This is a genomic window from Candidatus Palauibacter soopunensis, assembly GCF_947581735.1.
GTDB lineage: Bacteria > Gemmatimonadota > Gemmatimonadetes > Palauibacterales > Palauibacteraceae > Palauibacter > Palauibacter soopunensis.
The window spans coordinates 57672-115342 of record NZ_CANPVT010000002.1; the positions used below are offsets into that span (position 1 = coordinate 57672).

Sequence of the window (57671 nt, forward strand, 5' to 3'; positions counted from 1 at the left end):
CCTCATGGCCGCCGGAAACACGCGCAGGAACCCTTCTCTCCGAACCCTGAGGCTCCTGGCGGGCGTCACGGGAGGTATCGCCCTCTTCCATGGTTGCGGCGGAACGCCGGGAGAGGAGGAAACCGAAGCGATGGCGGAGCCCGAGGAGGCGGCCGACACCCGGATCGTGGACGGACTCGCGGCCGGGGATGCGATCTTCGGACTCTTCTCCGGCGATCACACCCCTGAAGCCGGCGCGGCCATGGCCGCGAACCGTCCTCTCGATTTCGTGTTCTACTCGCTGGAGTCCGGCCCCTTCGACATTCCCGCCCTCGAGGCTTACGCCACCGGGATGTCGGAAGCCTCGGGACACATGATGCCGCACCCGATGCTGCTGCGGATCCCCCCCATCCGGGACGGGCACGACGAAGCGCGGGATCGCGCCGCCCAGGGATTGGCGGCCGGCGTCTCCGGGATCGTCTACCCCCACGTCGAGACCGCCGAGGAAGCGGCTCTCGCCGTCGACGCGCTCGGCGATGCCGCCTGGCCGGGCAATCCCGACGGCCACCTGATCAGCTTCCTGCTCATCGAGGACCAGGTCGGGATCGACAACGTGCGCGAGATCGTCTCCACTCCCGGCGTCAGCGCCGTGTCGCCGGGGCCGGGCGATCTGCGGCGCGTCTACGATGGAGACATGGAGAAGGTGGAGGAGGCGATCCAGATCGTGCTCGCCGCCTGTCTCGAGTTCGACGTGCCGTGCGGGGTTACGGCGGGCGTGGACGACATCGCGATGCGGATCGAGCAGGGGTTCCGCGTGATCATCGTCACCCAGCCCGAAGCCGTCGCCCTCGGAATGGCCGCCGCCGGCCGCTAGGAGGAAGAATGAAGTCGCTCAGCCTGATCACACCGGTCCTCGCGCTCGGGTTTCTGCCCGCGGGCGCGCTCGCGCAGGAAGGCTCCGGAGGCGGAAACGGAAACGAGCCGGAGCCTTCGCGCTGGGAGTCGAACCATTCCATCGTCGTTGACGGGGAGACCGTCGAATACCAGGCCGTCGTCGGCAGCGTCATCCTCCGGGACAACGAGGAGAACGCGACGGGAGAACTCTTCTACACGGGATACTTCCGGACGAACGGCGGAGACCCGTCCACGCGCCCCATCATCTTCGCCTACAACGGGGGACCGGGGTCCGCGTCCTTCTGGCTCCACATGGGGATCATGGGTCCGCGCCGCGTCGTGACGCCCAACGTGGGACAGCAGGCGCCGCCCCCGTACCCGCTCGTCGACAACGGCTACACTGTGCTCGACATTGCCGACGTCGTGATGGTGGACCCGATCGGGACCGGGTTCAGCCGTCCCGCCGGCGACGCCGTGGGGACCGATTTCTGGGGGATGGACGAGGACGCCGCCTCGCTCACCCAGTTCATCCGCCGCTTCCTGAGCGAGAACCGGCGCTGGAACTCGCCCCGCTACATCCTGGGCGAGAGCTACGGCACGACGCGTTCGGTGCTGCTCGCGCGCCACCTCCAGGGCGCGAACATCGACCTCAACGGCATCGTGCTGGTCTCCGCCGTCATCGATTTCAACACGCTCCAGTTCCCGGATGGATCCCATATCGGCTTCATCACGAACGTCCCGTCCTTCGCGGTCGCCGCCGAGTATCACGACATGCTGCCGGGCGGGCGCCCGGACGACCTCGAGACGTTCATGAAGGAGGTCGAGGCGTGGGCCCTGACCGACTACGCGCAGGTGCTGCTCGCCGGCACCGCCGTGGATCCCGAGCAGCGCGCGCGGGTGCTGCGGCAGATGCACGAGTACACGGGGCTGAGCATGGAGTACCTCGACAAGGCCGACCTGCGCGTCTCCGCCCCGGAGTTCGAGAAGGAACTGCTGCGGGACCGGCGGCTCACGCTGGCGCGGCTCGACACGCGGTTCACGGGGCCCACCGGAGACCTGCTCGACACGGAGCCCGAGCACGACGCCCAGTCTTCGGCGATCAGTTCGGCCTACACCTCTCTCTTCAATACCTACGTGCGGGATGAACTCGGCTACGACGGCGACCGCGAGTACTGGCCCAGCGGGATGACGCGCCCGTGGAACTGGGAGCGGGAGGGAGGCCGGCGCGGACCCTTCGGCGGCTCGGCGCTCAACGTGGGACCCGACCTCGCGCACGCGATCGAGCGCAACCCGCGCCTCGAGGTGCTGCTCATCAACGGGATCTACGACTTCGCGACGCCGTACTTCCCCATCGTGTGGTCGCTGGAGCAGCTCGGCCTGCCGCCGGACCTGCGCGACAACATCACGCGGGACGACTTCGCCGCCGGCCACATGATGTACGTGGAGGAGAGCCTGCTGCCGCAGTGGCGGGAGACGCTGGCGGGGTTCATCACCCGGACGGCCGGAGGGAACCTGGTCCCGTAGCCTGACCGCGCGGCGCCCGGTCGGGATCGCGCGCGAACCGGATTGGCGCCCGGCCCGCCGATCCTACCAGGTGGTCTCGTAGCGGGCGGGGGCGAGGTCCCAGGTTTCGCCGTAGACGTGCAGGCGGCTCGTCGGTCCATCCGGGCCTACGAGCGGCGCGCCGGCGTGGGTCCATGAGAGGAGGCTCCCGCGCAGGTTGAGGACGTGGCGGCCCTCCTCGTTCTGCCGCTTCGCGTACTCCGAACTTCGGTGCCCGATCGTGCAGTAGGCGACGACGGTGAGGTCCGCGTAGCGGTCCGGATCCCGTTCGAACTCCTCGGAGGTGATGGAGCCGGGAATCCAGGAGATCTCGCGCTCGCGGGGCGCCCGGGCGTCGACGAGCACGACGCTTCCGGTCTCGAGCAGCCGCCCCACTTCTTCCACGGAGACGGCTTCCACCTCAGGAAAACGCCGTTCGACTTCCGCCACCATCTCTTCCACGCGCGCGAGCTTCTCCTCGTCCGTCAGCGCGGCCTGGCCGGTACAGCCGGTGGCGGCCACGAGTACGAGGGCCGGCGCCAGAGCCAGAAGAGTCGGCGCCAGAATCGGAACTGCCTTGTGTCGTTCCATCGTCTTTCTCACGGACAGATCGTTTTTCTCCCGGCTGGGCCGTTCAGGCGGCTCGGGCGGTCGCGATGCCCTCGGTCAGCGCGTCGACGAGCCGGGGAATCGAGTGCGCCGGCGTCGCGCACAGCGCGATCCGCACCGCGCCCTCCATCGGGACCACGTACACCCCCGCCTCGCGCATGGTTGCGGCCGTCACTCCCGCGTCGGGCGTGAACACGGAGACGAAGAAGCCACCCTCGTAGCGGGGGTAGGAAAGTCCCGCCCTCCCCGCCAGTTCGTTGAAGACCTCGACGCGCTCGTTGAGGAGGCGGATCATCCCTGCGCGCTCCTCGTCCGTGCGCCGGCGCAGATCCGGATCCGTGAGGAGTTCGGTGGCGCCGAGCAGTCCGAGGTGGTTGCAGTTCGACCACGTGGCCCGGCACGAGAACCCGAGCGCGTTCGAGATCCGCTGCCGCTCCTCCGCCTCCCGGTGGAGCGCCACGAGCGCCCCGACGCGCGCGCCGTAGAGGGCGAACGACTTCGATACCGTCCAGCCCACGAGCACCGTCGCGGACTCCATCATCCGCGGGAGGTGGGCGACCCAGCCGTTGGACCCTTCGTCGCCGAACTTCGCGTACGCGTGGTCGAGGAGGAACGCGACGGGACCGCGCCGGCCGACCTCCCGCACGATCTCCGCCACGGCCTCCCACTCCGACTCGTCGAGCGAATAGCCCGTGGGGTTGTTGCAGGGGAAGTTGAAGAGGACGAGCGACCGCCCCTGCCGCGCGATCTGGCCCTCGAGCCCCGCCCGGAACGCCTCGACGTCGAGGCGGATCCCGGCGTCGAACATGTTGAAGGTCTCGACCGCGCGTCCCGAATGGGCCGAGATCGTGTGGTACGGCCCCCAGTAGTAGCTGGGCGTGAGCGCCGCCTGCCCGGGTTCGAGGAAGTTCAGGATCGCGTGGTGGATCGCCCCGGTGCTCCCGGGCGTGGCGACGGCGACCGCCTGCTCGGCGAGGCCGCCCTCCCCGCACAGGTCCGCGATCACCGCGGCCAGGTACGGAGGGTCTCCCGAGATCGGCGCATAGCCGGCGGCGCGCGCGTGCGGCACGCGCCCCAGCGCCTCGGCCGCCGCGGGCATCACCGCGAGCGTCCCGTCATCGTTCATCAGCGCCCCGAGCGTCGAGTTCAGGATCGACTCGCCCGCCGCCGCCCGCCGCACCGCCTCTCCGTGGAGGGCGAAGATCGGGTCGTTGCCTTCGCGCGTCGCCGCCTCGGGTATGAGGCTGCCGGAAGAACCGGAGTGGGTCGTCATCGCCGTCGTCATCCTCCGCTACCGGACCTTGTTCGAGAAGTTTCCGTGCACGCTGTACCGGGCGATGGCGCCGTCCTCCCGGTGGAAGATGTATGCCTCTCCCGGCTCGCCGTCGTCCCGCACACGCCGGAACGTATCGCCGCTCTCGTGCCGCAGCTTCGTCATTCCCTCGACCGGATCGTTCGAGGGGACGCCGAGGGCCGCGAGCCCATCGTCCCACCGGAGGATGACCGTCTCCCCCCACGTGGACTGGTACAGTCCCTCGTACTCCGCCAGGGATGCCGGGCGCGCGGTTCCGCCGCCGGGATCGCTCTGGATCTCCTCGAAGGCCGCGCCCAGCGTCGCCATCATCTTCGTCCACACGTCCGTGGGATTCGCCTGCGCGTTCATCATCACGACGCCCGCCAGCTTCTTCGCCGGGAGGAGCTGGAAGGTCGAGCGGAAGCCGGGGCAGCTCCCGCCGTGGCCCACCGCGCGCTCCCCGTCGCGGCGCGAGACGGCGAACCCGAGCCCCCACATCGTGTCGAAGTCGGGGTCGACCCAGTGCACGCGGTGCATCTCCCGCAGCGTGTTGACGTCGAGGATCTCCGTCCCTCCGTTCTCCAGCAGGCGGAGCTGCCACGAGGCGAGGCGCGCCAGATCCTCCACGGTGGAGGCGAACCCCGCCGCGGACGCCATCCCCAGCGCCTGGAAGAAGGGGGCCTCGGCCCGCTGGCCGTCACGCTCGAGCCGCGAGTAGCCGGTGGCGTAGCGGCCGCCCTGGTGCTCGACGGGAATGTCGGTGTACGTGTCCGACATCCCCAGCGGCTCCAGGATCCGGCTCCGGATGTAGTCGTCGTACCCCATCCCGGAAGCCTGCTCGATCAGCTGTCCCGCTAGCGCCATCCCGAGGTTCGAGTACTGGAAGTAGCGGCGGCCGGGATAGAGCGTCTCCTGTCCCGAGAGCCCCTCGATGATTTCGTCCCGCGTCGGGAAGGGATGGTCGGGGCCCGTCCAGTAGGGGTGCGCCGACTCGCGCGGGAGACCCGAGGAGTGGGTGAGGATCCCCTCCACGCTCACGCTCGGACCGCCGGGAAACATCTGCTCGAGGTCGTACCACGGGAGGTGCGTGGAGACGGGATCGTCGAGGTCCAGTTTGCCCTCGTCCCGCTGCTGCATCACGCCGATGGAGGTGAAGAGCTTCGAGATCGAGCACACCGAATACATCGTCGACGGGGTGGCGGGGACCTCCGTCTCGCGGTGCGCGTACCCGTAGCCCCGCGTCCAGACGAGGTCCTGGTCGTGCACGAGCGCCGCGGAAACGCCGGGGATCTTCTCGTACGCCATCTTCGCGTCGAGCCAGGCCTCGAACAGCGCCACCGCCTGCTCGAAGCGGGGATCGTTCACGGGATCGCCGTTCCCCTGCGCGCACCCGGACACGGGGGTCGCGAGAACGATGGCGACGACGAACGCGATGGCACGACGCCATGGACGGCCTCGGGACTGACGGATCATGAGGCGCCTCCTTGAGGGCAGGGTCGGAATCGGACTTGAGCCGTTGCTCAACTCTGGCGCGAACGCGGAGGGCGCGCCACCCTTCGGCATGGTTCTTCCACCTGTCTTTCACCCGCACGAAAGGACCGAGACATGCGGAGACTTGTCCTGGCCGCGGCCATCGCGACGGGCCTGGCCGGAACGCTCGCCATCGGAGGCGCGGCCCCGGTGAGCGCGCAGGACTCGCAACTGCTCGCCGTGGGCGAGATGGCGCCGGATTTCGCGCTGCCGGGCGCGACGCGGTACGGGGCGCTCGAGAACCCGATCCGCCTCAGCGACTACCGGGGCGAGACGGTCGTCCTCGCCTTCTTCTTCAGAGTCAGGACGCGTGGCTGAACGGTTCAGATGAGAGCGTACCGTGATCAGTACGCAAGTCTGTTCAACGAGGGCCGGAACGTGGTCCTCGTCGGCATCTCGAACGACCCGGTCGACGAACTCGCGTCATGGCTGAAGGACGAGGACTTCCCCTTCCTGTTCGCGAGCGACGCGGGCAACGACGGGGGGACCTACGTCGACTTCGGCGGAGGCCTGAGGGAAAGCAACGCGGTGGACAGCCGCGCCGTGATCGTGGTAGGGCCCGATGGGCGCGTGGCGGGCGTGATCCCGAGCTTCAACCAGGTCGACCCGGCCGCCTACGACGAGTTGGCCACCATCATCGACGAGGTGACGCCGGAGCCTGTGGACCCGTAGCAGAATCGGCAGCGAGTATTCCGGTGACGGCCCCGACGAGATCCTGGTCGGGGCCGACGCCGGTGTAGGCCACCTTCCCTTCCGCGTCGAGGATCACGACGATCGAGGTCGTGGTCGCCGAGTAGGCGCGCACCGCGGCGCCATCCGCATCCCACAGATAGGGGTATTCCGCCCCGTGCGCCTCCGCGTGGCGCCTGACGCGGCGCAGCGACTGGGCCACTGCCACGGCCACGGCGACGACGTTGACCCGGTCGCCGAAGTCTGCCTGCACGCGGTCGATCTCGGGTTGCAGCCCCTCGCATTGCTCGCACCACGCGGCCCAGAACTCGAACAGCGCGGGCTTGCCGTCCGCGTAGTCGAGAAGCTGGACCTCGTTGCCGTCCAGATCCTGCAGGGTGGCGTCCGGACCCTGCGTCCCCGTGGCGAGGCTCACCTGCCCCGCGCCCGCCTGCGCGTGGAGTGGCGCCGCCACGGCGAGCCCGGCGAACGCGGCGAGCCCGGCGAACCATGTGGCCGACGCGTAGCGGGCGATCCGTCCCGGTTTCGTGTTCACATGAAGTATCCCGCCCGGATGAGGTAGAACTGCGCCATCCCGATCATGATGACGGCCGCGGCCCGTTTCATCCAGATCATCCACGTCCCGGATTTCGGCAGCACGGCGAGCGTCCCCGAGAACAGACCGACGGCGATGAGCACGGCGGTCATGCCGATGGAGAAGGTGAACAGGTAGACGAAACCCATGAGGCCCGCCTGCTGGGCGACAACCCACGTGAGGACGACGGCGAAGGCGGGCGCCCCGCACGGCGCGGCCACGATCCCCGACGTCGCCCCCAGGAGGAACACGGCGCGGTAGGATCCGCCGCCCCGGCTGCCCGCCCACGCGAGGAGTCGCTTCGGCACCGGGACGGGAAAGACATCGAGCATGAACAGGGAGAAGAAGAGGAGGAGGTTCCCGGTCGCGAACAGCGCCCAGAAGCTCGCCCCGATCGACCCCAGCACGGTGCCGCTGAGCCCCGCGATGACGCCGAGCAGGGAATAGAGGAGCGCCAGTCCGAGGGCGTAGGTCAGCGTCAGGCCGATGGTGCGCTTTCGCGACTGCCCCTCGCCCGCCGTGCCCGATATGACCGAAAACGTGATCGGGATCATCGGCCAGATGCACGGGTTCGTGCTCGTGAGGACGCCCGCCGCGAAGAGGACGCCGAGCGAGAGGAACGGGTTGTCGGAGAGCGCCGGGAGGAGCCCGCCCGCCGGCTCGACCTGCAGGGCCGCGAGCGTCACGGCCTCGACGGCGCCCGTTGCGATGGGGTCGATCACGGGACCAGCGGCTCGGCCGGGGGGCCGCCGAAGACGATGACGCCGTCCTTCACAACGAGCTCGATGTTCCGCAGGTCGGCGATGTCGGCCAGCGGGTCGCCATCCACGAGGATCAGGTGGGCGCGCCGCCCCGGTTGCACGGTCCCGAAGTCGTCCTCCTTCCCGAGCCAACGCGCGCCGTTCGCGGTCGCGGCCCGCAGGATGGCGGCGTTCGGCACACCGGCCTTCGCGTACGCCTCGAGTTCGTTGAACAGCCCGACGTTGTCCGTGCCCGCGAGCAGCGGCACGCCGACCTCGACGGCGCGCCGGACGAACTCGCCCATGCGCTCGTACGCCTGCCGGGCCGTGTGGAACTCCTCGAGCGAGAAGCGCGAGCGGTCGCTGTCCTCGATCTCCTGGATGTAGAGAGTAGGGTCGAGCCCCGTCTCCGTCTCGGCCATGAGTTCGAGGAGGGACATGACCTCGGGGCTCTCCGGATCGATCTCCCGCCAGTCGGCCTGCATGCGCCCGACCGGGTTCCGTCCGCCGTCGAGGGACATGTCCCGGCCATCGACCTGGATCTCGGGCGGCAGGAAGTCCTGCCACACGCGGATGTGGTTGAACCCGCTGATGCCCGCTTCGATCGCCTGCCGCCAACTCGTGCGGACTCCGATGTGACCCGTGACCGGGAGTCCCTGCACGCGCGCCTCCGCCACGACGGCCGCGAGCACATCCGGGTCGAGGAGGAAATACGCCTTGAGCAGGTCGACGCCCTGCGCCTTCAGCGCGCGGACGAGCGCCGGGGCGGCGGCGGGGTCGTCGATGCTCACGTCAACCAGGGGGTGGTAGCCGGCGGGGCCGTCGATCAGGGGGCCGGCCGTGTACACGTCGGGGCCGGCCAGCACGCCGAGACGCACCGCGTCCTTGAAGTCCATCGCGTCCTGGATCGCCGAGCCGGGATCGCGGATCGCCGTGACACCGGCGGCCAGCAGGTCGGCGCCGGCGAGGGGCTGCCAGTAGTGGTAGTGGTTGTCCATCAGCCCCGGGAGCAGCATGCGGCCACCCCCGTCGATGACCGGCGTGCCCGAAGCGACCTCCGGCACCCCGGCGTTTTCTCCCGCTCTCACCTCGGCGATCCGCCCGTCCCGGACGAGGACCGCCGCCGCGGGGACCGCCTCGTCGCCGGTGCCGTCGAACAGGCGGACGTTCGTGATCAGCAGATCGTCGGCGGGATCGTCGGCAATCGCGAACCGGGCCTCGAAGGGAATCGGAGTGAACTCCCCGCTCGCCAGATCCAGCCGCTGCATCCGCCGCCCGCCGAGGACGAGCAGCCACTCGCCGGACGGATGGAACGCGAGCTGCTTCTGGTCGAATGCGCTTGGGAAATCCTGCCGTTCGCCCCGGATCGACACGACGATCCGGTCTTGGCCGTTGTGCGTCATCACGTGCGCGCGACGCGTGCCGTCGGCGCTCCACGCCACGGCCATCTCCCGCTCCGGCGTGTCCGTGACCCGTTCGAGCGACATCTCCTCCAGGTCGAGTTCATACAGGTCCGTGCCATCGAAGCGCCCCGTCTCGAGGAGGATCCGGTTCCCGTCCGGCGAGAGGGCGAACGACCACTCGTGCCAGCTCCGGGTGTGCGTCAGCTGTTCCGCCTCGCCGCCGGCGAGCGGGATCCGCCACACGTGCGCCTCGTACTGCGAGCGGTCGTCGACGAAGAAGAGCTGGCTTCCGTCCGGATGGAACTGCATGTGCCCGACCGACCCCGGAACACCATGCAGGAAGCGGACGCCCCCCGTGGCCATGTTGCGGACCAGAATGTCGGCCCCCTGGCGGGATCTCGCCGCGTAGGCGAGGAAACGGCCGTCCGGCGACCAGGCGGGGCGCGTGTCCCACGAAGCCCCGTCCGTGAGTTGGCGCGCGGTGCCGCCCTCGGCGGGAAGCGTCCAGATCTTCCCCAGGATGGAGACGGCGATCGTCGACCCGTCGGGCGAGAACGCGGGATCCCGGGCCCCGATGTCCACGGTGACATGCGACTGCGCCTCAACTGCCCCGGCCCCCAACACGAAGCCCGCCGCGAGCGTGATGAGCCTGACCTTCGCCTCCGTTCGTCCACGGGCGGCCTTCATCCCGGTGCTGTTCCGCGCGCTCATCCCGGCAGCTCTCCGTTCAGTTCCATGTACACGCGCCGGATGGCGCGCAGTTTCTGGCTGTCCCGCAGCGACCATTCCTCGATGTCGCCGAACGAGACCGCTTCCGCCGCCTCTTCGGCGCTCAGCCCGTCGCCGTGAAGCCGCGTCGCCTCCTCCACGACGGCCCGCACCGCGTCCCGGAACGACACAAGCTCCGCCTCGAGGACCGCGGGCGCTTCCATCACCCCGTGTCCCGGCACGTACACGTCCACGTCCATCTCGATCGCCCGGCCCAGCATCGCCACCCACTCCGAGGGATACGCCGAGCGCATGGCCGGGAAGATGTGCTTCAGGTACGTCTCGCTCATGAACAGCACCTTGCCGTCGGGCACGTACACGACGAGGTCGCCGCCGGTGTGCGCGCGGCCAAGGTGCAGGAGCTGGATCTCCCGTCCCCCGAGTTCGAGCACCGTGTCGTCGCCCACGATCTCCGTCGGGACGATGACGGGCGGCGCCTCCTCGGGCCGGTTCGGGTTCGCCGCGCTCGCCTCCAGGATCGCCGCCGACGTGGGGTGGGCAAAGAAGCGAGCTTCCGCGGGGAAGGCCGAGTTGCCGCCCGTGTGGTCCCCGTGGTCCGAGGCGACGACGACGTGCGTGATCGGCCGGTCCGTCATGCCCGCGACCGTGTCGACGAGCCGCTGCGTCTCCTCCGGATTCTCCTGGCCGTCCGCGACGAGCACCCCTTCCGGCGTGATGACGATGAGACTCACGGTCGTGATGATCTCGCCCCCGGTGGGATGGATCTGCTCGTACGCGTAGACATCCTCCGCGACTTCGATCACGCGCGGATAGTCCGCGTCCGTGAACCCGTGCTCGTAGGGGTCGGACGTCTCGGGCCCCGCCGCCGCATCCACCGCCGCATCCACCTCCGCGTCCAGGGAGGTGTCGCCGGGCGCCCCGCAGGCGGCGAGGAACGGAAGAGCCAGCCAGGAAATCCGATGAGAAGTGCGCCGAACCATCTCCATGCCTCCGTGAAGGAGAGAACCTGATCCGAATCTTCTCCTGCGGAGGGTGACGACCGCCAGACCCGGCCAGACTGGTCCGGGTGGGAAGGGACGTGCTAGCGTTGGGAGTTGCGGTCGGTCTCCCACGCGCGGAAACGAGGTGTCCCATGAGAAAAGTCCAATCGATCCTTCCCTTGCTCGCGCTGTTCGCGGTCTCCGCCTCGGCGCTGGGGGGGCAGCAGCGGAACATGACGCCGGAGGAGCGCGCGCGGCTGGCCGCGGAACGCGAGCGCCAGGTGCAGGAGGAACTCGTATCCGAGCGGCCGATCGAGGCGTTCGACACGGTGTGGATCGAGGAGATGACGTGGATGGAGGTCCGGGACGCGATGGCGGCCGGGAAGACCACGGCGATCATCACGACGGGCGGCATCGAGCAGAACGGGCCGTACCTCGCCACGGGCAAGCACAACTACGTGCTGCAGGGCGCCTGCGAGGGCGTGGCCCGCGAACTCGGGAACGCGCTCTGCGCGCCGATCGTCAAGCTCGTCCCCGAGGGCGACATCGACGAGCCGTCCGGGCACATGCGGTATCCGGGCACGATCAGCCTGCGGCAGGAGACGTTCGAGGCCGTGCTCGATGACGTGGCCTCCAGCCTCAGGGCGCACGGGTTCGAGCACATCATCCTCTTCGGAGACAGCGGCGGGAACCAGTCGGGCATGGAGGCGGTCGCCGCCCGCCTGAACGAGCGCTGGTACGACGCGCAGGCGCACTTCATCCCCGAGTTCTACCGCTACCGCGACGTCCACCAGTGGATGAACGACGAACTCGGCATCTTCGAGACGGATCCGGAGGGGATCCACGACGACTTCGTCATCACCGCGATCATGATGGTCGAGGACCCGACGATGGTGCGCTACGACGAGCGCGTGGCGGCGGGCCGTGCCAGCATCAACGGCGTCTCGATCGCCCCGAAGGAGGAGGCGATCGCCACCGGCCGGAAGCTGCTCCAATTCCGTGTGGATGAGACGGTGAAGGCGATCCGGGCCTCGATCGAGGCGGGCATGGCGGAAGCGGGGCGATGAGACCTGCCCGAGTCCTGGCGACTGCCGCGGTCGGGGCGGCGCTGTGCGCCGAGACGGTGCCGCTCGCGGGCCAGATCCCCCTCGGCAACCCCAGCGGACGGGGGCAGACCGTGACCCCCGCCTTCGAGGGCTGGTATCCGAACGGGGACGGCACGCTGTCGCTGTCGTTCGGCTACTTCAACCGGAACTTCGGGGAGACGATCGAAATCCCCCTGGGGCCGGACAACACGATCGAACCGTCGGAGTTTCACGGGGCCCAGCCCACCTCGTTCGCCCCGCGGCGCCACTATGGCGTGTTCGTCGTCCGGGTCCCGGCGGATTTCGGCGAGGGGAAGGTCTACTGGACGCTGAGGCTGCGCGGCCAGACGCTCCGCGTCCCGGGTCACCTGCACCGGGACTGGCAGATCGATGCGCTCAAGGGTGAAGCCGGCGACGGGAACACGCCCCCCGCCCTCCGCTTCGGAGCGGGTGAGGAAGGCGCGGGGCCGGCGGGCGCCTGGGGAGACCCCCTCACGGCCCGGGTCGGAGAACCGCTCGACGTGAGCGTCCACGTCCGGGACGACGGCGTGGGTCGGAGCCATTTCGTGGCGGGGAGCCGCGACGGCTCGCCGGTCAACCTCACGTGGTTCAAGCACCAGGGGCCGGGCGACGTGACGTTCGGCGAGCCCACCGCCCGCGTCCCGGCCAGCGGAGCCGAAGCCGCGACCCCCGTCACCTTCAGTGAGCCGGGCGACTACATCCTGCGGGTGCGCGCGAATGACGGTTCCGGCGTCTCCGCCGCCGGCCACGCGCAATGCTGCTGGACGAACGGGTTCGTGCGGGTCATCGTCAACCCGTGACCAGCGGATTCGACGAGGTTCGAGGAGAACGATGATGAGACGGTTCGATCCGACGTCCCCGAGGCGAGCGGCCATCGCGGTGTGCGCGGCACTCGGCGTTCTGAGCGCCGCGGGGCCGGCGCAGGCGCAGGAAAACGAGTCCGTGGAGGTGACCTTCAACCGGGACGTCGCGCCGATCCTTCAGGCGAACTGCCAGGAGTGCCACCAGGACGGCTCGATCGCCCCCATGTCGCTCCTCACGTACCGGGACGCCTACCGCTGGGCCGCGAGCATCCGCGAGAAGGTCTCGAACCGCGTCATGCCGCCCTGGCACCTCGATCCCACGGTCGGGATCCAGGAGTTCCGGAACGACCGCAGCCTGTCGCGCGAGGAGATCGAGACGATCGTCGCGTGGATCGACGGTGGCCGCGTGGAAGGCGATCCCGCGGATCTGCCGCCGCCGGCCGAGTTCCCGGATCCGAACGAGTGGCGCCTCCTCGCTGAGTTCGGGGAACCCGACCTCGTCATCGCATCCGAACCCTACACGCTCGAAGCCGAAACGATGGACAAGTGGTGGCGGCCCGTCACGCCGACCGGCATCACGGAGCCGCGCTGGGTGAAGGCGATCGAGATCAAGCCGGCCGGCAACGACGCGCGTACGATCACTCACCATGTCCTCGCCTTCCTCCAGCAGGACGAGGAGGAGAGCCCCATGAGCGCCGGCATCGTCGAGGCGAGCACGCGCGGGGGCGCGATGGGCGGTCCGGGCCTCTTCATGGAGTGGGCCGTTGGGAAGGAGGGCGAGATCTTCCCCGAGGGCGCGGGCAAGATCATGCTCCCCGGCTCGCGGATTCGCTGGGAGGTCCACCTCCATGCGATGGGCAAGCTCGTCGAGGACAGTTACGTCGAACTCGGCGTCTGGTTCTATCCGAAGGGCGAGGAGCCCCGGAACCGCACCCGGCTCATGTTCTACAACGCCACGGGCCGGACGGGCCTCGACATCCCGCCGGGCGAGATCGCGGTCACGCAGGACTTCCACACGCTGCGCTGGCCGGCCCGTCTGGAGAACTTCCAGCCGCACATGCACATGCGCGGCAAGGCGATGTCGCTCGAGGCGATCTATCCCGACGGCCGCAAGGAGTTGATCAACCAGGTCGACAACTTCCAGTGGAACTGGCACATCAACTACATCTACGAGGAAGACGCCGCCCCGCTGCTTCCGGCGGGGACCACGCTCGTCATCACCGCCTGGCACGACAACACGGCCGAGAATCCGAACAACCCCGACCACGAGCAGTGGGTCGACTACGGGGACCGGACCGTGGACGAGATGGCGCACCTCTGGGTCGACGTGACCTACCTCGATCCCGTGGAGTTCGAAGCCCTCGTCGCCGCCCGCGAGGAAGCGAGGCGGGCCGCGGAGGCTCAGACGAACAACTCGAACCACTAAGCCTCGGCCGGAAGCCGGGCGCCGGAAGCGGACGCCGAAGGTCCGGAGCCGAATGGCCATGACCGGTCAAGGCCTCACGCCGATGCTTGTCGTCCGTGACGTAGCGGCGAGTTCAGCCTGGTACGTCGAACTCTTCGGCTTTGTGAGCGGTCGGGGGGGCCATCACTTCGAGCGGCTCCTGGCGCCGGACGGAAGCATCGAACTGATGCTCCACCACCGCGAGTTCAAGGCTCACCCGGGGATGACGGACCCGGCGGAGGGGATGCCCGGCCGCGGCGTCCTGCTCTACTTCTACACGGAGGACGCCCAGGCCGTGTTCGAACGGGCCCGCGCCATGGGGGCCGACTGCCTCGACGAGCCGCACGTGAACCCGAACGCCTGCTCCATCGAGTTCACGCTACGCGACCCCGACGGCTACGCGATCTCCGTCTCCCAGCGCCTCCCGCGGGACGACTAGTTCGAGAGTCGGTCGCTCAGCAGCTGAGGCAGTTGTGGTTGTTCTTCGCGCCCATGCCCTCCAGGAGGGCGATCGTCTCGAAGAACGGCTGCACGCGCTGGATCGGGCCGTTCGCCATGTCGACCGTCGTCTGGCCGCTGCGGGCCACGATCAGGGGATTGGCGCCCTTGCCCACGAGGTATTCGATCAGCTCGTTGTCGCCGCGCGCCGCGGCGTAGTGGAGCGCCCCGAACCCATCGGAGTCGCGGCCGTTCACGTCCGCGCCCAGCTCCTCGACGAGGTATATGGCCGTGGCCATCCATTCATCGGGCCGATGCCGGTGCTGGTTGCCCGTGCGTGAGCGCCCGTAGCCGTAGCCCGCGGCAGCGACGAGCGGCGGGATGCCCGGGCCTCCGACCTCGACGGGCGGCAGTCCGCTCGGATCCTCTTCCTCTTCCTCATCGTCGGCGGGCCGACGGCGGCGACGCTCAGGCGCCTTCCGCGTCGGCATGTGCGGGTCGGCCCCGGCGGCCACGAGCATCTCCATGGCCGGGATGTCGAGCGCCTTCGCCGCGCGCCAGAAGGGCGTGGCGCCGCTGAAGTTCACGCCCAGCAGGTCGAAGTTGTACGCCGAATACCAGATGTGCGTGTTCACGCGCGCGTTCGGATCCGCCCCGGCAGCGAGGAGCATCTCCATCAGCTCCATGTAGTCGAGTTCCTGCTGGCGGAACGCGGTGGGCTGCGGGTACAGCGCCTTGGGCGCCCAGCGGTTGGCGATCGTCGCGTAGAGCGGCGCCACGCCGTCCTCGCTGGCCAGGTTCGGGTCCGCGCCCTGCTCGAGCAGCCAGGCCGCGAGGTCGTAGTGCCCGTTCACGGTGGCGACGACGAGCGGCGTGCTCTCGTCCCCATCGGTGCGGCCGTCGACGTCCGCCCCCGCCGCGAGGAGGGCCTTGACGGTCTCGAAGTGGCCCTCGCGAACCGCGTAGTGGAGCGCGGTCATGCCGCCCTGCTTGCCGACGATGTCGCTGTAGCTCAGCGGCCGCGGCGCGGGCTCCGCCAGCTCCTCAGCCTCGTCGGCCTCGTCAGTCTCTTCGGCCTCAGCCTCTTCGGCTTCTTCAGCCTCCTCCTCGTCCGCAACGGCCTCGGGCGGATCCTCGCCCTGGCCCGGCGGGGGCTCGTCCGCCGGCGTGTCCTCTGGTGCGGCGGCCGCGGGTTCCTGGCCGGGCGTCGTGCCGGCGCCCTGCGTCGCGGGGGCCGTGCCGGTCTGGTCCCGATCCGCCCGGTCGGCGGCCTCGCGCCGCGTCGGCTCCTGGCCGGACGGCGTGTCCGTGCGGGTGATCCCGACCTCCACGGTCTCACCGCGCGCCTCGGCTTCGGCCTTCCGAATCGCCGTGAGAACCTCTCGTCGCCGTCCTCGGGCTTCGCTGTCCGTGCGCGCCTTCTCGACGAAGTCCAACACGCTCGACGCAATCGACACGTCCGCACCGGCAGCGATCAGCGCCTGCACCGCCTCCAGGCGTCCGGTCGCGGCCGCAAAGTGGAGCGGCGTCTGGCCGTTCGCCCGCTCCTGCGCGTCGACCTCGACCCCGGCCTCGAGCAGGCCGGTGAGGGTCGGCACGTCACCCCCCGCCGCGGCCAGGTGGAGCGGCGTGGCGCCGGTGGTCGTCGCCGCGTTGGCGTCGCTGCCGGCCTCGAGCAGGAGGGCGACCACCTCGGCCCGGCCGTCCCGGCTCGCGAGGTGGAGCGGCGTGTAGGCGCCCAGGCGCGTGGTCGACGCGACGTTGGCCCCGGCGTAGACGAGCACGGACACCATCTCCGCATCGCCCCGCAGGGCCGCCCAGTGCAGCGCGGTCATCCCGTCGCCCTGGGCCGCGTTCACATCCGCCCCATCGCGGAGAAGCGTTCGCACGGACTCCAGGTCTCCGCGCGCCGCCGCCTCGGCGACGGGCGCGTCCATCGCCGTGGCCGCCCACAGCGTGGTCGCGCAGAGCGCGACGAGGACCCCCGCCCGAAGTCCGGCCTTACCGATTCTCTTCAACATCGATCTGCCTCCGACGCTCCGGCCGACCCCGCGACTCAGTCCTGCGCGACCGCCGAGAACGAGAAGTCGCCGGTGCTGTCGCCGAAGCTCTCCATGTCCTCGAGGCCGAGCTTGTGCATCAGGCTCAGCATCACGTTCGCCATCGGCGTCCCGTCCGGCGCCTTGATGTGCATGTTGCCCTCGAGTTCGCCGCCGGCCTTCCCGACCACGAACAGCGGACAACGCTTGTGGTTGTGCAGGTTCGAGTCGCCCATCGGCGAGCCGTACAGGATCATGCTCTTGTCGAGCAGGTTCCCATCGGGCTCCTCGATGCTGGCCAACTTCTCGAGCAGGTACGGCATCATGCTCACGTGGTAGCGGTTGATCTTCTCGTAGTCGATCACCCGCTCCTCGCGGCCGCCGTGGTGCGAGGCCGGGTGGAAGCCGGCGTCCACGCCGCTGCCCGGATACACGCGGCCCGACCCGTCGCGGCCCAGCTTGAACGAGAACACGCGCGTCAGGTCCGACTGGAAGGCGAGGGCCTGCAGATCGAACATGAGATGGACGTGCTCCGCGAAGTCATCGGGCACGCCCGGCGGCGCCTCGGGAATCTCGCGCGTCTCACCGCTCGTGTTGTGCGCCTCGATGCGCTCGATGCGGCGCTCGATCTCGCGGATGTTGTCGAGATACTGGTCCAGCCGCCGCTGGTCCGTGGCTCCGAGATCGCGCTTCAGACCGGCGACTTCCCCCATGATCCAGTCGAGGATGCTGCGGTCCGTGCGCCGGCGCCGGGCCCGGTCCTCCGACGTCCCGCCGGCCCCGAACAACTGGTCGAACGCGGCTCGCGGATCGCGGATCATGGGCAGCGGCTCCGTCGGCGACGCCCAGCTGATCGTGTCCGTGTACACGCACGCGTAGCCGTACGCGCACCCGCCGGCCTGGTCCACGTTCTCGATGCAGAGCTGCATCGACGGGATCGGCGTGTCCTGCCCGAAGCGCTGCGCGTAGTGCTGGTCCATCGAGGTGCCGACGAACACGTCGGAGCCCTCGGTCTGCTTCGCGTGTGCCTGCGTGAGGAAGGTCGCGCTGGACCGGAAGTGGTCGCCGCCGATCTCCTTCGCCGTCTTCGCCTCCGCGTTCTCGATGTCCGTGTTCGAGATGATCGTCAGGTAATCTCGCCACGGCTCGAGCGGGCTCAGGCTGCTCGGCGTGAGGTCGAAGTCGCGCCCCACCTTCTCCGGGGACCACATGAACTGCGACGCGCCCCACTCGTTGCACCCGGCGGCGCCGTGCACCATCTCGATGGCCACGAACCGCTTCACGTCCGTGAGCGACTTCGTGGAGGCCCACAGCCGGCCGGCCGGCAGCATCGCGTCCAGGAACGGCAGCGCCACCGTCGCCCCCACGCCCTTCAGGGCCATGCGGCGGGAGATGTGCTTACCCGTGATGAGTTCCATGCTCACTCCTCCTGATCTGTTCCGCCGGGCGGCTCCCTCAGTGCGTGCCGCCTGCGTCGATATCTTCCTCGGCTACCATCTCCACGGCGCTCATCTGGAAGGGCGCGCTCTTCACGACCTCCATGATGAACGATGTCATCCGATAGTCATCGGCCTCCGCCACGCGTGCGATCTCGCGCACCGTGGGCATGTCGTAGTATTCGATCCGCCGGCCCAGGGCATAGGCCATGAGGTTCTCGATGAAGGTCCGGACCATCGAGTCCTCTCGCTCGAGCAGCGCGGTCCGCAGATCCATCGCGCTCAGGATCGGGGTCCCATCGTAGAGTTCGCCCGACGTGTCCACCGTCCGGCCCTGGTCCTTGATCCGCCATGCGCCGGTGACGTCGAAGTTCTCGAGCGCGAGGCCGATCGGGTCGATCACCCGGTGGCACGACCGGCAGGCCGGATTCGAGCGGTGCATCTCGAGCCGCTCCCGCACGGTCAGGAAGCGTCCCTCCTCCGCCTCGTCCGTCGCCTCGAGGTCGGGCACGTCCGGCGGGGGCGGCGGGGGCGGAGTCCCGAGCAGGACCTCCATCACCCACTTCCCGCGCAGAACCGGCGAGGTGCGGTCCGCGTGCGAGGTCAGGGTGAGAATGCTCCCGTGGCCCAGCAGTCCGCGGCGCGCCTCTTCCGGAATCCCGACCCGGCGGAACTCCTCCCCGGTCACATCCGGAATTCCGTAGTGCCGGGCGAGACGCTCGTTCACGAACGTGTAGTCCGCCGTGAGCAGTTCGAAGAAGGGCGCATCCGAACGCAGGAGATGCTCGAAGAAGAGCTGCGTCTCCTGCAGCATCGCCTCGACGAGCCGATGATCCCAGTACGGGTAGAGCAGCGCGTCCGGGTGGATCTTTTCCAGGTCCTGAAGGCGGAACCACTGGTACGCGAAGCGTGTCGCCATGGCTTCCGACCGCGGGTCGTCGAGCATGCGCCGCGCCTCGGCTTCCAGCACCGCCGGATCCGAAAGGCGGCCCGCGTCGGCCAGCGCCACGAGTTCGTCGTCCGGGTGCGTGCCCCACAGGAAGTAGGAGAGCCGGGTGGCGAGGTCGATGTCGCTCAGACGGTAGATGTCACCGGGCGCCACGTCCGCCGGCATCTCCTCGAGACGGAAGACGAAGTGCGGGCTGGCGAGGACCGCCTGGAGCGCGGTGCGGATGCCGACCTCGAACCCGCCCTCCTCGACACCGAGATCGAAGAACACCATCAGATCCTCGACATCGTCGGTCTCCAGCGGCCGGCGGTAGGCCTTGGCCGCCAGCGTCCTGATGATCTGCCGCGCGCAGGGCCGCTCCTCGTCGGGCGCCGTGGGCCGGCAGGAGAAGATCTGCTTGCGGCTCCGGGTCTCCGAGATGCCGGTGACCGTGAACGGCCCCGTGACGAGGAAGTCGCGCAGGTGCGGGAGCGTCGTCACGCCGTAGGCGCTGCCGATGTTCGAGTCGGCGAGCTTGTAGTCGATCGGTTTGATGAGATCGTTGTCCGGCCCCTCGGCGTTGAGGAGGAAGGCCGCCGTCACCCGCTGCGGACCCGCCCGCACGTGGATCGGATCGGTCTCGATGACCATCCCCTGCGGATCGGACTCCGACATGAACGGGTCGATCTCGAGCAGCGCCACGCGCGCGCCGTCGATCGAAACCTCGATCTTCTCATCCGGGGCCGTCATCCCGTACAGGAACCCCGTCGGACCGGGGTGCATGTCCATCTTGAACACGTACTCCCCGTCGGCCGGGAAGACGTGGATGACGGAGATCCCGCCCCGCGTCCCGAAGGGCGCCCCCTCGGCCCGAACCGCCTGCGACGCCGTCTTCGGCACCTTGTAGGTGACCTGGCGCGGGCCCGCGTCGGGATCGCCGATCGCCATGCGGCTGATCTCGCTCGCCGCCCGCAGATAGCCCTCCATCAGCGTCGCGGACATCATCTGGACGTCGGCGATGTTGTCGAAGTTGTCGCTGATCGTCTCCGTCGGGAGGAACGCCTCCATGTCGACGTCGAGGTCGAGCAGGTCCTGGACCGCGCGTCGGTATTCCGCGCGGTTGAGGCGCTGGAAGGTCCGCGTCCCGGGGTTCGGGTTCGCGTGCGCCGCCGCGTCCATGCGCGTCTCGAGTTCCTCGACCACGGCCGTCAGGGTCGCCGCGTCCGGACGCCGCACGCCGGGTGGCGGCATCATGCCGGCGCGGAGCTTCCGGATCATCTGCTCCGCCGTTTCGGGGTCGGCCTGCGGCTCGGCCGCGTCGAACTCGAGGAAGGAGCGGTTGCCCGCCCGGCGCGAGTCGTTGTGACAGCGGGTGCACACCGTCTGGATGACCGAGTTCGCGACGGTGTCCGGAGCGGGTGCGACCGCAAGGGCGTGCGAAGGCGCGCCGAGCGGCGCATCCTCCCCTGTGACGGCGAGATACAGCGCCGCCGTTCCCAGAGCCGCGATCGCGAACTTCTTCATGTGGACCTCACCGGCTGTCGCCCGAATCCTGCTGGGCAAACACCGCGACCCGGCGCGGCGTTTGGACGCAATAACCCCTCCCCGCATCCAGCCTGTGCAAGATAGGGATTATCAATGTCCGAACGCCAGTCGAACGGGGTCGGATCTATTCCGGGGAACCGCGGGACTCCAGGTAGTCGCGACCGGCCGACATGAGGGCGACGAAGGCCTCCTCATCCCCCGCTTCGACCGCGTCGCGGACCCGTTCCGCAGCCTCCACGAGTTCCTCCAGCGCGACGTCGCCGTACTCGTTCAGCGACTGGATCTCGAAGTACATGTGCGGGTTCTCGCCGGCCAGCGCGCGCGCCACGTCCAACTGCGCCTCGAACGTCGTGCTCGACACGTCCGCCAGGCGCGGCGTCGTTTCGCCGGAGCGCGCCAGCGCCGTGAAGAAGGCGATGTTGAGGGCGTGCGAGAGGCCCAGCACGAACCCCATCACGCGGTCGTGGCTCTCCAGGTCCATGCGCACTTGCGTCGCCATGGTCGAGGCGAAGAGCGCCTCCGCCCCCTCCGTGGCGTCGGGACGGCCCACGTCCACGAAGATGACGTGTTCCCCAGAAAGGAGTTCGGTGTCGGGACCGAACATGGGGTGGATGGACGTGACGCGGACCCCGGCCTCCGCCAGCGCCGTCAGACCGGAGCGCAGCGGACTCTTGAGCGAACCGATATCGAACACCAGGCCCGGCGGTCCGATCTCCGCCAGCCGTTCGAGGATCTCGTTGGCGATGACCATGGGCGTCGCCACGACGATCAGGTCGTGGTCCAGCGACGTCTTCGCCCAATCCGCGTGATCCCCTCCGTCGGGGTCCGCGTTCTCCACCTCGAACCCCTGGGAGGAGAGGAAGCGGACGAACCACCCGCCCATCTTGCCGGAACCGCCGATGACGAGGGCGCGCTTCCCGCCTCCTCTCGCAGCCGCCGCCACGCTGCCCCGTTCCTGCACGGCGAGCGACGAACGGATCAGCGACAGGACGAGATCCTCGGCCAGCCGCGGCGAGAGTCCGAGGTCGCTCGCGGCGCTGCGGGCCCGCTCGATGACGACCTTCTCCTGCCGGTAGTCGCGCGTGGAGGTCTGCGAGGCGCGCTTCCGTTCCCCGATCTTTGCGGAGACCGCCTGCCGCCGGGCTACGAGTTCGAGCAACGCGCGGTCGATGCGCGCGAGTTCGTCTCTGAGTCGATCGAGGTTCGACACGTCTCGCTCCAGGGGTTCTAGCCGCCGGCGATCACCCGGATCGTCTGCCGCAGCGCGATCCAGCTCACGTACGCCAACAGAGGCGGCGCCACGTAGCGAAACAGGAAGCGCGCCGTCGGAATCAGGCGCGCGAACCGGGGCGAGGCCCCGATCCGGAGTTCCTCCTCCGGGTGCTTCATCACCCAACCGACGAGCACCGCGATGGCGAGTACGCCCAGCACGGTGAGGAGTTCCGCGGCGACCTGATCCATGATTCCCAGGGCGCCGAGGGAAAGTGCCGGCGCGATCCCGATCGCCGCGATGAGGAAGCCCGATGTGAGCGTCGCCCGGCGGCGCGTCCAGCCCCGTTCGTCGATGAGGATCGAGGCCGCCACCTCCAGCAGGGAGACCGCCGAGGTGATCGCCGCCACGATCACGGCGATGAAGAACGCGGTCCCCACGACCCTGCCCAGCGCCTCCATCTGCGCGAACGCGCTCGGGAGCGAGATAAAGAGGACGCCCAGCGTGCTCTCCCCCACGTCGTCCGACAGTCCGAGTCCGAACACGATCGGAAAGACGACCAGCCCCGCGACGAAGGCGACGGAGAAATCCGAGAGCGCGATCACGGCGCTCTCGCGGCCGAGGTCGGTGCGCTTCGATAGATAGGAGGAATAGGTGACCATGATCCCCATCCCCACGCTCAGCGAATAGAACGCGTGGGCGGCCGCGCCCTGCAGCACGACGGGATCCAGCAGTTCGCTCAGCGACGGGGAGAGGTAGAAGCGGTATCCCTCCGCCGCGCCCGGCAGCGTCGCCGCCCAGATCGCGAGGCCGATGAGGAGGAGAAAGAGGAGCGGCATTAGCAGCATGCTTGCCCGCTCGATCCCCTTGCGGACGCCGAACACCACGATCCCCACCGTCGCGGCGATCGACACGAGGTGGAAGACGACCGCCGAGGGTCCGGACGCGACCGACTCGTAGCGCCCCGCGGCGTCGGCGTGGAATCCGGTGGTGAGCCCGTCGAGGGCGTAGCGGAGGGCCCAGCCCGTGATGACCGACAGGTAGGCCATGATCACGGTCGACGTCACGAGGAAGAGGAGCCCCGCCGCCGCCCAGCGTCCGCCGCCGACGGAGCGCAGGGCGCCGATCGCGGACCGGCGTGCGCGCCGACCCACGGCGAACTCCGCCAGCATCATCGGCACGCCGATGAGGAACGCCATGCAGACGTAGGCCACGAGGAAGGCCGCGCCGCCGCCCTCCGCCGTCTGGTAGGGGAAGCGCCACATGTTCCCCAGCCCGACGGCGGACCCCACCGCCGCAAGCACGAAACCGGCGCGGGTGCCGAAGCGCTCGCGTGCGGGTTTCGGGGTGTCCGGCGACTGGTTCAAGTGGCGGATCCTCGGCTGGATGTCCGTGCGGGGAGGAGGCTTGAGTGTCGCCGACAAACGCCTCACCCCGCAAGGTGACGGCACTTCCCCGTTGCGTGTCCACTCCGTTCCGGGGATTATCGACCACGCGTCGGCGGACCTGGATGCGGATCCGGCCGCCAGCCCACCGCCCAGCCGAGAGAGACGGCCGAGTGACGCCACACGTCGAGATCCCCGGACTCACGCTGACCCGCGAGGACTTCGAGCGCGCGCGGGAGCACGTCGCGCCGCACATCTATCACACCCCGCTGCTCACGTCGCGCTCGCTGAGCGAGGTCTCCGGGTTCGACATCCGGCTCAAGGCCGAACTCTTCCAGCGCGGAGGTTCGTACAAGGTGCGGGGGCCGCTGAACGTGATGGCCCACATGAGCGAGGAGGAGAAGGCGCGGGGCATCATCTGCTCCTCCGCGGGGAACCACGCGCAGGGCGTCGCGCTGGCCGCCCGCCTGTACGGGATTCCCGCCGTCGTGGTCATGGCCGAGAACGCGACGCCGGCCAAGGTCGCGGCCACGGAGGGATACGGCGCCGAGGTCGTCCTCCACGGGTCGATCTGGGATGAGGCGAACGAGCGGGCGCTCGAACTCGTCGAGGAGCGCGGACTCACGTACGTGCACCCGTTCGACCACCCGCGGCTGATCGCGGGCCAGGGCACGCTGGGCCTCGAGATCCTCGAGGACTGGCCGGAGGTCGAAGTCGTCGTCATCCCGATCGGGGGCGGGGGACTCATCTCGGGTAACGCGATGTCCCTGAAGAGCGTGAACCCCGATATCCGCGTGATCGGCGTGGAATCATCGGGGGCGCCCGCCATGAAGCGCACGGTCGAATCCGGCGAGATGGTCACCCTGGAGACCGTGGACTGCGCGATCGATGGGCTGAAGGTGATGCGGGTCGGCGACAACACGGCGTCCGTCGTGAGCCGTTTCGTGGAGCGCGTCGTCACGCTTCCCGACGAGGACATCTTCGACGCCATGCTGTGGCTGATGACGCGGGCGAAGCTCGTGACCGAGGGCGCGGCCGCGGCGTCGGTCGCCGCGGTCCTCCACGGCCTCGTCGACGCGCCGCCGGGGACGAAGGTCGCGTGTGTTCTGAGCGGCGGGAATCTCGATGTGGAACAACTGCGGGGACTGAGCTGGAACTGAACGGACCGCCGATGAGGACTCGCCACATGTCCCGCACCGCGGCCGCAAGCGGTCTCCGTTTCGCTCCGGTTGTCTCCCTGCTCGGCTCGCTGGTGCCGGCGACCGCCATGGCACAGGAGCCGGGCCAGGAGGGACCGGCACGGATCGCGGTGGAGTCGGCGCCGCGCCCAACGGCCGAGGCCCTGCGTACGGACGCGCCGCCCACCGTGGACGGACGCCTCGACGAGCCCGTCTGGCGGCAGGCTCAACCCCTGACCGGATTCGTCCAGTCCCGTCCCGACACCGGGGCGCCGGCCACCGAGAACACCGTCGTTTACTTCGTGTACGACGACCGGGCCCTCTACATCGGCGCGATCTGCCACGACTCGGAGCCCGACCGCTACTTCATCTCCAGCCTGAAGCAGGACTTCAACAGCGGGTCATCGGACGTCTTCGGCGTGGCGCTCGATACGTACCTCGACCGCCGCAACGGGTTCATGTTCCTCGTGAATCCCGGCGGGGCGCTCAAGGACGTCCAGCTCTTCGACGACAGCCGCTCCGAGAACCAGGCGTGGGAAGGCCCCATCCGCGTCGAGACGACCCGGGATGACGAGGGGTGGACAGTGGAGATCGAGATCCCGTTCTCCACGCTCCGCTTCAATCCCTCGGAGGAGGACCAGACGTGGGGACTCCAGATCCTGCGCCGCATTCGGCGCAAGGCGGAGGATACGTTCTGGGCGCCGCTCGACCGGCGCGATCAGATCCACAAGATGTCGAAGGCGGGGACGCTGACCGGATTCCGGGGCGTGGGGCCGGGACTCAACCTGCGGGTGAAGCCTTACGCCCTCGCGCAGGACCAGACGGGGACGCTGATCGAGGAAGGAAGGGCCGGCACGCAGGCCGACATCGGACTCGACCTCAAGTACGGGGTCACGCCGGGGCTCACGCTCGACCTCACGTACAACACGGACTTCGCCCAGGTGGAAGTCGACCAGGAGCAGGTCAACCTGACCCGGTTCCCGCTCTTCTTCCCGGAGAAGCGGGACTTCTTCGTCGAGAACTCCGGCACGTTCGCCTTCGGCGACCAGTCGGAGCGCAGCTACCGAACCGGCGTCTCGCTGCGCGACTTCACCCTCTTCCACTCGCGCCGCATCGGGCTCACGGGGAGGGGGGAGCCGATCCCGATCCTCGGCGGCGCGCGGCTCACGGGCCGGACGGCCGGGTTCGAGGTCGGCCTCATGAACCTCCAGACCCGGTCCGGCCGCGGCCTCCCGGCCGAGAACTTCTCGGTCATGCGGGCGCGCCGGAGCGTGTTCGGGACGTCGGACGTGGGGGCGATCTTCATCAACCGGCAGGCGACCGGCTCGGACGTCGAGGGAACCCCCGATTTCAACCGCAACGTCGGTTTCGATGCGAACCTGAGGCCGCTCCCGTCGCTGCTCTTCGCCCCGTTCTTGGCCTGGACCGACTCGCCGGATGCCGACGGGAACGCCCTTGCGGGCCGGATGTGGGTCGGCTGGCGCGACGAACTGTGGGACGTGTCCGCGCTGTGGCGCCACGTGGGCGAGGACTTCAACCCGACGGTGGGCTTCGTGCGCCGGCGCGACATCCGCCAGAGTTACGCCACGGTGGGGCTCCACCCGCGGCCGCCGCTGCCCGGCGTGCAGGAGGTCAATCCCTGGGTCGAGCTCGACTACATCCGGGACCTCGAGTCCGTCCTCGTGACGCGGAGACGAACGGCGGGGTTCGGGATCTCGTTCCTGAACGGGAGCGGGCTCACGCTGAACTACACGGACCGGTTCGAACTCCTGCGGGCACCCTTCCGCGTCTCGAAGGACGCGACGATCCCGACCGGCCGCTACGACTTCGGCTCGGGTTCGGTGCAGTACCGGTCGGCGCCGGGCCGGGCGCTGACGGGGTTCGTCCGTGTCGAGCGCGGCGGGTTCTTCGACGGCACGCTGACGTCGCTGTCGGGCGGCCTCATGTGGCGGCCGAGCCATCACCTCTCCGTCGACCTCTCGGCAAACCACAACGACATCTCGCTCCCGGACGGGGCGTTCACGGCGGACGTCTTCGGAGGGCGGGTCGACTACGGCTTCTCGACGAAAGTCTTCGCGAGCGCCTTTGTCCAGTACAATGCGGCCGAGGACCAGTTCGTGACGAACGTGCGCTTCAACTACCTGTACTCGCCGCTCAGCGACGTCTTCATCGTCTACACCGAGCGCCGCGACATGGCCGCCGGCATGACGGTCGAGCGCGTCCTCGCCGCCAAGGTGTCGAAGTCCATCGGCTTCTGACCGTACGAGCGGCCCTGGCCGGGCTGGCGCGCGCTACTCGTGGCGGGCGAGCCACGTGCGGAGGTGCTCGGTTTCGTCGCTGGCGGACGGATCGAGTTCCGCCTGGTAGAGCCGACTGCGGATGACGAAGACGTCCAGCTCGTCCGGCGGTGCATCTCGCTCGAGGATGGCCCGGACCTTCTTCAGGAAGAACGTGCCCCAGTCGGGCCGGCGGCCGTCGACATCGGTGAAGCCGTACTCCTTCGCGAGACCCCAACTCGAGAACAGTCCGCCGCTCTTCGCAGCGACGTTCGGGTCGGCGGCGAGCGCGGCGATGGCACGGCCGACGTGGCACGGCGTCTCCGACTCGGCGAAGTATTCGTCCTTCTCGATCGCGTCGCGCCAGTCGGCCTCGGTGACGTCGAAGTGGTCGAGCACCGCCTCGGAGCGCAGGAATCCGGGGGTGATCGCCAACGCCGTCACGCCGTGCGGGTGGAGGTCGGCGGCCATCGCGTAAGCGAGCCGGACGACCGCGTTCTTCGCCAAATCGTAGAACAGGTTGCCGCGATAGCCGAACGTGTCGCCGTCGGTGACCTCGACGATGAGGCCGGCGTTGCGCTCGACCATCAGCGGAGCGCCGTGGCGGCTCGTGATGATGTGAGTGTGGACGGCGCGCTTCAGCAGCCGCTCGCCCTGCGCGATGGAGAGTTCCCAGAAGGGCTTCCCCCACTCGGTCAGCGCATCGCCACCCCAGATGTCGTTCACCAGGACGTCGAGACGGCCCGCCTCGACGTGGACGCGGGCGAAGAGCCGCTCAACCTCGGATTCGACCGTGTGGTCGGTGCGGATGGCGATGCCCCGGCCCCCCTCCGACGTCACCAGCTCCGCCGTCTCCTCCAGCGTCTCCGGCCGCCCCGGCGTGGCCGGACGGCCCCGGACGCTGCGGCCGGTGCAGTAGACGGTGGCGCCCGCCTCGCCGAGCATGCGGGCGATGCCGCGCCCGGCGCCGCGCGTCGCTCCGGCGACGACGGCCACCCGGTTTTTCAGCGGACGGTCCGGCATATGTTCAGAAGCGCAGGCGAAGGAGCGGGACGTGCCAGGCCGTGTGCCGCCGCCCGTTCCGCTCCGGATCGGGGACGGTCGTCGGGAACGGCATCGGCAGACCGACCTCTGGTCGTGCTCCACCCGACCAGTTCAGGAGCGCCGGCGATGACGAACCGAACGCCGCTCGGGCCGCACCCGACTCTCCTTCCGGTGCGCCGTCGCCCTCGGGAGTCAGCAGGATCCCCAGGCCCAGACCCGCGAGACTCGTCGCGAGCGGAATCGCGAGCTCGCCGCTGGTGCTGTTCGGCTTCGTGATGAGCACGAGGCCGACCCCGCCGAAGCCGCCGATCAGACCCCCGAGGCTGATGAGGTGCGCGCGGCGGGAGGACAGATCGAACCGGCTCCCGGCCAGCGCTCCGGCGACCAGGCCCGCGTTGCCCACGAGCAGCGTGCTCGCCCAGATGGCGTCGTCGTCCAGATCCAGCGCGGTCGCTCCCCCGAGTCCGAACCACGTCCCCCACAGGCTGCCCAGGTACGTCGCCGAGGCCGTGCCTTCGGAAGTGTCGCGCGAGAGGAGCGCGGCCGTCACGATGCCGGCCAGTCCGCCGGCGAGAGCCGCCGTCACGGCCTCCTGCTCGCCCGGGTCGCAGTACTCGCAGCCCGGATCGGCACCCAGATTCAGGGCGTGCGCCCAGCCCACGCCCTGCCAGGTGCCCCACGTGCCGGCCCAACTGATCGTGCGCGACCGTCCCACCGAGAGAGAACGCGAGAACACGCGGCCGGCCAGGTAGCCCACCGGCCCGCCGAGCAGAAGACCGACGCCGTGCGACTCGGAACTGCTCGCATCCGCCAGCAGGGGCACCGCGACGCCCCCCAGCCACAGACCGTAGAGCGTCGACCAGACGCGGAACTCCGTGTCGCCGCGCTGGTCCTGCGGCGCGGCGCCCGGCGCCGGCCCCGTCGGCGCCGCCCCGCCCGGCGCCCCCAACGCTTCCAGCCGGGTCCGGGACATCTCCGCCCCGGGGGTGTCGGGGTAACGGCGGATGACCTCCTCATACAGGGCCCGGGCGACCTCGAGTTCTCCGCGCTCCTCGAAGTCGGCGGCGGTCGCGACGAGCACCGCAGCGGAATCCGCGGCGGTCAACTGGGCGGTGGCGGGCCGCGGGCCGCCGAGGACCGCGGCCAGGAGAGCGATGATCGCCAGGTCCCGGAGCCGGACCCTCACCTCCCCGTGCAGGGCCGCCAGTCGCGAGTTCACCGGGGACAGCCGGTCAGCGGATGCCGACGATCCCGCGGACCGACTCGATGAGCCCGGGCGCGTCCCAGCCCACACCGCCCTTGAACACGATGCGCGTCTCGCGAATATGGCCGTCCGCCTCGGGGTCGCCCTCCAGCACGACGAGGTCCGCGACCTTGCCGACCTCGATCGTCCCCGTTTCGTCGTCGATCCCCAGCACCCTGGCGCCGTTCGCGCTCATGATCCGCACGACCTCGGCGGGCGTGAACCCGGCCTCGAGCAGCAGTTCGTAGTTCTTCTGGTCGCCGTATCCCGGGGGCGCCGCGCCGTACCCCGTCGGGTCGACACCGGCCGCGAGCGTGCCCCCCGCCTGCACGAATGCGTATTCGTACTCGAGCGCCTTCCGGTAGACGTCGGGGTGGATCCCGATCCCGGAATCGAGGGTCGCGTTCCGCCGCAGGTCCGCGATCTCCCGCACCTCCGCCGCGATCTCGGGCGCGAGGATGTCGTAGATGCGCTCGTCGATCGGACCCCGGCCCGGCACGGAGATCTCGTACACGGCAAGCGTCGAGGTCATCGCGACGTCGTTCTCGATCATCATGCGGAACGTTTCCTGCACCTCCTCGGAGTTCACGTCGAGGTCGGCGTAGCCGTTCCGGAACCCCGACGGGCAGTCGTCCGGCTCCTTCCCGGGGAAGTACTCGCTGTTCGCGAGCAGGCCGTGCTCCAGGTTGTCGATCCCGAGCGCCACCGCCTCCCGGTATCCGACGGAGCAGAGGTGCGCCGTCACCTTCACGCCGTGCCGGTGCGCCTCGTCGATCGCCGCGCCGAGTTCCTCGCGGCTGATCCACGTGTACGCCTTGAACCAGGGCACGCCCTCCTCGGCCCAGTAGCGGACGAGGCGCCGGGCCTGCTCCGGTCCCTCGAGCTGGGCCATCGATCGCGAACCCTCCTGCCCCGTGAGGTAGGGACCGGTCGTGAACATGTTGGGGCCGATGGCGCGGCCCTCATCGATCGCGCGCTTGAGGTTGATCTCCTCGTACGGCGCGCGGGCTCCCGTCGTCCGGATCGTCGTCACGCCGGACGCGAGGTAGAGCCGCGACCCCGAGAAGGAGAGCTGCGCCGCGCGTCCGTTCCCGCCCGTGTAGTAGCTGTGGTTGTGGAGCCCGATGAGGCCCGGGATGACGGTATGGCCGGAGAGGTCGAGCACCTGCGCGTTCCGGATCCGGTCCGCGACCTCGGCGGCGGGGCCGATGTCGGCGATGCGGCCGTCCCGGATGACGACCGTCTGTCCCTCGCGGGCGGGGCCGCCGGTCCCATCGATCACCTTGACGTTCGTGAGCGCGACGGTCGGCGCCTGCACCGCGATGAAGTCCTCCATCGCTTCCTGCGACTGCGCTTCCGTGGACGACATGCCTCCAGCGGCGAGCGCCGCGAAGAGGGTGGAAAAGAGGCGGCTGCGGGCGGTCATCATGAGTACTTCCTTTCCGGAGCTGCGCACGGTCGCCGGGACGGCCGAGCGATCACGGCGGGGCGGCGGCGACGTTCATCACCATCTTCATCCCGGCTTCGAGGTGTTCCGCGATGTGGCAGTGGATCATCCAGCGGCCGGGGTTCGACAGTTCCAGCAGGATGTCCGTGGTCGATGCGGCGGGCAACAGGACCGTGTCCTTCCAGACCAGGTTCGGGTTCGGCACGCCGTTCTGCGAGAGGACGAGGAAGCGCTGCCCGTGTATGTGGAGCGGGTGCTGCATGGCGTGGAAGGCGCCCCGGTCGTTCACGACGCGGATCTTGACGACGTCCCCGACCGCGAAGTCCCACCCGATCTCCTCGTTCTCCCGCCCGGTGGCCGTTTCCCGCAGGATCCAGCGGATTTCGCGGCCCGTCGTGGCCCAGTTCATGCGCGGCATCGTCCCGGTCCATTCCACGGGATTGAAGTAGACCCAGTCGTAGGCCATCGAGCGTTCGATGGGGAGCGGGAGATCCTCGGTCTCGAGCGTCATCACGAGTTCGTGGTCGGGATCGTCGTCGAATCGCGGCCGGTAGCGGTCGATGTCCGCGATGACGTCGGCGTGCTCGCGCAGCGTCCCGAACGCGGCTCCGTAGTCGTCGGTCGCGGCCCGTGGCGCGACCGTCACGTGGCCCAGCGTCCGGAGCTCGGCCCGAAAGACGCCCTGCCGATGGTTGATCCCCTGAACGTGACTGACGAGGGCGTGGCGGCCGGGACGGTCGAAGCGGACGTCGATCACGTAGCGCTCCGCCGGCGCCAGAACCACGCTTCGGACCCGTTCCTCGCGCTCGAAGCGACCCACATCCGACGCGACCACCTTGAGCGGAAGACGATTCGGATCCGCCGCATCGGGATCGGCGACGCGCTGGTCGGGATCGGGAAGCCCGCCGCGTTCCGTGTCCACGAACGAGAGATTGAACGTCCGCGTATTGGAGGCGTTCGTGAGGTGGAAGCGGACAACTTCGCCACGGTCGACCTCCAGTTCGTAGCCGGGCTCGCCGTTGACGAGGGCCTGGTTCCCGAACCGGCCCATCAGCATGTAGTTCGCCGACTCCTCCCCGAAGTCGACGAGCCCTTCCTCGTCCAGGAGGATGTCGTCGAGCATGAGGACTTCCTCGCGGTTGGCCGGGCCGTAGTAGTCCGTGGCCGCGGGGTCGACGACGAGGTTCCCGTACAGGCCGAGTTCCTGCTGGATGTCCTCGCGGTGGTGCGGGTGGTACCAGTAGATGCCCGCGTCCGGGAAGAAGATCCGATACCGGAAGGATTCGCCGGGCGCGACAGGGTCCTGGGTGAGGCCGGGCACGCCGTCGAACGCGTTGTCGAGCCGGATCCCGTGCCAGTGCACCGCCGTCGGGTACGGGGTCCGGTTCGTGAAGTTCACGAAGATGGTGGACTGCTCCGGGACGCGGATGAGGGGTCCGGGGTGCTGGCCGTTGAAGGCGAGCATGGCGAGGCGGCGGCCCTCGATCTCGCGCCGGATGATGGTCGCCTCGAGGTCGAGCGTGCCCCCGTCGGGGAGATCGACGAGCTGGCGCGGGCCGGCCTCGGGGAGCGACTCCCACGGGGGCAGGTCGGCCGCGCTTCGGAGGCTCGCGGGACGGGCGCGCGGTTCGAGGTCCATCACGCCGGGCAGCATGGCGATGCCGGGGTACGCGGGCGGCGCATCCCAGCGCGTCGGGGCCCGGTCGGCCGCCCGCCGCGTCGCCGACGGCGCGAGGGCCAGGAGGTCGTGCGCTTCCATGAGCGCGGACGGCGAGCGTCCTCTGAGCACGAGCGGCCCCTCGCGCCCTTCCACCTCGGCGGACGCCTCCGCGCTGACCATCACGAGGAACTTGTTGAACGCGACGCGCCCCAGCCGGTGTTCGCCGTTCCCGACCGGGCCCAGGGGCACCACGGGAGCCAGTTCGAGCGGCGTCGCCCACGCCATGTAGACCGTGTACGGCCCAAGGCTGGAGGGCGGCGGGAGACCCTCGATGTGCGCGGTCAGCGCGCGGACGTGATGGCCGGTCGGCGTCACCGTCACGCCGAACGGCGACGGCACCCGCCCGAGTTCGACGAAGCCCTGCGCGTCGCCGCCCCGCGCCGTGGAGAAGAGGCTGATGCAGTGGAGGTCGGCCGCCACCCGCCCCGTCGGCGTGTCCGTGAGCGCCCCCGCCGCTCCGGCGGCGCGCGTCTCCGCGGTTCGCGCTTCGCAGGCGCCGCTGGAGCCCGGAAGCTGGCCCGCCGCGGCGGGGACCATGGAGAAGAAAGCCGCGGCTCCCGCCGCCAGCCCCCGGAGGAGAACCGGGACGCGCACGTCCTCGCGCACGCTCCGGAGGCTCCGGATCAGTCCTCGTCCGGGATGAACCGGAGCGCGACGCCGTTGTTGCAGAAGCGCTTGCCCGTGGGTTCGGGGCCATCGTTGAACACGTGGCCGTGGTGGCCCCCGCAGCCGGAGCAGTGATACTCCGTTCGCGGCAGAATGAGCTTGAAGTCGCGTTTCGTCTCGAAGGCCTCGGGCAGCGTCTCGAAAAAACTCGGCCACCCCGTGCCGCTGTCGTACTTCATGTCGGTCGTGAAGAGCGCCTGTCCGCACGCCGCGCACGCGAACGTGCCGGGGCGCTTCTCATCGTTCAGCGGGCTCGTCCCCGCGCGTTCGGTCGCTTCCTCGAACAGCACCTCGTAGGCCTGCTCCGGAAGCTTCTCCCGCCATTCCTCCTTCGCCTTCCTGCCTGTCTTCCCCATCTTTCCCGTCTTCCCGTCTACCGGGTCAGCCCCCGGGGTTCTCCAGGATGAAGATCTTGTCGTCCGTCTCATCCACGCCGGTGAGATCGAGATCCCCATCCAGATCGCGATCGTGAATGACCACGCACGAGCCGTTCGTGCTCGCCGCGTACGACCGCGGGTTCACGAGCGTTCCGTCGCCCGCGTTCTCGTGCACGGTGAAGCTGTTGCCCTCGAAATCGCTCGTCACCACGTCGAGGTCGCCGTCGCCGTCGATGTCGCCCACGTCGACCGCCAGCGGCGACTCGCCCGTCTCGTATTCGACGGGATCCGCGAAGCCGCCCGCGCCGTCGCCGATGAGGACCGCGACGTTGTTCCCTTCACGGTTCGCGGACATCACGTCGACGTTCCCGTCGCCGTTCACGTCGCCCGCCACGATCATCCACGGCTTGCCGCCGGCGCGCACGCGCGTGCCCAGCTCGAGGTTGCCGCGCCCGTCCCCCAGGTAGGCGAGGACCTCATCGGTGAAGTAGGCTCCGACGAGCAGGTCGGGCAGGCCGTCGTTGTTCACGTCGGCCGTGGCGCACGTCTTCTCGCCCTGGCCCGGCGAGGCAATCTCGGAGGCGCGGCGCAGATCGCCGGTGCCATCCGCGTTGTTGAGCAGCATCGCCACGTTGCCGCGCGACTCCTCCGGTCCGACGGACATGTTCACGGCCGCCACGTCCGGCCAGCCGTCCTGGTCGAAGTCGCCGATGCACACGCCGCGGACGTTCTGGCCGGACTCGATGTTGCTCCCCAGTTCGAACCAGCCGTTCCCGTCGGCGAGGAAGACGGACACGAGATCGTTCCCCGCGTTCCCGACCACGAAATCCGTGAGGCCGTCGCCGTTGAAGTCCGCCCCTTCGTTGGGGCTCGGCCAGCTTCCGCCCGGGATGTCGAGGACGCGGAACTCGCTGTAGTCCCCCGTGCCGTCGTTGAACATCACGCGGACGTCCGCCGACACCTCGTTGGGGATCGCGATGTCGGGATAGCCGTCGCCGTTGAAGTCGCCGGCGTAGGCACCGTACGGCTGGACGTGCTTCTCGCCGTCGTCGAGGACCGTCCGCGCGCCGCGGTCGACCATGTCGAGCGAGCCGGGCTGAGGCCGGATCCAGAAGTTCCACGCGAAACCCGTCTCCATGGCGCCACCGGCCGCCAGCTTCTCTCCGGCGCGCAGCGAGGCGGTGACCGACTCGCCGGCGTGGAAGGGTTCGCCGGGCTCGAAGCGGATGCGACGGCCGTCGTCCGAAAGCTGTACGGAGCCGGGCATCACGCCGCTCCAGCGGCCGAACACGGACAGCGCCGCCGGATCGAACCCGCCTGGATCGAGCGGCTGCGCGAGCACCAGTTCGACCGGCGACTCCGGACCGGCGTCGATCGAGTGCGGGGTCGGCGAGACGAGGGACACGACGGCCGACGACGATGCGCCGGCGGACGGCGGGGCCTCCGTCGCGGCCGCCTCACTGCGGTCCGTGCCGACAAGAACGAGCACCGCTACCGCGGCGACGACGAGCGCACCAAGTACTCCGGAGAGGGTCTTCATCTCGCAACCTCCAACAGCGTCAAACCAACGGGGTCCGCCGCACGCGAACCCCTTGTACCACCTGACTTCCCAAGCTACCGGCGTTCACGGCCGGTGACGAGCGGGAGGTCTTCCCGCCGGCCCCAGTCGTTCCAGGAAGCGTCGTAGAACTTCGTGTCGTAGCCGAGATATCTCGAAATCATGTAGGTGTAGCTCGCGCGCATGCCAATGAGGCAGTAGCTGACGACGACGCCGTCCTTCTTCGCCCCCGCTTCCTCGAAACGCGCCTCGACCTCGGCGAGATCGATCAGCGTGGGAATGTCCTCACCCGTGAGATCCTGCCAGTAGAGGTTGTAGGCGCCGGGAATGTGCCCGCCCCGCAGGAAATCCCGGCCTGGCCGCTCGCCGGTATACTCGTTCTCCGGTCGGGCGTCGATGAGCGTGACATCGGGGTCGTCCAGCCGCTCGTGGATCCATTCCGCCGTCACGATCATGTCTTCCCGGACCTCCGCCTCGAAGTCGCCGCGGGTGGGCGCCGCCGGTTCGGCGGCGACTTCGCCCCCCGCCGCCTTCCACGCGGCCAGCCCCCCATCGAGCACCGACGTACGGTCGCCGTGGCCGAGGTAATCCAGCGTCATGAAGACGCGGGCCGCGTGGAGGCCGGGGTCCCCCACCACAACCACATGGCTGTCATTGGAGACGCCCGCGGCGCGGAAGACCTCGACGAGATCCTCGACCGGCGCGAGTTCGGTGATGAGATCGTTCCGCTCGACGGCGATGTCGTGGTACTCGAGAAAGCGCGCCCCCCGCACGTATTCCTCGAGGGGCGCCATGCGGCCCATCCCGACGTGCAGCACGACGACATCGGGGTCGTCGCCGTGTTCAACGAGCCAGTCACCGCTCACCAGGATGCCGGGGTTCGCCTGCGCGGCGCCGGCCTGAACCGAAACTGCCAGCGCTGCCAGCCACATCGTGAGGACTGCCGCTCGTCGCATGGGGATATCTCCGGAACCTTGCATTGGTTGTCTCTTCGCTCGCATTCGACTCGCTTTCTGCTCGAAGTGAGCATATTCCCGCTCCGGAACCGAGAGCAATGCGCCCACGGCGGCCGCGGTCGTCGAGGGTCCCTGAACGGGGTTCAACGGGTTCATGTCGTTCTTACCACATCGTAGCAGGATGGAGTTTCGAAACCGGGAAGGGAACGAGGAGTACGCGTTCTCCCTGCCGCGCCGGAATCGCGCGCCGGGGACGAGCGCCTTCGTGCGGGCAAAGGATGAGGCGTCGAAGATCGAGTACTGTCTGCGCTCGATCCTCCCCGTCTTCGACGAGATCCATGTGATCGACAACGGGAGCCGGGACGACACGCGCGAGATCGTGCGGAGCCTGCGGCGATCCGGAGGCGCGGGAGCGAAGATCCGCCTTCATTCCTATCCGTTCGCGCTGGGGCGGTTCGGGCCCGACCACGACGGGACGCCGGCCGACTCGCTGCATTCTCTCGTCTACTTCACGAACTGGGCGCTGTCCCGCTGCACCCGCCGGTTCGCCTGCAAGTGGGACGCGGACATGGTCCTTGCGGGCGGGCAACGGGGTGCCTTCGCGGGGCTGATCGCCGGACGCGACGGCGGTTGGCCCGCCGCCTGGTCTCTCGCCGGACAGACCGTGTATCGGACGCGGGATGGGTCATTTCTCGCCCCGCGCGGGGAAGTGAACCGCGAGGTGCGGATCGCCCCCTGCGACTATCGCGTCCGGTTCCACAAGCGGGAGCACTGGGAGCAACTCGTCCGCCCCCGCTGGCTTCGGACGCAGCACTTCGCGCCCGTCTGCTTCTACGAGCTGAAGTTCCTGGACGAGGAGGAGTTCGATCACTGGTCGACGATGGACTTCCCCTCGCCCCGCAAACGGCGCGAATGGGCCATGTTCCAGCGCCTCCGCCAAGGTCGAGCGGGCGGCGCGGCTCTTCGCCTGCCTTCGACGTTCCTCGAAGATCAGATCGATTCATCGGCATCACGCGAATCCGGTGGGGGGTCGCCGAGCCGGCATCCGGCGCGCAAGCGCACGCTGTCGCGCCGGATGCCGCGTTTCCTCGGGATCGGCGCCACGCGTGCGGGCACGAGTTGGGTGGCGGCGCAGCTCTCGCGCCACCCGCAGATTCGGATGGACCGGAAGGAGATCCATTTCTTCGACCGCAAGCTCGGAACGCCGGCCCCGAGCGGATCCGCCCGGGATCGAATCGATCGGCTCCGCTATCTCGCACGCGTCGTCCACCCCGGAGGGGGCGGCCGGATCCGCGGCGAAATCACGCCCGCGTACGCGATTCTCGAGCCGGCGGTCGTCCGGCGCGTCGCGGAGTGGATGCCCGACGCGAGACTCATCTTCATGATGCGCGACCCGATCGAGCGCGCGTGGTCGCAGGCGCGGAACGGTTTTCCACGGTGGCGGGGAAAACCCCTGGAGTCCGTCGGCCGCGATGAACTCATCTCCTACTTCGACAGCGGTCCGGTCCGTCGACGCAGCGACTACGCGACGTGCCTGCGCGCGTGGTTCGGGCACTTTCCACGCGAGCACTTCTTCTTCGGGTTCCTGGACGAGATCCGGGAGCGCCCCGCAGACCTGATGCGCGATCTCCTGGGATTCCTCGAGGCGAGGGTCGTGGTGGCGGAGGCGAAGTCGTTGGAGAAACCGGTGAACGCGGCGGTTCCGGTCCCCATGCCGGGCTGGGTGCGCGATCACCTCGAACGGGAGTACGCGTTCGACGCGGACGAAGTCTCGGAACTCATCGGACGGACGGTGCCGTGGTCCCGGTGAACCGGCCGCCGAAGCTCGACCCGCCCCGGGTTCGGCGGCGTCCCGTCCCGGCCGTCACGCGATGGTTCGGGCGCGCCAAGCGCCGGGTCGGCTACTACCGGCTGCGCGACGGAGTCCGGAACCGGCTGCGAGAGCCTCAATTCCTGCGGGCCCTGCGGCCGACGGATGTCTTTCTGGTCGGCCATCCCAAGTCGGGGAACACCTGGCTCGCCTACATGCTGGCCGTGTTTCTGTCGGACGATCGACGCGACGACGTGAACCTCTACAACGTCGGCGACCACGTGCCGTTCGTTCACGGCCGCGACCACGAGATCGCCGCCTGGGGCCACCTCCCGGACCCGAGGGTGTTCCGGAACGAGTATCCCCGCTACCCGCGGCGCTATCCCGGCGCCGTGTATCTCGTGCGCGATCCGCGGGCAGTCCTGGTCTCGTTCCGGCACATGTTCGCGACGATGTTCAACGACCGTGACATGACGCTCTCGAGGTTCGTGGACGGATACCTGTCGGGCGGCGCTCCGTTCGACACCTGGCATCGGCACCTGAGGCGATGGGACCGGCAGGTCGCGGCCGCGCTCCGACGCGCGGAGGGCGGCGAGCGGGTCTGCATCGTGCGCTACGAGGATCTCGTCTCCGACCGCGAGGCGGCCCTGCGCCGCGTGGCGCATTTCGTCGGGGCGGTTCCTGCGGGAGACGTTCCCGCGGGAACGTCCGAGAGGCTTTCCCGGGCGGTGGCGCGCGGGTCGTTCGAGGCCATGCGAGACCTGGAGGGACGCCACGGCGCGGAGGCCTACGCGGGGCGCGCCCGTGGCGAGGGACGGTTTATTCGCCGGGGGCAGGCGGAGGGTTGGAAGGATGAGATGGACCCCGCGGACGCCGCCCGGATCGAAGCCGCGTTCGGCCCCGTCATGGAGCGCGCGGGATACCTGACTTGAAGGCGCCCGACGGCCCCGGCATCGCGGTCATCGTCTCCACCTACGAGCGGCCCGACGCTCTCCACGCGGTGCTGCGGAGTCTCGCCGAACAGACGTACCGCCGGTTCGAGATCGTCGTGGCGGACGACGGTTCCGGCCCGGACACGCGCGAACTCGTTGCGCGACACGCGGAGAAATCCGGCCTCGACCTGCGGCACGTCCGGCAGGAAGACCGCGGGTATCGACTGGCCGGGATCCGGAACATGGCCGCCGCCGCCACCGAGCAGCCGTATCTGGTCTTCCTCGACGGCGACTGCCTCGTGCGGCCGGACTACCTGGAGAGACACGCCCGGCTCGCGGAGCCGCGGCATTTCGTCCACGGCAGCCGGGTGAGGCTCGACCCCGGACTCTCGCGGTCCGCAATCGCGCGAGAGCAAGCGGCAATCGAGGGTTGGAGCGCCGCCCGCTGGCTCGGCGAGTGGCTTCGGGGACGCACCGACCGGTTCACGCCGCTGCTTCGCCTGCCGCTGGGACCTCTGCGCCGGACGTCGCCGCGGCGGTGGCGTGGCGTCAAGGGATGCAATCTCGCCGTGTGGCGCTCCGACTTCCTGGCGGTGAACGGGTTCGACGAAGGCTTCGAAGGCTGGGGGTTCGAGGACAACGATCTCGTCGTTCGCCTGCTACGGCACGGAGTGCGACGCAAGGAGGGCCGCTACGCCGTCCCCGTTTTGCACCTCTGGCACAAGTCGCGCCCACCCGACCCCGCCGGTCGGGAACGCTTCGAACGCCGGCTCCGCTCCGACACGGTCCGCGCCGAACGGGGAATCGACAGCTACGAGTGAGCCGGTCGCGGGCCCTTCCGAATCCCGTGTTCCGTCCAGTCGCGCCCGCGGGCGAAACCCCCGAAGATCCGGAGCGGCCGGGGCACGCCGCGGGTTTCGGCCCGCAGCCGTTCGTTCCTCGCCTGCGCGTCGGGATCGAGCCAGGGCCGGTCGTGCTCCACGTGCGCGCACACCGCCCGATGCCGAGCCTGGACGGGCCGAATCCCGGCGTTGCGGAGGCGCTCGCCGAGTTCGCGGTCTTCGACCGGATACGTCATGCGCTCGTCGAAGCCGTTTACGCGCAGGAGGTCGGTCTTCCAGGCCGAAGCGTTGTGCCCGTTCCACGTCGCTCGCGTGGTCGTCATGCGATCGAACCACGCGGCACGGCGCGGCGCGCGGCCGAGTTTGCTCCGGTCCCGCTTCCGGCTCAGCGCTCCCGTCTCATCGAGCCACGTCGACTCGAACAGCGAACCGTCGAGCACATCTTCTCTCTCGATTCGCGTCCCGGCCGCGCTCGAGAGGCGAACTCTCCCGCCGGAAACGAAGAACCCCGGCCTGGCGAGCCGCGCGTGCGTATCCACGAAGTCCTCGCGCGGGATGCAGTCGCCGTCGCTGAGGATGAGGTAGTCTCCGCGGGCCTCGACGATCGCGCGGTTCAGGATTCGACACTTCCTGAACCCGTCGTCCTCCTGCCAGACGTGGGAGATCGCGAGACCGGTGGACGCCCGCAGGCGCTCGATCCGATCGCACGTCTCCGGCCCCGAGCCGTCATCCGCGACAACGATCTCGAACCCATCGCGCTTCTGTGCCGAATAGCCCCAGAGCGCGCGTTCCAACTCGTCCGGCGCCTCGTACGTGCTCAGGATGACGGAGAGGGCAGCGGGCTCGCCGCTCATGCGGCCCCCTCCGTCGGATCCAGCGGCGCGCCTACGGCCGGTCCGGCTCGGCGGACGAGAGGGCGATCGCGTTGAAGAGGAACTTGAAGGTGCCGTGCGGCTGCGCACGCCGCGTGACGAGCGGGCCGAACAGGTACAGATGCCCATTGCCCACCTTCGCTTCCGCCATCGTCACGCCGCCCTGGAGGTGCTCCTGACCCCACGCCCAACCGCTGATGAGGGGCCTGTCCGTCTCGAACCAGGCGAGTGGCGTCACCCCGTTCGCCCCGTCGTTCCTCGCCGCCAGCGCCGATGCGCCGAACACGGGGCTGTTGTTGAACGACACCGCGAGCGTCGACGGAACCCCCGTGGCAACGAGCCGCGAGTTGTCCACCGTGACCTCCAGAATCGACCCGGGCACGTAGTACTCCTCCCGGCCCAGCGCCTCGCCGTCCTTGACCAGATGGTCCTCGAGCGGGAGTCCCAGCTCCTTCCCGAGGGCCGTCGAACCGCCGATGGTGACGATCGAACCGCCGTCCTCAAGGAATTCGATCAGTGCCGGTGTCGTCGCATCGGAGGTGACCCGGCCGAGCCGGTCCCGGTACTCCTCGGGAATCGTCTCCGGATCCGGCGAACCTCCTCCCCCGAACTGGAACCGCGAGCCGATGGCGCCCTGCGGGAAAATGATGACGTCGTAGTCGTCGCGCAGATCTCCCGCGTCGAGCCGCTGCGGGAAGACGAGTTCGAAGTCCGCGTACTCGAACTGCTCGAGGATCCAGCGGATCCAGCCGGACGGCATGGAGCCGCCGTACGTGTCCCAGAGCGCGATCCGGGGCGCCTCGAGGCGCAGGGCGTCCACGTTCGGATCGTTTTCCAGACCCCGGAAGTCGATCCCCAGTTCGGCGGCCAGCGACGCGACCGCGTCGTCCGTTCCGCGGCGGCTCTTCACGTAGAACGTGCCGGCCGGGTGCATTTGCCCACCCTCGCGCAGCGGCGACGTGAGCCAGTAGACCTCGTGTCCCGATGCCTGGAGCCGGTTGATGGCCCTGAACGCGTCGTTCGCCTCGTGGCTGAACACGAAGCCGTCCGCCCCGTCCGCGTCCGCGACCGCTCCGGGCATCGGGCTCGCGTTCCACTCCGCGATCTCCTCGAACGGCCCGTCGAAGCCTTCCAGGATGCGGTCGAACTCCACCCCCATCTGGACGGCGAGCGTCCACCCCGCGTTGTCGTACGGCGGCGTCGGGGCTGCCCCCGGATAGAGGAAGTCGTCCGGGTGGTCCTGCGGCTCGAACATGTCGAGGACGTGCGGCCGGAACGCCTGCGCGGCCCGCACCACGTAGGAGCCCGCGGGATACTCCTTCCCTTCGACGGTGAAGTCGGATGTCGCCCGCTCCACGATCACGCCGCCCTCGAGCAGCGCATTGACGAACTGCGTCGCGGTCGGGAAGTCGGCCTGGTCCGATGGGAGGATGTACCCGCGGGGATCGCGCAGATCGGGCTCGAACAGCCTGTCGTATTCGGCGCGAGTGCCGCGGCTGCCGCCGAAACCGCCCACGTTGCGGGCGAAGTCGGTCTCCGCCGCCCCGGCCCGCATTTCCTCGCGCAACCACTCCACTCGCCTGGGATGGATCGTCCAGCTGTCCTTGCTGCCGCGCTCGATCGAGTTCATCCCCATGCGCCAGATGCGGTACAGGAACGTCTCGCGGTAGCGGGAAGCGACATCGAGCACCGCCTTGTTCGCGGTCACCGAATAGTCGACGGACTGTCGAAAGTGCCACGGCTGCGGCTCGATCGGGGCCGGCAGATTATCGTTGGGCAGCACCCGTTCGAGAATCAGCGGGATCTCCATCGGGGTCGGATTCCCGATCGTTTCCGTGAGGAGCCCGATCATGTTCTTGAAGTAGGGCGTCGTGCGCAGACCGCCGTTCCACCACGTGGAGTAGTTCGCGCCGCGTCGCCGCGTCGCCCCCGGCTTCCCCTCCTCCGTGAAGCGCGAGTGCATGGCGGACCCCACGAGATCGATCCCGGTGATGACCATCGGGTCGATGTTGTAGTTGAACGGATCGCGGAACGGGGGCGCGAAAAGCACGGTCCCGGTGGGTCCCGTCTGGTGGTGGTTGTAGACGATCTGCGGATACCACGTCCGGTACATCTGCCGGTTCATGTTCTCGGATTCCGGCTGGAAGGACGTGTAGAAGTCCCGGTTGTTGTCGTGCCCCACGTACTTCTGGTAGAGGACGGGGATCCCGCGCGTGGAGCGCTCCGTCTTCTCCTCGACCCGCGTGTACCAGTTCGAGACGAGGTCCATCCCGTCGGGGTTCGCGTGGACGAAGAGGATGATGACGTCGTCGAGGATCCGCATCGTCTCGTCGTCGGTCCCGCTCACGAACTGCCACAGCGTCTCCATCAACTGCTGCGCGCCCAGCACCTCCGTGGCGTGGAGGCCACCGTCGATCCACACGATGGCCTTTCCGCGCCGGGCGAGTTCTCGCGCTTCCTCCTCGGTCACGCCCCTGGCGAGCGCGAGGCGGGCGGAAATCTCCCGATATTCGTCGAGGTTCGCGTGGTTCTCGGGCGAGGTGACGATCGCCATGAGCTGGTCTCGGCCCTCGGCCGTCGTCCCGATCGACTGCAGCGTCATGCGTGGGGACTCGGCGGCCAGCGTCTCCCAGTAGCCGGTGAGGTCGCCGTAGTCCGGCAGTTCGTAGTCGGCGCCGATCTCATGCCCGAAGAAGGCCTCCGGGGTCGTCAGCTCCTGCGCGAGGCCGGGCTGCGCGGTCAGGACGCCGAGGACGATCGCGGCCACGGTCAGGATGCCGCGGGCCGAAGCCCGATTGGGGGCGAAAAACGACATGTGCGGACTCTCCTTACGCAGATCGTGTGCAGAGTTGCGGCGCCCATTATGGCGACGGCGTGCCCGGGAAGCCAAAGCACGCCGGCCCCGAAGCGCCGCCGCCCGCCGGCGCGCCCAATCTTCCGGGCTCGCGGCGGGCGGCTTGGACTGGAGCCGGGTCGACTCCTGACCCTGGCAGTCCGGCGGTTGCGTCAGCGCATCGGCGGCATCGGGACCTGTACGGGTTCGCCGAGGTCCGGACGGACCCCCGCGGCCTGCAGCGCCGCGTAGAGCGCCGGCATCCGATCCTCGATTACGGCGTTGAGGCGGTCGATGGCGCCGGGCAGGGCGCCCCAGCCGCGCTCGAGCTGGTAGAGCATGTCCGCCGTCGGCGCCGTGTGGTAGCTGGACAAACCACCGGACACCCCCGCGCCTCCCCGGACCACGTCGAGTTCCTCACCGATCTCGTCCAGCTCCTCGCCCACGGCCTCGACCTCCCCTGTGAGGGACTCGGACACGTCGTGGCCCTCGAGCTGGTCCTCGATGGAGGACAGGTGCTCGCGCAGCCGGGCCAGCGCCTGCAGCCCCTCGTTCGTCGGCTTCGCGAGCGCGTAGCCGCTCATGAGCGCCTCCTGCCGCGCCATGAGGTCGCTCCGGCTGATGTTCACGCGCGGATCGAGCCGCACCGTGACCGAGGTCTCGAGCGTCTGCCCGGCCGCCTCCAATCGCGCCGTGTACGTTCCCGGGAGGACCTTCGGCGCCACGCTGCCGGAGCGGAAGAAGTTGCCACCGCCCGGCGCGGCCGGCAGGGGCTCGTGACGGAGATCCCAGATCACCTCGTTCAGGCCGCGCTCGCCGCCGCCCTCGAGTTCGCGGATCACGGAGCCATCGGAGTCGAGGATCGCGATCGCCGCCTTGCCCGCCATCGCGGACATCGGCGCGGCGTCATCGCCGTTCGCGGACGGACCACCGGAGGTCACGATCCGGTCGCCGGTGTCGCCGCCTTCCTCGTCGGCCGTCGCGGCTTCCGGCAGATCGCTGCCCAGCCAGTAGCGGATCCGGGCGCCCTGCGGCGGGTTCTCCGCCTCCCACACGCCCGGCGTCCAGCCCTGCGGCGTGTAGGGGTTGTAGGCGACCGCCGACTGGGTGGAGAAGAGGTGCGCCTCCGAGGCGAGCACGGCCTGGCTCATCTCCTCGAGCGGCGTGATGTCCTCCATGATCCAGATCCCGCGCCCGTGCGTGCCGATCACGAGATCGTTCTCGCGCTCCTGGATCTTGATGTCGTCCACCGGCGCGGGCGGCATGTTCCGCAGCAGCGGGTGCCACGAGTTGCCGGCGTCGATCGAGAAGTAGGTGCCGATCTCGTTGCCGGCGAAGAGGAGGTTCGCCGCGCGCGGGTGCTGCGCCAGCGCGTTCAGCGACCAGCCGTCGGGAATCCCGTCCCGGACCGCCCGCCACGACTCGCCGAAGTCGTTCGAGACGTACAGGTAGGGGTCCATGTCGTCGTTGCGGTGGTTGTCCCCCGCGACCCACACGGTCCCCGCATCGGCGTGCGACGCCACGATGCGCGTCATGTACAACTGGTCGGGCACGCCCGGCATGTTCGGCGCCACGTTCGTCCATGTCCCGCCGCCATCCCGCGTCACCTGCAGGTTCCCGTCGTCCGTGCCCGCGTACACCACCATCGGATCGAGCGGCGACTCCTCGATCGAGATCATGTTGCCGAAGCTCGACGTCCCGTCGTTCGCCGACATCATCGGCTCCGAGCCGAGGACGCCCATGATCGACAGTGTCTCGCGGTCGATGTTCTTGGTGAGATCCGGCGAGATCTGCTCCCACGTCTGGCCGTAGTCGGGCGTCTTGAACACGACGTTCGACCCGTAGTAGACCGTGTTCGGATCGCTCGGCGACACTTCTACCGGCGTATCCCAGTTCCAGCGGAAGTCGGGCAGATCCTCGTCATCCCCCTCCGGGCGCCCCAGCGGACGCATCCGCAGGCGCTCGCCCGTCTTGAGGTTCACGCGCATGGGGTTCCCGTTCTGGGACTCCGCGATCATCTCCTCGCCGTTGGGATGGAGGACGGTGAAGTAACCGTCGCCGCTCCCCACGTTGTACCAGTCGCGGGGCCGGATCCCCTGGTTGGACCAGGTGTCCGACGGACCGCACCAGGAGCCGTTGTCCTGGAGGCCGCCGCACACGTGGTACGGCTCGCGGTTGTCGACGCCGATCTCGTAGAACTGCGCCAGCGGCAGGTTGGTCAGCTGGCGCCAGTTGTCCGAGCGGTCCCAGCTGATGGAGACGCCGCCGTCGCCGCCCAGAATCAGGTGGTCGGAGTTCGCCGGGTTGATCCACAGCGCGTGGTGGTCCGAGTGGACCTCCGAGGCCGCGTCCGGCGTGAAGTTGTACCCCCCATCCGAGGTGCGGTACAGACTCGAACCGCCCAGGTAGAGCCGCTCCGGATCGTTCGGGTCGATGCGGATCTGGCTGTAGTACATGGGACGGTTGTTCGTCGTGCTCGTCTGCACCCACGTCTCGCCGCGGTCGGTCGACTTGTAGGTCCCCGTCTTGCGGTCGGCGTCTTCCTGGGCACCGAAGCCCTGTCCCGGCGCGCGCGCGTCGGCTTCGACGATCGCCCAGACGAGGTTCCCGTCGCGGCGGTAGATGTCGAGCCCGATGCGCCCGACGTCACCCTCCGGCAGGCCGCCGGCGAGCTTCGTCCAGTTGTCGCCACCGTCCATCGTCCGGTAGATGCCGCCGCCCGGACCGCCGCCGTTGAAGCCCCACAGCGTGCGCTGCCGCTGGTACATGGCCGCGAACAGCGTCATCGGGTCGCCGGGATCCATGGCGAGGTCGATCGCGCCCGTGTGCTCGTCGACGTGGAGGACGAGTTCCCAGGTCTGGCCGCCGTCCATCGTGCGGTACACGCCGCGCTCCGGGTTCGCGCCCCACAGGCGGCCCATCGCCGCGACGTAGGCCACGTCGGGATTCCGCGGGTGGACCTGGATGCGGGAGATATGGTGCGTCGCCTCGAGCCCGAGATGGGTCCAGGTGCGGCCGGCGTCCGTCGACCGGAACACGCCCATCCCCCACGGGGAGGACTGCCGGTTCTGCGGCTCGCCCGAGCCGACCCACACGACGTTCGGGTTCGACGGCGCGAGGGTGATGTCCCCGACGGACAGCATTGTCTGATCGTCGAACACGGACTCGAACGTCGACCCGCCGTTGATTGTCTTCCACACGCCGCCCGTCGCGACGCCGACGTAGAAGGTGGACGGATCGGACTCGTCGACCGCGATGTCGGCGATCCGGCCGCCCATGATCGTGGGTCCGATCTCGCGCCATTCGAGCGCCTGGACGGCCGCCTGCAGATCGGCGTCCTGGGCCAGCGCGGGAAGAGGGGCTGCGGCGAGGGCAAGCACCGCGAGGAGAGACAGAGACACCGGGAGCCCTGAGCGCGTACGCATCTCGATTACCTCGTTCCGGGAGGAGTACCGCGGGAGGGAGCGGTCCGGGCAAGGAACCGGTACCGGCCACCCCACCCGACCACACAGCCTGTATAGAATAGATGAACCCACCGGAATCTGAAACGGGGGCCCACGAATCCGGCTCCCCGACCCCGCCTCCGCCTTGTCTCCGCCTTCTGCCGTGTGTCGCCGCTTGACGTATACGACATCGTGTCGTAAATTTACGACATGTCGTCGTGAAGAATGGCGTTGACAAGGTCGGAGCGAGAGGTGGATAGATACGGATGACGGACGTGATGCTTCAGATCGGGGCCAGCAAGCTGGCGATCTCGATCGGTCTTGCCGGACTGGCGTGGGTCGCGTCGCGGCGCCTCGGGAAGCCGTCGCTGGCGCACGGGCTCTGGCTGCTGCCGCTCGCCGTCCTGCTCGTGCCGCCGTTCGTCTCGATTCCCGTCTGGTCGGGGGGCGTCGATCCGGCGGGCCCTGTGGCCGGGATTGGTGTTCTGGAGGCGGAGTCGGCGCCATCCGCCGGGGCCACGCTGCTTGCCTGGCTGAGGGACGGCGGCAAAGAGGGGCTCGTTTGGCTCTGGCTCCTGGGCACCGCTTCCGTGCTCGGCTGGACGCTCGTGCGCACGCTCCGCTTCCACCGCTCGCTCCTGAGCGCTTCGGAGCCCGCGCCATCCGAGGTTCAGCGCCTCGCGCGGGAGATCGCCCGCAGGCTCGGTCTCGGCGCGGCCCCCGCCGTCTACGCGACGCGCGCGCAACTGTCGCCCATGGTGTGGTGGGCCGGCGGAAAGGTGCGGGTCCTCGTCCCCTCGAAGCTGCTCGCCGAGTTGGACGGGTCCGAATTACGCTGCGTCCTGGCGCATGAACTCGCCCATGTCCGGCGCCGCGACCACGCCGTGCGCTGGCTCGAGTGGCTCGCGTGCGCAGCCTTCTGGTGGAACCCGGTCGCGTGGTGGGCCCGCCGGCGGCTGCGGGCGTCCGAGGAATTGTGCTGCGACGCGCTCGCCGTCACCGCAATCGAGGCCGAACCCCGCACCTACGCCGGGGCGCTGCTCCGGGTGATCGACTTCATTTCGAAGACCCCGGTCCCGGGCCCCCTGACCTTCGCGAGTACGATCGATCGCTGCGGCCGAGCGTCGCGGCTCGAAAGGAGATTCCGCGTGATCATGACGAACCGAACCTCGACCCCCACCCCGCGCTGGCTCCGCGTCGCGCTGCGCTGCGGCGCCGTGTGTCTGCTGGCCGGCGGCCTCGTCTACTGCACCGACCAGTCGGATCTTACCTCCGTCGACCCGGCCGTCGTCCCGGTTGAAAAGGAGTCGATCCTGCACCTCGATGGCCAGGGAGACGATCCGGTCGGCGATGCACCCCTGCGGCCGCAGGTGATGCGCAAGCTGATCGAGGCAATCGCAACGGAACACGCCCTCCCGGCTGACCTCGCCAGGAACCTGCGTGCCGCGGGAGAAACGGCCCTGTCCGGTGGGTCGGTGCGGCTACGTGGAGACGGCGGTCGGGTCGAGGGGCTACGCGGCCGCACCCCCGACATGTTCCTGGCCGTGACTCCGGACGACGGGGCTGGAGATTTCAAGACAGTCGTGTTTGACCTTGCCCGTTTTCGGTCGGCGCTTTCGGAAGGTCCGCTTTCGGAAGAAGCCCTCGCCGCGGAACTCGCCCGGCACCTCCGGGTGAGCCGGAACAACCCGAACATGTCGTTGCTCAAGGGGGTGCATGTGGAGTGTACGGGTGCCGAAGCGGCGGTGCTCGATTCTTCATACGAGTCCCAAATCGCCTCCATGACCATGACGTGCGAAACGGCCAAGACCAGCACCCCAGGGTTCAGCATGAAGGGCGTCGTCAAGAGGAACTGACGGAGCGGTCACCTGACCTTTGACGTCCCACGTCGAGAACGATCGAGAAAGGGTTTCGCATGACGACGCCGCGCCTGGCCAACGCCGAACTCGCGGTCATGGAGCGACTCTGGAAGGAGGGCCGTCTCACGGCGCGTCGCCTCCGCGACCTGCTCTACCCGGACGCGACGAGGTCGGCGCACGGCACCATCCAGCGCCTCCTGCAGCGCCTCGAGGACAAGGGCTTCGTCCACCGTGACGCCAGCCTCGGCACGCAACTCTTCTCCGCCCGGATCAGCCGCGAGGCGTACGCGTCCGCGCGGCTGGAGGCGCTGGCCGACCGCATCACCGGCGGCTCGCTGGTACCGATGATCACGCAGTTGCTGGAAGAGCGGAAGCTCGAGCCCGAGGAGATCGAACGCCTGCGAAAGATCCTGGAGGAAGGATGACGGATCCAGGGTAGCGCCCTCGCCCCAGTCGGCGGATCTTCGGCTCGTGACAGGCGGCTGGGTCCTGCCGCCTTCCTGCCCCAGCGAGCCGGAGCGTCACCCGAATGGCTGCCGAAATACGGATGGAACGGATGACCTCGCCCGAGATCGGGGCGGCGATCGAGGGGGGAATCACGACGGTCGTCGTCGCGGCGGGCGCGATCGAGCAGCACGGGCCGCACCTGCCGCTGTTCGTGGACGCCGAGCACGGCGACCGGCTCGCGATCGAGATCGCCCGGCGGCTCGGGCGCGCGCTCGTGGCTCCGACGATCCGGGTCGGCTGGTCCGCGCATCACATGGCGTTCCCCGGCACCGTCTCCCTCGAGAAGGAGACCTTCCTCGCGGTTTGCAGGGACTACGCCGTCAGCCTCGCGCACCACGGCTTCCGGCGCGTCTGCTTCATCCCATCCCACGGAGGGAACTTCGCCCCGCTTGCCGAGGCGCGGGACTCTTTCAACGAAGCGGCGGGGCCCGACTGTTCCGTGGACGTGTACGCGGACCTGGCCGAGGTCATCGGCGTCTGGCGTGAGGTTGCGGAGGCGGAGGCGGGCTTCGGGAACCGTGTCGGCGGCCACGCGGACATCGCGGAGACGTCGATCATGATGACCATGTACGACGGGATCGTCCGCGAGGAACTGGCCGAGTGCGGACGCCTGACGACGCCCGAAGAGGAACCGGAACTCATCCGGCGCGTGCTCAGCGAAGGGTTCGCGAGCGTGACGCCGAACGGCATCCTCGGCGACGCGCGGGGGGCGACGCCCGAACTCGGCGAGAAGATGATCGCGGCGCTGGCGGACCGCATGGCCGCGCACTTCGAGGCGTAGCTTCGCTTCGGACCCTGGTTCGAACCTGAAGATGGAGACGACGGGATGAGGGACGCGCGGACGGGGATGACGATCGCGATTATGCTGGCGACTGCGACGCCGGCCGCGGCTCAGGCGCGACGCGGCCCGCCGCCCGTGCCGCCGGACACCTCGCCGCCGATGACGGTCGAGGCGTACGACCCCCGCTCGACGCTCGTCGTGCCCGAGAACCCGGTCTCGCGGGCCGCCTTCCCCTTCGTGGACGTACACCTGCACCTCAACGGGACGATGCCGCGGGCGCAGCTCGACCAGCTCGTGCGCGACATGGACGCGCTCAACCTCGCCGTCGGCGTCAACCTGAGCGGCGGCACCGGCCCCCAGCTCGCGCGGCAGATCGAGGCCTTCGAGGCGGCGTATCCCGGCCGTTTCGTCGTGTTCGCGAACGTCGACTTCGGCGACATCGGGGACCCCGAGTTCGGCGCGCTCGCCGCGGCCCGGCTGGAGGCCGATGTCGAGGCCGGCGCCCGCGGGCTCAAGATCTTCAAGAACCTCGGGCTGTGGCTGACCGATGCCGCCGACCGGCGCGTCCCGGTGGACGACCCCCGTCTCGACCCGATCTGGGCGAAGGCGGGAGAACTCGGCATCCCCGTCCTCATCCACTCGGGAGACCCGGCGTCGTTCTGGGAGCCGATGGACGAACGCAACGAGCGCTGGCTCGAGCTTCGCGTGCGGCCCCGGCGCCGCCAGAGCGGCCCGCCCTCCTTCGAGGTGGTGCTGGGCGAGCAGCTGAACATGTTCCGCCGGCACCCGGAGACGACGTTCATCGCCGCCCACCTCGCGTGGCTCGGCCACGATCTCGGCCGCCTCGGGCAGCTCCTGGACGAGATCCCCAACATGAACGTCGGACTCGGCGCCGTGATCTACGAGCCGGGCCGGCAGCCCCGCTTCGCCCGCGAGTTCTTCATCGAGTACCAGGACCGGATCCTGATGGGGAAGGATTCCTGGGCGCCGGACGAGTATCCCACGTACTTCCGGGTGCTGGAGACCGCGGACGAGTACTTCCCCTACTATCGCAGGTACCACGCCTTCTGGCGCATGTACGGCCTCGACCTGCCGGACGAGGTCCTGCGGAAGGTCTACTTCGAGAACGCGCTCCGGATCATCCCCGACATCGATCGAAGCCGTTTTCCCTAGCAGCCCGTGGCAAGAGCCCTGCTGCGGGCTGCCGGACTTCGATTCGAGGTATCCGGCGGTCGAACTCCCGCGCTATCTTCCCGCGAGGGGCCAGTGGGACGCGGCACCGGTAAAGGGGATGGGAGATGAAGGATCCGGCGAAGAGAGCCCTCGACGCCTACCGGAAGGCGATGTCGAAGGAAGAGGCGTACGACGCGGCCTACCGGGCGCTGGCCAACGCCACTCTCGCGGTGAAGAGGGCGGAAGAACGGCTGGAAACGGCCCGGGAGTCGAAGACGGACGCCGCAGCCCTGGTGCACCGGGCGGCCGGGGCCTTCGTCGATGCGCTCAGGAACGCCGAGGAGGCGTACGCCGCGGCGGAGCAGGCGGGCGCCGTTCCCGACCGGGGTCCCACCGAGTTGAACGACGTGAACCGCGAATCGATCAGCCGCCAGGCCGACAAGGCGAGTGAACTGCGGAGCTGGCTGAAGCTGCTGGACTGACCGGGGCGCCGCCCCTTCCCGTCACATATCCGGATAGTCCGCCGTGGGCCCGAACATCTGGGGCACGGGCACGTCGAGGAGCCGCAGGTAGACGCCCAATTGCGCCCGGTGGTGGATCAGGTGGTCGAGGACGAAGCTCCGCATCACGACCGCCTTGGGCATCGAGAAGCGATCTTCGCCCGCCACCTTCAGCGTCCACGAACCGGCGAAGGTTTCATCCGAGGTGGCCTCGATCGTCTCCCGCGCCGCGGCCGCGCTCTGTTCGAGCGCCGCGACGAGTTCGGCCGAAGACTTGAGTTCGGGATTCTGCGGCGGGCCATCGCCGTCCGGAGCCACGTCGAACTCGGACATGGTCAGCGTCGCCACAGTCCAGTTGGGGAGCATGGCGACGTGGGTCGCCAACTCGCCGAGCGTCCACGACTTCTCGTGCGGACGCCAGTCGAGGCGGTCATCCGGCACGGCTTCCAGCGTGGCGCGACAGCCCGTCACGATGTGGTCGAACTGCATGAGGGTCTGTTGAGCAATCATGTGAGACTCCGTTGTAGGTGCGCGGTCGCCGCCTTCCGGGCGGTGACGGTCCAGCGGGCGCGGTAACCTGCAATGCTCGCCCGGCGGAGGGAACCATGCGCCCGCCTCGGTGCCGACGCTTCGCCCGGTTCTTCCGGAACGCCGGGCGTCTTGATCCGCATCGCGACTTAGCTAGATTATTAGCTAGATACTGAGTTCCGGAGGGGAGATGTCGCACGTCGTGAACGTTCATGAAGCCAAGACACAGTTGTCTCGCCTTCTGGCACAGGTGGAAGCTGGAGAGGACATCGTCATCGCTCGCCGCGGCGAGCCGGTGGCACGGCTGGTGGCCTGCAAGCCGGCCGGCAAGCGCCAACCGGATGTTCTAAGGGACCGGATCGTGATCCCCGACAGCTTCTTCGACCCGCTGCCGGACGAGGAACTGGCCGCCTGGGAAGGCAGATAGCGGTGCGCGTGTTGCTGGACACGCATGCGTTTCTCTGGTGGATCGCGGACAGCGGGCGGCTGTCCCGAAAGGCTCGCCGTCTTATTTCGGACGAGACGAACGACATCGCCGTCAGCGCAGCTTCCGCGTGGGAAATCGCGACGAAGCGCCGGATCGGCCGACTGCCGGGTGGCGAGGCAGTGGCCCTGGATGTGGCCGGCCGCATATCCGATCAGGGGTTCAGCGAACTTGCCATCAGCGTTAGCGACGGGGAACGCGCGGGGCGCCTGCCCGGCCCCCATCGGGACCCCTTCGACCGAATGCTCGCAGCACAGGCTCTCGCGCGCGGCCTTCCGATCATCTCGATCGACGGAGTATTCGACCGCTACGGTCTGGATCGTCTCTGGTAGCTACTCGCGCTTTGCTCGAGGTTCCGGATCCCTCGCGGGCGCCGAATCGATGCGCCGCACGATGCCATGGAGCATGCCGCGGAAGATCAGCCGGTGGATGGGGTAGAGGAGGTACCAGTACAGCAGGCCGCCGAGGCCCAGGGGGTCGAAGATAGCGGTCTGCGTGATCCGGCTGCCTACCTTTAGGGGTTCGACTTCGAACTGGAGCCAGGCGCGTCCCGGGACCTTCATCTCGGCCCGCAGGCGGAGCAGGCGGCCGGGTTGGACGGCCTCTACGCGCCAGAAATCGAGCGGGTCGCCGGGGCGCAGCTCAGTCGGATGCGGCCGCCCGCGCCGCATGCCGACCCCGCCCAGGAGGAGATCCGCGGATCCGCGCAGCACCCACAGCCAGTTGGCGTAGTACCAGCCGTTCGTGCCGCCGATGCGCTCGATCGGCGCGAAGGCGCGCTCGGCACCGACTTCCACCATCGCCTGCTGCCGGTCGACGATCCGGGAACCGACGCGTTTCCCGCCCCAGAGCGGCTGCCCGCCGCCTGACGAGACGGCGTCGCTCCACCGGGTCCGGGCCATCGCGCCGTCTTCCTCGCTCAGCGCCCGCTCGATCGCCTCGCGCACATCGAGGGGACGGACCGGGAAACGGTCGAGGGCCGCGGCATCGCGCACCACCGTCTGGTTCCGCAGGCTGGTCACGAGCTTCCGGCCCACCCGCGCGTAAACGGGCGTGACAAGACCGAGCCACAGGCTCGAGAGTCGCGGGCTGAGGAGGGGGACGGGGACCATTACGCGCCGCACGCCGACCTGGCGGGCGTACTCGTGCATCAGTTCGCCGTAGGTGACCCGTCTCGGCCCGCCTATCTCGAACACCGCGCTGCGCTCCAGGTCGAGATCGAGCCCGTGGATCAGGTAGGCGATGACGTCGTCGATCGCGATGGGCTGGGCCGGCGTCCGGACCCAGCGCGGCGTAACCATGCACGGCAGCTTGTTGACCAGGCTCCGCAGGAGTTCGAAGGAGAGCGACCCCGATCCGATGATGATTGAGGCGCGGAACTCCAGCGTGGGCGGCCCTTCGGCGGCGAGGATGCGGCCGACTTCCCGCCGGCTGGCGAGGTGAGGCGACAGCTCGCCGTCACCGATGAGACCGCCGAGATAGATCACCCGGCGCACGCTCCGCACTCGCGCGGCACGGGCGAAATTGCCGGCACCGAGGCGGTCCTGTTCCTCGAAGTCGGCCTTCGATCCCATCGAATGGACGAGATAGTAGGCGGTGTCCACGCCCTGGAGCGCTTCGACTAGCGAGTCGGGATCCAGCACGTCGCCCGCGAGGATCTCGGTCCGGCCCGAGAACCGGTTGGCGAGGTACCGGGGGTTACGAGCGAGACAGCGAACGGGTTCGCCGCGCGCCTCGAGGGCCGGGACGAGCCGTCCACCCACGTATCCGCTCGCTCCGGTGACGAGAACGCGACGCGGCCGCCGATCCGGGCTCCGTGTTGGGGGCAATCGTGGCGCCGGCCGCGGGTCAGTCGTCGCGCTTGCCGGTGTCGCCGCGGCGGATCTCGAAGTCGCGGCGGTCCCGGTACAGAAGCGCGCGGTTGAGGACGTAGTCGCCGCCGTCGATGTCCATGTCCGGACATTCCGTCATTGTCCAGTACTTGTAGTCGCCGAGGAACAGGTACTCGCGCGTCTGGTGGAAGAACCGGCAGGTGACGCCCTCTCCGCGCCGGATGCGTTCGCAGAAGGCGGCGAGGAGTTCCTGCTGCTCGTCCTTCCCGCTCACGACGTACTCATGGGGCCACGTCTCGCGGTACGTCACGGCCTCGCGCCACGGGGCCCGGGCGATCAACTCCATGATGTCGGGCCGTCGCCCTTCGTCCGTCATCCGTCGACACCTTGCCCGATCCGGCGGAATTCCAGCGTGCCGATGTTCAGAACGGTCGTGCCGCGTTCGATGAGCCCGGTGATGCGATCGTCGGACCAGATGCGACCGTCGTAGCGCTCCGAGGACTCGCCGTAGTCGAGCGTCAAGAGGACCCTCGAAGGCTCGTGCACGCCGCTCACGGTGCCGGGGAACACCTGCTCGGCGGGGTGGGGCAGGCGGCGGAAGTCCGTTCGGCTGACCCGGCCCGAGACGTTGCCCTGCCCGTCCTCCCGCAGCCAGAGCTGCCAGGACACGCCTCCCCCGTCGATCAGACTCACCGCGCCGAGCCAGGTCCCCTCCAGCGGCCTCTCGGCCGGATCCGTCGCGAAGCCGCACCCTCCGGCCGCCGCCCACACCCCGATCGCGACCGCCGACATCGCGGCCCCGCGCCTCAACATCGCGTCAGTTCGACCAGGGGGGGACGATGCCGTTCATGCGGGCGTAGGAGACGGACTGGCCCACGTGTTCGTTCATGTGCGAGACCAGCTGCAGGAGCACGGCCCAGCCCTGCACGGTTCGGCCGTACAGTTCCGTCTCGCCATCGAGCTTCGCCTCGGTGAGCGCGCCGACCTGTTCCATCACGTGGCGGACGGACATCTCGTGGATCTCGCGCACCTTCTCCTTGTCGCGGATCGCCTCGATGTCCGCGTAGTCGAATCCGTTCGGAGGCGCGATCCCCAGGTTCTGGTCGAGGTACATGAAGTTGTAGCGGGCGATGTGCATGTAGACCTCGCCGACCTGCATCACGCCCTCGCCGGGCGCCCACGAGAACTTGTCCGCGGGCATCACGCGCGCGAGCTCGGAGATCTTGTAGCTCGAGCGCTGGAAGTGGTCGAGAATCTCGTCCCGGATGGTGATCGGATCCGTCACCGCGGAGACCGGCGACGCTTCGGCTGGCCCGCCGGGACCGGGGATGACGCCATCCTGGGCCGACAGACCTGCGGGGGCCAGGGCCCCGGCGACGACGAGAGTGGCGATGAACCTCGGCTTCATGTGACTTCCTCCTCCCCCGGTTCGGGGGAACGTGGGTACGCATTCCCGCAGCATAGGCACGTGATATGATACAGCGCGCTCGCTCGTTGTGTCTCGTGTACGGAGCGAGTCGATCCCGAACCCTCGCGAGGCGCATGCCCCAGTTTCAGCAGGACGCCCGGCCCTTCGTACGCGTCACGCTGCTCGCGGCGGCCGCACTCTGCGGCGCGTGCGGGCCGGGGACGCTCGATTGGATCGAGGAGGACGGGTACCGCTGGGCCGAGCTTCGGGTGTCGGGGGACGACGAGCCGGGATTCGAACGACTCGACCCGTCGGAGACCGGGATCTCGTTCGAGAACGTGGTGACGGAAGAGCAGTACATCGAGAACAGCCACTACCTAAACGGGTCCGGCGTCGCGGCGGGGGACGCGGACGGTGACGGTCGCGTCGACCTCTATTTCGCGGGGATGGATGGGCCGAACCGGCTCTACCGGAACCTGGGCGGCTGGCGCTTCGAGGACATCGCCGAGGAGGCGGGAGTCGCGGCGTCGGACCGCTTCTCGACGGGCGCCGCGTTCGCGGATGTGGACGGCGACGGAGACCTCGACCTCCTGGTGAACGCGCTCGGGGGACCGAACGCCCTCTACCTGAACGACGGGACGGGGCACTTCACGGACGAGACGGAGGCGGCGGGGCTCTCCTCGACGCTCGGGAGCATGTCGATAACGCTCGCCGACATCGACGGGGACGGGGACCTCGACCTGTACGTGGTGAACAACAAGGTCGCGACCGTGCAGGATCTCTTCCCGCCCGAAGTTCTTCAGCCGAGCAACATCTACCGGCAGACGGAGAACGGGTTCGAGATCCTTTCCGAGTGGCGGGAACACTTCACGCTCGGCGAGGTCCAGGAGGGGATGGTCCCCCGGCTCGAACTCGCGGAGCCCGACCGGCTCTACCTGAATGACGGATCCGGGCGGTTCACGCCGGTGTCGTGGACGGAGGGCGCGTTCCTCGACGAGGCGGGCCGGCCCCTGGCGACGGAGCCGCTGGAGTGGGGGCTCGCGGCCCGTTTCCAGGACATGGACGGGGACGGGGATCCCGACCTGTACGTCTGCAACGACTTCCACAGCCCGGACCACATCTGGATCAACGACGGGACGGGGCGTTTCCGGATGCTCGATTCGCTCGCCATGCGGAACACGAGCTTCGCGTCCATGGGCGTGAATTATTCGGACGTGGACCGGGACGGGTTCACGGACTTCTTCGTGGTCGAGATGCTGAGCCGCGAGCAGCGGCTGCGCATGAAGCAGATGGCGGGGGGCGAGCCCGACCGGCCGTTCGCGGGACGGTTCGGGAACCGGCCGCAAAAGCCGCGCAACACGCTCTACGTGAGCCGCGGGGACGGAACCTTCACGGAGGCGGCGCAATTCGCGCGCCTCGACGCGTCCGGCTGGTCGTGGGGGAGCACGTTCGTGGACGTCGATCTCGACGGGTTCGAGGACCTGCTCGTGGGGACCGGGCACTTCTACGACGCGATGGACAAGGACGCGGCGCAGCGTGTGGGGTCGATGGACTGGCGGCAGCGGATCCTCGGCTTCCCACCGCTGCGCCTCTCCAACATCGCCTTTCGCAATCGCGGAGACCTGACCTTCGAGGAGGTCGGGGAGGCGTGGGGGTTCGCGGGGGACGAGGACATCACGCACGGGATGGCGGCGGCGGACCTCGACGGGGACGGGGATCTCGACATCGTGACGAACCGGTTGCTGGCGCCCGCGGGCGTGTACCGGAACGTGGGCCGGGCGCCGCGCGTGGCCGTGCGGCTCGCCGGTCGGGGACCCAACACGGCCGGCATCGGCGCGCGGGTCCGGCTCTCGGGGAGCAGGTTTCCGGCGCAGACGAAGGAGATCGTCGCGGGAGGTCTGTACCTCTCCGGTTCGCAGGCGATGGCCACCTTCGCCGCCGGCGAGGGCGAGATGACGATCGAGGTCGCGTGGCGGGACGGCACGGTGAGCCTGGTGGAGGGCGTCCGCGCGAACCGCATCTACGAGATCCGGGAGCCCGCGGCCGGCGGCGCGGCGGCGGCTCCTGGCACGGCGGAATCGGACGCGCCGCTGTTCGACGACGT

48 protein-coding genes (1 of these 48 only partly in view) are annotated in these 57671 nt (G+C 69.1%); 21 read left to right on the top strand and 27 right to left on the bottom strand.

Going from position 1 to position 57671, the window contains the following annotated elements:
- The first annotated feature begins 4 nt into the window (after window positions 1–4).
- Together RN901_RS00575 and RN901_RS00580 are read left to right on the top strand one after the other, a co-directional pair.
- Entirely contained in the window at window positions 5–853 is an 849-nt protein-coding gene (locus RN901_RS00575; protein WP_310754746.1) for an aldolase/citrate lyase family protein, read from the top strand.
- 8 nt (window positions 854–861) lie between these two features.
- On the top strand, window positions 862–2397 hold the full coding sequence (locus RN901_RS00580) for a hypothetical protein (protein ID WP_310754748.1): 1536 nt from the start codon (window positions 862–864) through the stop codon (window positions 2395–2397).
- Between the two features lie 63 nt (window positions 2398–2460).
- Here the strand turns inward: RN901_RS00580 and RN901_RS00585 are convergent, their stop codons facing one another.
- Genes RN901_RS00585 through RN901_RS00595 form a run of 3 tightly spaced genes read right to left on the bottom strand, consistent with a single transcriptional unit; the run spans window position 2461 to window position 5791 of the window.
- Window positions 2461–3006: a rhodanese-like domain-containing protein gene (locus tag RN901_RS00585; RefSeq protein WP_310754750.1), complete on the bottom strand. Its 546-nt coding sequence runs from the start codon at window positions 3004–3006 to the stop codon at window positions 2461–2463.
- Window positions 3007–3049: 43 nt separating this feature from the next.
- Window positions 3050–4297 carry an aminotransferase class I/II-fold pyridoxal phosphate-dependent enzyme gene (locus RN901_RS00590; RefSeq protein ID WP_310754752.1) on the bottom strand — a complete coding sequence of 416 codons (1248 nt, stop codon included), beginning with the start codon at window positions 4295–4297 and terminating at the stop codon, window positions 3050–3052.
- A gap of 18 nt (window positions 4298–4315) precedes the next feature.
- A complete protein-coding gene (locus RN901_RS00595; protein WP_310754754.1) occupies window positions 4316–5791 on the bottom strand; it encodes a serine hydrolase in 1476 nt (491 codons plus the stop codon).
- Window positions 5792–5923: 132 nt separating this feature from the next.
- On the opposite strand from RN901_RS00595, the gene RN901_RS00600 reads away from it, so the two are divergent.
- Together RN901_RS00600 and RN901_RS00605 are read left to right on the top strand one after the other, a co-directional pair.
- Complete coding sequence (locus RN901_RS00600; RefSeq protein WP_310754756.1) at window positions 5924–6166, top strand: hypothetical protein; 243 nt, start codon at window positions 5924–5926, stop codon at window positions 6164–6166.
- 9 nt (window positions 6167–6175) lie between these two features.
- Window positions 6176–6520 (top strand): redoxin domain-containing protein, encoded by a 345-nt coding sequence (locus tag RN901_RS00605; RefSeq protein ID WP_310754758.1) that lies wholly within the window; start codon window positions 6176–6178, stop codon window positions 6518–6520.
- On the opposite strand, the gene RN901_RS00610 is transcribed toward RN901_RS00605, so the two are convergent.
- From RN901_RS00610 to RN901_RS00625, 4 genes are read right to left on the bottom strand one after another with little or no spacing between them, the layout of a single operon-like run.
- Window positions 6483–7073 carry a redoxin domain-containing protein gene (locus RN901_RS00610; RefSeq protein ID WP_310754760.1) on the bottom strand — a complete coding sequence of 197 codons (591 nt, stop codon included), beginning with the start codon at window positions 7071–7073 and terminating at the stop codon, window positions 6483–6485. The two genes, RN901_RS00605 and RN901_RS00610, sit on opposite strands and share 38 nt — an antisense overlap.
- Window positions 7070–7834 (bottom strand): cytochrome c biogenesis protein CcdA, encoded by a 765-nt coding sequence (locus RN901_RS00615; RefSeq protein ID WP_310754762.1) that lies wholly within the window; start codon window positions 7832–7834, stop codon window positions 7070–7072. Before RN901_RS00615 ends, RN901_RS00610 begins: the two co-directional genes overlap by 4 nt.
- A complete protein-coding gene (locus tag RN901_RS00620; RefSeq protein WP_310754763.1) occupies window positions 7831–9966 on the bottom strand; it encodes an amidohydrolase family protein in 2136 nt (711 codons plus the stop codon). The genes RN901_RS00615 and RN901_RS00620 overlap by 4 nt, the downstream gene beginning before the upstream one ends.
- Window positions 9963–10964: an MBL fold metallo-hydrolase gene (locus RN901_RS00625; RefSeq protein WP_310754765.1), complete on the bottom strand. Its 1002-nt coding sequence runs from the start codon at window positions 10962–10964 to the stop codon at window positions 9963–9965. The genes RN901_RS00620 and RN901_RS00625 overlap by 4 nt, the downstream gene beginning before the upstream one ends.
- A 152-nt stretch (window positions 10965–11116) precedes the next feature.
- Here RN901_RS00625 and RN901_RS00630 point away from each other — a divergent pair, with 152 nt between their 5' ends.
- The 4 genes from RN901_RS00630 to RN901_RS00645 are packed head-to-tail and all read left to right on the top strand — an operon-like array spanning window position 11117 to window position 14756.
- A complete protein-coding gene (locus tag RN901_RS00630) occupies window positions 11117–12031 on the top strand; it encodes a creatininase family protein (RefSeq protein WP_310754767.1) in 915 nt (304 codons plus the stop codon).
- Window positions 12028–12870, top strand: coding sequence for a hypothetical protein (locus tag RN901_RS00635; protein ID WP_310754769.1), 843 nt, complete (start codon window positions 12028–12030; stop codon window positions 12868–12870). The genes RN901_RS00630 and RN901_RS00635 overlap by 4 nt, the downstream gene beginning before the upstream one ends.
- A gap of 31 nt (window positions 12871–12901) precedes the next feature.
- Window positions 12902–14299: a cytochrome c gene (locus RN901_RS00640; RefSeq protein ID WP_310754771.1), complete on the top strand. Its 1398-nt coding sequence runs from the start codon at window positions 12902–12904 to the stop codon at window positions 14297–14299.
- A gap of 58 nt (window positions 14300–14357) precedes the next feature.
- Complete coding sequence (locus RN901_RS00645; RefSeq protein WP_310754772.1) at window positions 14358–14756, top strand: VOC family protein; 399 nt, start codon at window positions 14358–14360, stop codon at window positions 14754–14756.
- A gap of 16 nt (window positions 14757–14772) precedes the next feature.
- Here RN901_RS00645 and RN901_RS00650 read toward each other — a convergent pair whose 3' ends face one another.
- The 5 genes from RN901_RS00650 to RN901_RS00670 all read right to left on the bottom strand — a co-directional run bounded on the left by RN901_RS00650 (window position 14773) and on the right by RN901_RS00670 (window position 23280).
- Entirely contained in the window at window positions 14773–16776 is a 2004-nt protein-coding gene (locus RN901_RS00650) for an ankyrin repeat domain-containing protein (RefSeq protein WP_310754773.1), read from the bottom strand.
- A gap of 35 nt (window positions 16777–16811) precedes the next feature.
- Window positions 16812–18212 (bottom strand): DUF1552 domain-containing protein, encoded by a 1401-nt coding sequence (locus RN901_RS00655; RefSeq protein WP_310754775.1) that lies wholly within the window; start codon window positions 18210–18212, stop codon window positions 16812–16814.
- A 37-nt stretch (window positions 18213–18249) separates the two neighbouring features.
- Window positions 18250–20682, bottom strand: a complete 2433-nt coding sequence (locus tag RN901_RS00660) for a DUF1592 domain-containing protein (RefSeq protein ID WP_310754777.1) — start codon at window positions 20680–20682, stop codon at window positions 18250–18252.
- Window positions 20683–20827: 145 nt separating this feature from the next.
- Complete coding sequence (locus tag RN901_RS00665; protein WP_310754779.1) at window positions 20828–21913, bottom strand: prephenate dehydrogenase/arogenate dehydrogenase family protein; 1086 nt, start codon at window positions 21911–21913, stop codon at window positions 20828–20830.
- A gap of 17 nt (window positions 21914–21930) precedes the next feature.
- A complete protein-coding gene (locus tag RN901_RS00670; RefSeq protein WP_310754780.1) occupies window positions 21931–23280 on the bottom strand; it encodes a sodium-dependent transporter in 1350 nt (449 codons plus the stop codon).
- 191 nt (window positions 23281–23471) lie between these two features.
- Between RN901_RS00670 and RN901_RS00675 the strand changes: the two genes are divergently transcribed.
- Complete coding sequence (locus tag RN901_RS00675) at window positions 23472–24458, top strand: threonine/serine dehydratase (protein WP_310754781.1); 987 nt, start codon at window positions 23472–23474, stop codon at window positions 24456–24458.
- A 26-nt stretch (window positions 24459–24484) separates the two neighbouring features.
- Window positions 24485–26734 carry a DUF5916 domain-containing protein gene (locus tag RN901_RS00680; RefSeq protein ID WP_310754782.1) on the top strand — a complete coding sequence of 750 codons (2250 nt, stop codon included), beginning with the start codon at window positions 24485–24487 and terminating at the stop codon, window positions 26732–26734.
- A gap of 33 nt (window positions 26735–26767) precedes the next feature.
- Here the strand turns inward: RN901_RS00680 and RN901_RS00685 are convergent, their stop codons facing one another.
- The 7 genes from RN901_RS00685 to RN901_RS00715 all read right to left on the bottom strand — a co-directional run bounded on the left by RN901_RS00685 (window position 26768) and on the right by RN901_RS00715 (window position 35763).
- Window positions 26768–27775, bottom strand: coding sequence for an SDR family oxidoreductase (locus tag RN901_RS00685; RefSeq protein ID WP_310754783.1), 1008 nt, complete (start codon window positions 27773–27775; stop codon window positions 26768–26770).
- A gap of 4 nt (window positions 27776–27779) precedes the next feature.
- A complete protein-coding gene (locus RN901_RS00690) occupies window positions 27780–29015 on the bottom strand; it encodes a hypothetical protein (RefSeq protein WP_310754784.1) in 1236 nt (411 codons plus the stop codon).
- 13 nt (window positions 29016–29028) lie between these two features.
- The gene (locus tag RN901_RS00695) at window positions 29029–30468 is read right to left on the bottom strand and encodes an amidohydrolase family protein (protein ID WP_310754785.1); all 1440 of its coding nucleotides are present in this window, start codon (window positions 30466–30468) and stop codon (window positions 29029–29031) included.
- A 49-nt stretch (window positions 30469–30517) separates the two neighbouring features.
- Window positions 30518–32812: a multicopper oxidase family protein gene (locus RN901_RS00700; protein ID WP_310754786.1), complete on the bottom strand. Its 2295-nt coding sequence runs from the start codon at window positions 32810–32812 to the stop codon at window positions 30518–30520.
- A 17-nt stretch (window positions 32813–32829) separates the two neighbouring features.
- The gene (gene msrB / locus RN901_RS00705; protein WP_310754788.1) at window positions 32830–33228 is read right to left on the bottom strand and encodes a peptide-methionine (R)-S-oxide reductase MsrB; all 399 of its coding nucleotides are present in this window, start codon (window positions 33226–33228) and stop codon (window positions 32830–32832) included.
- 25 nt (window positions 33229–33253) lie between these two features.
- The gene (locus RN901_RS00710) at window positions 33254–34789 is read right to left on the bottom strand and encodes a VCBS repeat-containing protein (RefSeq protein WP_310754789.1); all 1536 of its coding nucleotides are present in this window, start codon (window positions 34787–34789) and stop codon (window positions 33254–33256) included.
- A 74-nt stretch (window positions 34790–34863) separates the two neighbouring features.
- Window positions 34864–35763: a rhodanese-like domain-containing protein gene (locus RN901_RS00715; protein ID WP_310754790.1), complete on the bottom strand. Its 900-nt coding sequence runs from the start codon at window positions 35761–35763 to the stop codon at window positions 34864–34866.
- A 181-nt stretch (window positions 35764–35944) separates the two neighbouring features.
- Between RN901_RS00715 and RN901_RS00720 the strand changes: the two genes are divergently transcribed.
- From RN901_RS00720 to RN901_RS00730, 3 genes are read left to right on the top strand one after another with little or no spacing between them, the layout of a single operon-like run.
- The gene (locus tag RN901_RS00720; RefSeq protein WP_310754791.1) at window positions 35945–37573 is read left to right on the top strand and encodes a glycosyltransferase; all 1629 of its coding nucleotides are present in this window, start codon (window positions 35945–35947) and stop codon (window positions 37571–37573) included.
- Complete coding sequence (locus tag RN901_RS00725; RefSeq protein WP_310754792.1) at window positions 37570–38505, top strand: sulfotransferase domain-containing protein; 936 nt, start codon at window positions 37570–37572, stop codon at window positions 38503–38505. Before RN901_RS00720 ends, RN901_RS00725 begins: the two co-directional genes overlap by 4 nt.
- On the top strand, window positions 38502–39326 hold the full coding sequence (locus tag RN901_RS00730) for a glycosyltransferase family 2 protein (RefSeq protein ID WP_310754794.1): 825 nt from the start codon (window positions 38502–38504) through the stop codon (window positions 39324–39326). The genes RN901_RS00725 and RN901_RS00730 overlap by 4 nt, the downstream gene beginning before the upstream one ends.
- Here the strand turns inward: RN901_RS00730 and RN901_RS00735 are convergent.
- The 3 genes from RN901_RS00735 to RN901_RS00745 all read right to left on the bottom strand — a co-directional run bounded on the left by RN901_RS00735 (window position 39317) and on the right by RN901_RS00745 (window position 46477).
- Window positions 39317–40201: a glycosyltransferase gene (locus RN901_RS00735; RefSeq protein WP_310754796.1), complete on the bottom strand. Its 885-nt coding sequence runs from the start codon at window positions 40199–40201 to the stop codon at window positions 39317–39319. The two genes, RN901_RS00730 and RN901_RS00735, sit on opposite strands and share 10 nt — an antisense overlap.
- 31 nt (window positions 40202–40232) lie before the next feature.
- Window positions 40233–43034 carry a M14 family metallopeptidase gene (locus RN901_RS00740; RefSeq protein ID WP_310754798.1) on the bottom strand — a complete coding sequence of 934 codons (2802 nt, stop codon included), beginning with the start codon at window positions 43032–43034 and terminating at the stop codon, window positions 40233–40235.
- A 191-nt stretch (window positions 43035–43225) separates the two neighbouring features.
- Window positions 43226–46477, bottom strand: coding sequence for a hypothetical protein (locus RN901_RS00745; protein WP_310754800.1), 3252 nt, complete (start codon window positions 46475–46477; stop codon window positions 43226–43228).
- A gap of 284 nt (window positions 46478–46761) precedes the next feature.
- Between RN901_RS00745 and RN901_RS00750 the strand changes: the two genes are divergently transcribed.
- The 5 genes from RN901_RS00750 (at window position 46762) to RN901_RS00770 (ending at window position 51297) form a co-directional block, all read left to right on the top strand.
- Window positions 46762–48351: a M56 family metallopeptidase gene (locus RN901_RS00750; protein ID WP_310754802.1), complete on the top strand. Its 1590-nt coding sequence runs from the start codon at window positions 46762–46764 to the stop codon at window positions 48349–48351.
- A 59-nt stretch (window positions 48352–48410) separates the two neighbouring features.
- Window positions 48411–48779, top strand: coding sequence for a BlaI/MecI/CopY family transcriptional regulator (locus RN901_RS00755; RefSeq protein ID WP_310754804.1), 369 nt, complete (start codon window positions 48411–48413; stop codon window positions 48777–48779).
- A gap of 131 nt (window positions 48780–48910) precedes the next feature.
- Entirely contained in the window at window positions 48911–49642 is a 732-nt protein-coding gene (locus RN901_RS00760; RefSeq protein ID WP_310754805.1) for a creatininase family protein, read from the top strand.
- 45 nt (window positions 49643–49687) lie between these two features.
- A complete protein-coding gene (locus tag RN901_RS00765; RefSeq protein WP_310754807.1) occupies window positions 49688–50815 on the top strand; it encodes an amidohydrolase family protein in 1128 nt (375 codons plus the stop codon).
- 125 nt (window positions 50816–50940) lie between these two features.
- Window positions 50941–51297 (top strand): hypothetical protein, encoded by a 357-nt coding sequence (locus RN901_RS00770; RefSeq protein WP_310754809.1) that lies wholly within the window; start codon window positions 50941–50943, stop codon window positions 51295–51297.
- Window positions 51298–51318: 21 nt separating this feature from the next.
- Here RN901_RS00770 and RN901_RS00775 read toward each other — a convergent pair whose 3' ends face one another.
- Window positions 51319–51825 (bottom strand): DinB family protein, encoded by a 507-nt coding sequence (locus RN901_RS00775; RefSeq protein ID WP_310754811.1) that lies wholly within the window; start codon window positions 51823–51825, stop codon window positions 51319–51321.
- Between the two features lie 208 nt (window positions 51826–52033).
- Between RN901_RS00775 and RN901_RS00780 the strand changes: the two genes are divergently transcribed.
- Window positions 52034–52270 (top strand): type II toxin-antitoxin system prevent-host-death family antitoxin, encoded by a 237-nt coding sequence (locus RN901_RS00780; protein WP_310754813.1) that lies wholly within the window; start codon window positions 52034–52036, stop codon window positions 52268–52270.
- Between the two features lie 2 nt (window positions 52271–52272).
- Complete coding sequence (locus RN901_RS00785) at window positions 52273–52659, top strand: type II toxin-antitoxin system VapC family toxin (protein WP_310754815.1); 387 nt, start codon at window positions 52273–52275, stop codon at window positions 52657–52659.
- Here RN901_RS00785 and RN901_RS00790 read toward each other — a convergent pair whose 3' ends face one another.
- The 4 genes from RN901_RS00790 to RN901_RS00805 are packed head-to-tail and all read right to left on the bottom strand — an operon-like array spanning window position 52660 to window position 55567.
- Window positions 52660–54156 carry an SDR family oxidoreductase gene (locus RN901_RS00790; protein WP_310754817.1) on the bottom strand — a complete coding sequence of 499 codons (1497 nt, stop codon included), beginning with the start codon at window positions 54154–54156 and terminating at the stop codon, window positions 52660–52662.
- 19 nt (window positions 54157–54175) lie between these two features.
- The gene (locus RN901_RS00795) at window positions 54176–54535 is read right to left on the bottom strand and encodes a hypothetical protein (RefSeq protein WP_310754819.1); all 360 of its coding nucleotides are present in this window, start codon (window positions 54533–54535) and stop codon (window positions 54176–54178) included.
- On the bottom strand, window positions 54532–54972 hold the full coding sequence (locus RN901_RS00800) for a hypothetical protein (RefSeq protein ID WP_310754821.1): 441 nt from the start codon (window positions 54970–54972) through the stop codon (window positions 54532–54534). Before RN901_RS00800 ends, RN901_RS00795 begins: the two co-directional genes overlap by 4 nt.
- Before the next feature lie 4 nt (window positions 54973–54976).
- A complete protein-coding gene (locus RN901_RS00805; RefSeq protein WP_310754822.1) occupies window positions 54977–55567 on the bottom strand; it encodes a DinB family protein in 591 nt (196 codons plus the stop codon).
- 134 nt (window positions 55568–55701) lie between these two features.
- Between RN901_RS00805 and RN901_RS00810 the strand changes: the two genes are divergently transcribed.
- Window positions 55702–57671, top strand: partial view of an FG-GAP-like repeat-containing protein gene (locus tag RN901_RS00810; RefSeq protein ID WP_310754824.1) — the 5' portion only. 1753 nt of this gene lie beyond the right edge of the window; the window shows 1970 of its 3723 coding nt (coding positions 1–1970); its start codon is at window positions 55702–55704; its stop codon lies beyond the right edge, outside the window.

Coding starts and splice junctions, on each gene's coding strand:
- RN901_RS00575 (WP_310754746.1), top strand. CDS start 5: ATGGCCGCCGGAAACACGCGCAGGAACCCTTCTCTCCGAACCCTGAGG.
- RN901_RS00580 (WP_310754748.1), top strand. CDS start 862: ATGAAGTCGCTCAGCCTGATCACACCGGTCCTCGCGCTCGGGTTTCTG.
- RN901_RS00585 (WP_310754750.1), bottom strand. CDS start 3,006: ATGGAACGACACAAGGCAGTTCCGATTCTGGCGCCGACTCTTCTGGCT.
- RN901_RS00590 (WP_310754752.1), bottom strand. CDS start 4,297: ATGACGACCCACTCCGGTTCTTCCGGCAGCCTCATACCCGAGGCGGCG.
- RN901_RS00595 (WP_310754754.1), bottom strand. CDS start 5,791: ATGATCCGTCAGTCCCGAGGCCGTCCATGGCGTCGTGCCATCGCGTTC.
- RN901_RS00600 (WP_310754756.1), top strand. CDS start 5,924: ATGCGGAGACTTGTCCTGGCCGCGGCCATCGCGACGGGCCTGGCCGGA.
- RN901_RS00605 (WP_310754758.1), top strand. CDS start 6,176: ATGAGAGCGTACCGTGATCAGTACGCAAGTCTGTTCAACGAGGGCCGG.
- RN901_RS00620 (WP_310754763.1), bottom strand. CDS start 9,966: ATGAGCGCGCGGAACAGCACCGGGATGAAGGCCGCCCGTGGACGAACG.
- RN901_RS00625 (WP_310754765.1), bottom strand. CDS start 10,964: ATGGTTCGGCGCACTTCTCATCGGATTTCCTGGCTGGCTCTTCCGTTC.
- RN901_RS00630 (WP_310754767.1), top strand. CDS start 11,117: ATGAGAAAAGTCCAATCGATCCTTCCCTTGCTCGCGCTGTTCGCGGTC.
- RN901_RS00635 (WP_310754769.1), top strand. CDS start 12,028: ATGAGACCTGCCCGAGTCCTGGCGACTGCCGCGGTCGGGGCGGCGCTG.
- RN901_RS00640 (WP_310754771.1), top strand. CDS start 12,902: ATGATGAGACGGTTCGATCCGACGTCCCCGAGGCGAGCGGCCATCGCG.
- RN901_RS00645 (WP_310754772.1), top strand. CDS start 14,358: ATGACCGGTCAAGGCCTCACGCCGATGCTTGTCGTCCGTGACGTAGCG.
- RN901_RS00650 (WP_310754773.1), bottom strand. CDS start 16,776: ATGTTGAAGAGAATCGGTAAGGCCGGACTTCGGGCGGGGGTCCTCGTC.
- RN901_RS00655 (WP_310754775.1), bottom strand. CDS start 18,212: ATGGAACTCATCACGGGTAAGCACATCTCCCGCCGCATGGCCCTGAAG.
- RN901_RS00660 (WP_310754777.1), bottom strand. CDS start 20,682: ATGAAGAAGTTCGCGATCGCGGCTCTGGGAACGGCGGCGCTGTATCTC.
- RN901_RS00680 (WP_310754782.1), top strand. CDS start 24,485: ATGTCCCGCACCGCGGCCGCAAGCGGTCTCCGTTTCGCTCCGGTTGTC.
- RN901_RS00685 (WP_310754783.1), bottom strand. CDS start 27,775: ATGCCGGACCGTCCGCTGAAAAACCGGGTGGCCGTCGTCGCCGGAGCG.
- RN901_RS00695 (WP_310754785.1), bottom strand. CDS start 30,468: ATGATGACCGCCCGCAGCCGCCTCTTTTCCACCCTCTTCGCGGCGCTC.
- msrB (WP_310754788.1), bottom strand. CDS start 33,228: ATGGGGAAGACAGGCAGGAAGGCGAAGGAGGAATGGCGGGAGAAGCTT.
- RN901_RS00710 (WP_310754789.1), bottom strand. CDS start 34,789: ATGAAGACCCTCTCCGGAGTACTTGGTGCGCTCGTCGTCGCCGCGGTA.
- RN901_RS00715 (WP_310754790.1), bottom strand. CDS start 35,763: ATGCGACGAGCGGCAGTCCTCACGATGTGGCTGGCAGCGCTGGCAGTT.
- RN901_RS00720 (WP_310754791.1), top strand. CDS start 35,945: ATGGAGTTTCGAAACCGGGAAGGGAACGAGGAGTACGCGTTCTCCCTG.
- RN901_RS00735 (WP_310754796.1), bottom strand. CDS start 40,201: ATGAGCGGCGAGCCCGCTGCCCTCTCCGTCATCCTGAGCACGTACGAG.
- RN901_RS00740 (WP_310754798.1), bottom strand. CDS start 43,034: ATGTCGTTTTTCGCCCCCAATCGGGCTTCGGCCCGCGGCATCCTGACC.
- RN901_RS00745 (WP_310754800.1), bottom strand. CDS start 46,477: ATGCGTACGCGCTCAGGGCTCCCGGTGTCTCTGTCTCTCCTCGCGGTG.
- RN901_RS00750 (WP_310754802.1), top strand. CDS start 46,762: ATGACGGACGTGATGCTTCAGATCGGGGCCAGCAAGCTGGCGATCTCG.
- RN901_RS00755 (WP_310754804.1), top strand. CDS start 48,411: ATGACGACGCCGCGCCTGGCCAACGCCGAACTCGCGGTCATGGAGCGA.
- RN901_RS00760 (WP_310754805.1), top strand. CDS start 48,911: ATGACCTCGCCCGAGATCGGGGCGGCGATCGAGGGGGGAATCACGACG.
- RN901_RS00765 (WP_310754807.1), top strand. CDS start 49,688: ATGAGGGACGCGCGGACGGGGATGACGATCGCGATTATGCTGGCGACT.
- RN901_RS00770 (WP_310754809.1), top strand. CDS start 50,941: ATGAAGGATCCGGCGAAGAGAGCCCTCGACGCCTACCGGAAGGCGATG.
- RN901_RS00775 (WP_310754811.1), bottom strand. CDS start 51,825: ATGATTGCTCAACAGACCCTCATGCAGTTCGACCACATCGTGACGGGC.
- RN901_RS00780 (WP_310754813.1), top strand. CDS start 52,034: ATGTCGCACGTCGTGAACGTTCATGAAGCCAAGACACAGTTGTCTCGC.
- RN901_RS00795 (WP_310754819.1), bottom strand. CDS start 54,535: ATGACGGACGAAGGGCGACGGCCCGACATCATGGAGTTGATCGCCCGG.
- RN901_RS00800 (WP_310754821.1), bottom strand. CDS start 54,972: ATGTTGAGGCGCGGGGCCGCGATGTCGGCGGTCGCGATCGGGGTGTGG.
- RN901_RS00805 (WP_310754822.1), bottom strand. CDS start 55,567: ATGAAGCCGAGGTTCATCGCCACTCTCGTCGTCGCCGGGGCCCTGGCC.